Annotated in this window: 48 protein-coding genes, 1 pseudogene and 1 riboswitch (2 of these 50 cut by a window edge); of the genes and pseudogenes, 14 read left to right on the top strand and 35 right to left on the bottom strand. The window is 56.9% G+C overall.

Going from position 1 to position 57,671, the window contains the following annotated elements; translation table 11 throughout:
* On the bottom strand, positions 1-1,479 hold the 5' portion of the coding sequence (locus D7M11_RS10350; RefSeq protein ID WP_120747130.1) for a DEAD/DEAH box helicase. 33 nt of this gene lie to the left of the window's left edge; only the first 1,479 of its 1,512 coding nucleotides appear in the window; the start codon lies at positions 1,477-1,479; its stop codon lies beyond the left edge, outside the window.
* 199 nt (positions 1,480-1,678) lie between these two features.
* Between D7M11_RS10350 and D7M11_RS10345 the strand changes: the two genes are divergently transcribed.
* The gene (locus D7M11_RS10345; RefSeq protein WP_120747129.1) at positions 1,679-2,125 is read left to right on the top strand and encodes a MarR family winged helix-turn-helix transcriptional regulator; all 447 of its coding nucleotides are present in this window, start codon (positions 1,679-1,681) and stop codon (positions 2,123-2,125) included.
* A gap of 64 nt (positions 2,126-2,189) precedes the next feature.
* On the top strand, positions 2,190-2,903 hold the full coding sequence (locus D7M11_RS10340) for a YwaF family protein (protein ID WP_120747128.1): 714 nt from the start codon (positions 2,190-2,192) through the stop codon (positions 2,901-2,903).
* Positions 2,904-2,918: 15 nt separating this feature from the next.
* On the opposite strand, the gene D7M11_RS10335 is transcribed toward D7M11_RS10340, so the two are convergent.
* The 6 genes and pseudogenes from D7M11_RS10335 to D7M11_RS38030 all read right to left on the bottom strand — a co-directional run.
* Positions 2,919-3,554: a TetR/AcrR family transcriptional regulator gene (locus D7M11_RS10335; RefSeq protein WP_158606550.1), complete on the bottom strand. Its 636-nt coding sequence runs from the start codon at positions 3,552-3,554 to the stop codon at positions 2,919-2,921.
* 341 nt (positions 3,555-3,895) lie between these two features.
* Complete coding sequence (locus tag D7M11_RS10330; RefSeq protein WP_120747126.1) at positions 3,896-5,497, bottom strand: ABC transporter permease; 1,602 nt, start codon at positions 5,495-5,497, stop codon at positions 3,896-3,898.
* Positions 5,494-6,414, bottom strand: a complete 921-nt coding sequence (locus D7M11_RS10325) for an ABC transporter ATP-binding protein (protein WP_120747125.1) — start codon at positions 6,412-6,414, stop codon at positions 5,494-5,496. The genes D7M11_RS10330 and D7M11_RS10325 overlap by 4 nt, the downstream gene beginning before the upstream one ends.
* Before the next feature lie 283 nt (positions 6,415-6,697).
* Positions 6,698-8,011 (bottom strand): ABC transporter substrate-binding protein, encoded by a 1,314-nt coding sequence (locus D7M11_RS10320; RefSeq protein WP_120747124.1) that lies wholly within the window; start codon positions 8,009-8,011, stop codon positions 6,698-6,700.
* A gap of 455 nt (positions 8,012-8,466) precedes the next feature.
* Positions 8,467-9,324 (bottom strand): substrate-binding domain-containing protein, encoded by an 858-nt coding sequence (locus tag D7M11_RS10315; RefSeq protein ID WP_240041041.1) that lies wholly within the window; start codon positions 9,322-9,324, stop codon positions 8,467-8,469.
* 12 nt (positions 9,325-9,336) lie between these two features.
* Positions 9,337-9,468 (bottom strand): annotated as a pseudogene (locus D7M11_RS38030) (LacI family DNA-binding transcriptional regulator); the annotation flags it as partial.
* A gap of 360 nt (positions 9,469-9,828) precedes the next feature.
* Here D7M11_RS38030 and D7M11_RS10310 point away from each other — a divergent pair.
* From D7M11_RS10310 to D7M11_RS10300, 3 genes are all read left to right on the top strand, one after another.
* Positions 9,829-10,953: a helix-turn-helix domain-containing protein gene (locus D7M11_RS10310; RefSeq protein ID WP_120747122.1), complete on the top strand. Its 1,125-nt coding sequence runs from the start codon at positions 9,829-9,831 to the stop codon at positions 10,951-10,953.
* A gap of 240 nt (positions 10,954-11,193) precedes the next feature.
* Positions 11,194-12,381 carry an MFS transporter gene (locus D7M11_RS10305; RefSeq protein WP_120747121.1) on the top strand — a complete coding sequence of 396 codons (1,188 nt, stop codon included), beginning with the start codon at positions 11,194-11,196 and terminating at the stop codon, positions 12,379-12,381.
* A gap of 32 nt (positions 12,382-12,413) precedes the next feature.
* Positions 12,414-12,908, top strand: coding sequence for an NUDIX hydrolase (locus D7M11_RS10300; RefSeq protein ID WP_120747120.1), 495 nt, complete (start codon positions 12,414-12,416; stop codon positions 12,906-12,908).
* A gap of 158 nt (positions 12,909-13,066) precedes the next feature.
* Here D7M11_RS10300 and D7M11_RS10295 read toward each other — a convergent pair whose 3' ends face one another.
* The 6 genes from D7M11_RS10295 to D7M11_RS10265 all read right to left on the bottom strand — a co-directional run bounded on the left by D7M11_RS10295 (position 13,067) and on the right by D7M11_RS10265 (position 19,781).
* Complete coding sequence (locus D7M11_RS10295) at positions 13,067-14,083, bottom strand: GDSL-type esterase/lipase family protein (protein WP_120747119.1); 1,017 nt, start codon at positions 14,081-14,083, stop codon at positions 13,067-13,069.
* A gap of 254 nt (positions 14,084-14,337) precedes the next feature.
* Positions 14,338-14,934: a YqaA family protein gene (locus D7M11_RS10285; RefSeq protein ID WP_120747118.1), complete on the bottom strand. Its 597-nt coding sequence runs from the start codon at positions 14,932-14,934 to the stop codon at positions 14,338-14,340.
* 261 nt (positions 14,935-15,195) lie between these two features.
* Complete coding sequence (locus D7M11_RS10280; protein ID WP_120747117.1) at positions 15,196-15,774, bottom strand: TMEM175 family protein; 579 nt, start codon at positions 15,772-15,774, stop codon at positions 15,196-15,198.
* A gap of 173 nt (positions 15,775-15,947) precedes the next feature.
* On the bottom strand, positions 15,948-16,238 hold the full coding sequence (locus tag D7M11_RS10275) for a hypothetical protein (RefSeq protein ID WP_120747116.1): 291 nt from the start codon (positions 16,236-16,238) through the stop codon (positions 15,948-15,950).
* A 179-nt stretch (positions 16,239-16,417) separates the two neighbouring features.
* On the bottom strand, positions 16,418-18,727 hold the full coding sequence (locus D7M11_RS10270) for a thiamine pyrophosphate-dependent enzyme (protein ID WP_120747115.1): 2,310 nt from the start codon (positions 18,725-18,727) through the stop codon (positions 16,418-16,420).
* A gap of 46 nt (positions 18,728-18,773) precedes the next feature.
* Positions 18,774-19,781, bottom strand: coding sequence for a 2-oxoacid:acceptor oxidoreductase family protein (locus D7M11_RS10265; RefSeq protein ID WP_120747114.1), 1,008 nt, complete (start codon positions 19,779-19,781; stop codon positions 18,774-18,776).
* A 240-nt stretch (positions 19,782-20,021) separates the two neighbouring features.
* Between D7M11_RS10265 and D7M11_RS10260 the strand changes: the two genes are divergently transcribed.
* A complete protein-coding gene (locus D7M11_RS10260; RefSeq protein WP_158606548.1) occupies positions 20,022-20,900 on the top strand; it encodes an AraC family transcriptional regulator in 879 nt (292 codons plus the stop codon).
* 57 nt (positions 20,901-20,957) lie between these two features.
* On the opposite strand, the gene D7M11_RS10255 is transcribed toward D7M11_RS10260, so the two are convergent.
* From D7M11_RS10255 to D7M11_RS10240, 4 genes are all read right to left on the bottom strand, one after another.
* Positions 20,958-21,797, bottom strand: coding sequence for a sugar phosphate isomerase/epimerase family protein (locus tag D7M11_RS10255; protein ID WP_120747290.1), 840 nt, complete (start codon positions 21,795-21,797; stop codon positions 20,958-20,960).
* Positions 21,798-21,834: 37 nt separating this feature from the next.
* Positions 21,835-22,911 (bottom strand): Gfo/Idh/MocA family protein, encoded by a 1,077-nt coding sequence (locus D7M11_RS10250; protein WP_120747112.1) that lies wholly within the window; start codon positions 22,909-22,911, stop codon positions 21,835-21,837.
* A 218-nt stretch (positions 22,912-23,129) separates the two neighbouring features.
* Positions 23,130-24,491, bottom strand: a complete 1,362-nt coding sequence (locus D7M11_RS10245) for an ABC transporter substrate-binding protein (RefSeq protein ID WP_120747111.1) — start codon at positions 24,489-24,491, stop codon at positions 23,130-23,132.
* 43 nt (positions 24,492-24,534) lie between these two features.
* Positions 24,535-26,391, bottom strand: coding sequence for a metallophosphoesterase family protein (locus D7M11_RS10240; protein ID WP_120747110.1), 1,857 nt, complete (start codon positions 26,389-26,391; stop codon positions 24,535-24,537).
* Between the two features lie 261 nt (positions 26,392-26,652).
* On the opposite strand from D7M11_RS10240, the gene D7M11_RS10235 reads away from it, so the two are divergent.
* Positions 26,653-27,414 (top strand): DeoR/GlpR family DNA-binding transcription regulator, encoded by a 762-nt coding sequence (locus D7M11_RS10235; RefSeq protein WP_120747109.1) that lies wholly within the window; start codon positions 26,653-26,655, stop codon positions 27,412-27,414.
* Positions 27,415-27,980: 566 nt separating this feature from the next.
* Here the strand turns inward: D7M11_RS10235 and D7M11_RS10230 are convergent.
* The 6 genes from D7M11_RS10230 to D7M11_RS10205 form a co-directional block, all read right to left on the bottom strand.
* On the bottom strand, positions 27,981-29,021 hold the full coding sequence (locus D7M11_RS10230) for an aldo/keto reductase (protein ID WP_120747108.1): 1,041 nt from the start codon (positions 29,019-29,021) through the stop codon (positions 27,981-27,983).
* Positions 29,022-29,168: 147 nt separating this feature from the next.
* A complete protein-coding gene (locus D7M11_RS10225; RefSeq protein ID WP_120747107.1) occupies positions 29,169-30,071 on the bottom strand; it encodes an AraC family transcriptional regulator in 903 nt (300 codons plus the stop codon).
* A gap of 3 nt (positions 30,072-30,074) precedes the next feature.
* Positions 30,075-30,920, bottom strand: coding sequence for a Gfo/Idh/MocA family protein (locus D7M11_RS10220; RefSeq protein ID WP_120747106.1), 846 nt, complete (start codon positions 30,918-30,920; stop codon positions 30,075-30,077).
* Between the two features lie 20 nt (positions 30,921-30,940).
* Positions 30,941-32,005 (bottom strand): Gfo/Idh/MocA family protein, encoded by a 1,065-nt coding sequence (locus tag D7M11_RS10215; RefSeq protein ID WP_120747105.1) that lies wholly within the window; start codon positions 32,003-32,005, stop codon positions 30,941-30,943.
* A 203-nt stretch (positions 32,006-32,208) separates the two neighbouring features.
* Entirely contained in the window at positions 32,209-33,345 is a 1,137-nt protein-coding gene (locus D7M11_RS10210) for a hypothetical protein (RefSeq protein WP_147433419.1), read from the bottom strand.
* A gap of 262 nt (positions 33,346-33,607) precedes the next feature.
* A complete protein-coding gene (locus D7M11_RS10205; protein ID WP_120747103.1) occupies positions 33,608-34,588 on the bottom strand; it encodes a helix-turn-helix transcriptional regulator in 981 nt (326 codons plus the stop codon).
* 259 nt (positions 34,589-34,847) lie between these two features.
* On the opposite strand from D7M11_RS10205, the gene D7M11_RS10200 reads away from it, so the two are divergent.
* Genes D7M11_RS10200 through D7M11_RS10190 form a run of 3 tightly spaced genes read left to right on the top strand, consistent with a single transcriptional unit; the run spans position 34,848 to position 37,440 of the window.
* A complete protein-coding gene (locus D7M11_RS10200) occupies positions 34,848-35,624 on the top strand; it encodes an ABC transporter permease (protein WP_120747102.1) in 777 nt (258 codons plus the stop codon).
* A complete protein-coding gene (locus D7M11_RS10195) occupies positions 35,621-36,412 on the top strand; it encodes an ABC transporter permease (protein ID WP_120747101.1) in 792 nt (263 codons plus the stop codon). Before D7M11_RS10200 ends, D7M11_RS10195 begins: the two co-directional genes overlap by 4 nt.
* A gap of 59 nt (positions 36,413-36,471) precedes the next feature.
* Complete coding sequence (locus D7M11_RS10190; RefSeq protein ID WP_120747100.1) at positions 36,472-37,440, top strand: ABC transporter ATP-binding protein; 969 nt, start codon at positions 36,472-36,474, stop codon at positions 37,438-37,440.
* A gap of 353 nt (positions 37,441-37,793) precedes the next feature.
* On the opposite strand, the gene D7M11_RS10185 is transcribed toward D7M11_RS10190, so the two are convergent.
* Positions 37,794-39,470, bottom strand: coding sequence for a ribulokinase (locus D7M11_RS10185; protein ID WP_120747099.1), 1,677 nt, complete (start codon positions 39,468-39,470; stop codon positions 37,794-37,796).
* A gap of 19 nt (positions 39,471-39,489) precedes the next feature.
* Positions 39,490-41,283 carry an L-fucose isomerase gene (locus D7M11_RS10180; RefSeq protein WP_120747098.1) on the bottom strand — a complete coding sequence of 598 codons (1,794 nt, stop codon included), beginning with the start codon at positions 41,281-41,283 and terminating at the stop codon, positions 39,490-39,492.
* Between the two features lie 251 nt (positions 41,284-41,534).
* On the opposite strand from D7M11_RS10180, the gene D7M11_RS10175 reads away from it, so the two are divergent.
* Positions 41,535-42,020 carry a hypothetical protein gene (locus D7M11_RS10175; RefSeq protein ID WP_120747097.1) on the top strand — a complete coding sequence of 162 codons (486 nt, stop codon included), beginning with the start codon at positions 41,535-41,537 and terminating at the stop codon, positions 42,018-42,020.
* Positions 42,021-42,116: 96 nt separating this feature from the next.
* Here the strand turns inward: D7M11_RS10175 and D7M11_RS10170 are convergent, their stop codons facing one another.
* Positions 42,117-42,683, bottom strand: coding sequence for an AAA family ATPase (locus D7M11_RS10170; protein ID WP_120747096.1), 567 nt, complete (start codon positions 42,681-42,683; stop codon positions 42,117-42,119).
* A gap of 224 nt (positions 42,684-42,907) precedes the next feature.
* Between D7M11_RS10170 and D7M11_RS10165 the strand changes: the two genes are divergently transcribed.
* Positions 42,908-44,032, top strand: a complete 1,125-nt coding sequence (locus D7M11_RS10165) for a class I mannose-6-phosphate isomerase (protein ID WP_120747095.1) — start codon at positions 42,908-42,910, stop codon at positions 44,030-44,032.
* Between the two features lie 46 nt (positions 44,033-44,078).
* Here the strand turns inward: D7M11_RS10165 and D7M11_RS10160 are convergent, their stop codons facing one another.
* The 7 genes from D7M11_RS10160 to D7M11_RS10130 form a co-directional block, all read right to left on the bottom strand.
* Entirely contained in the window at positions 44,079-45,326 is a 1,248-nt protein-coding gene (locus D7M11_RS10160) for an MFS transporter (protein WP_120747094.1), read from the bottom strand.
* Between the two features lie 233 nt (positions 45,327-45,559).
* Complete coding sequence (locus D7M11_RS10155) at positions 45,560-46,444, bottom strand: phytanoyl-CoA dioxygenase family protein (protein ID WP_120747093.1); 885 nt, start codon at positions 46,442-46,444, stop codon at positions 45,560-45,562.
* Positions 46,445-46,551: 107 nt separating this feature from the next.
* Positions 46,552-47,379 carry an AraC family transcriptional regulator gene (locus tag D7M11_RS10150; RefSeq protein ID WP_158606546.1) on the bottom strand — a complete coding sequence of 276 codons (828 nt, stop codon included), beginning with the start codon at positions 47,377-47,379 and terminating at the stop codon, positions 46,552-46,554.
* Positions 47,380-47,422: 43 nt separating this feature from the next.
* Entirely contained in the window at positions 47,423-48,019 is a 597-nt protein-coding gene (gene purN, locus D7M11_RS10145; protein ID WP_120747289.1) for a phosphoribosylglycinamide formyltransferase, read from the bottom strand.
* A 16-nt stretch (positions 48,020-48,035) separates the two neighbouring features.
* Entirely contained in the window at positions 48,036-48,680 is a 645-nt protein-coding gene (locus tag D7M11_RS10140) for a cyclodeaminase/cyclohydrolase family protein (protein ID WP_120747091.1), read from the bottom strand.
* Positions 48,677-49,549, bottom strand: a complete 873-nt coding sequence (locus D7M11_RS10135; RefSeq protein ID WP_120747090.1) for a bifunctional 5,10-methylenetetrahydrofolate dehydrogenase/5,10-methenyltetrahydrofolate cyclohydrolase — start codon at positions 49,547-49,549, stop codon at positions 48,677-48,679. The genes D7M11_RS10140 and D7M11_RS10135 overlap by 4 nt, the downstream gene beginning before the upstream one ends.
* Positions 49,550-49,942: 393 nt before the next feature.
* Positions 49,943-50,026, bottom strand: a riboswitch (ZMP/ZTP riboswitch).
* A 116-nt stretch (positions 50,027-50,142) separates the two neighbouring features.
* Positions 50,143-51,468, bottom strand: a complete 1,326-nt coding sequence (locus tag D7M11_RS10130; RefSeq protein WP_120747089.1) for an ABC transporter substrate-binding protein — start codon at positions 51,466-51,468, stop codon at positions 50,143-50,145.
* Positions 51,469-51,696: 228 nt separating this feature from the next.
* Between D7M11_RS10130 and D7M11_RS10125 the strand changes: the two genes are divergently transcribed.
* A complete protein-coding gene (locus D7M11_RS10125) occupies positions 51,697-52,596 on the top strand; it encodes an AraC family transcriptional regulator (protein ID WP_158606545.1) in 900 nt (299 codons plus the stop codon).
* 238 nt (positions 52,597-52,834) lie between these two features.
* On the opposite strand, the gene D7M11_RS10120 is transcribed toward D7M11_RS10125, so the two are convergent.
* Together D7M11_RS10120 and D7M11_RS10115 are read right to left on the bottom strand one after the other, a co-directional pair.
* A complete protein-coding gene (locus tag D7M11_RS10120; RefSeq protein ID WP_120747288.1) occupies positions 52,835-54,538 on the bottom strand; it encodes an ABC transporter ATP-binding protein in 1,704 nt (567 codons plus the stop codon).
* Positions 54,539-54,637: 99 nt separating this feature from the next.
* Positions 54,638-56,452, bottom strand: a complete 1,815-nt coding sequence (locus tag D7M11_RS10115; protein WP_158606544.1) for a PAS domain S-box protein — start codon at positions 56,450-56,452, stop codon at positions 54,638-54,640.
* A 219-nt stretch (positions 56,453-56,671) separates the two neighbouring features.
* On the opposite strand from D7M11_RS10115, the gene D7M11_RS10110 reads away from it, so the two are divergent.
* A protein-coding gene (locus tag D7M11_RS10110; RefSeq protein ID WP_120747086.1) for an MFS transporter crosses the window boundary here: on the top strand, positions 56,672-57,671 show its 5' portion. Its footprint extends 212 nt past the window's final position; only the first 1,000 of its 1,212 coding nucleotides appear in the window; its start codon is at positions 56,672-56,674; the stop codon falls past the right edge of the window.

Raw genomic sequence — 57,671 nt, 5'->3', positions numbered from 1 at the left:
TCGGCCCGCGGGCTTGGGCGCATCGCTTCGGCTCCGGCCAAGGCCCGGGCTTGCGCCCCGGCCGCCGTCCCCTTTGCGGCCCGCCGCCGGCTTGGCCGGCCCTCGGCCCGCTCCGCCGCCGCGGTAAACGCCGCCTCCATCGCGTCCGGCCGGGCCGCTCCGCTTGCCGGATGCCGCCTCCCGCTCCCCGCTCCGCCGCGACGGACCGCTTTCCTGCCGGTAAGCGGTCCCTTTGCGCGCCAGCGTCTCCACGGGGGAGCGTTCGGCGGCGCTCCGGCCCTGCCAGCGCTGGCCCGGCCGTTCGCTCCGGCCGCTTCCCGCCGCCGGCTCCCGCTTCACGGGCGGCTCGCCGCCGTCCTCCCGCTCCTTCGGCATCGCGATCCGCTTCAGCGACGCTCCGATCGCCCGCTCGATTTCACGCACGTCCGCTTCATCCTTGGCGGCTGCAAACGTGACGGCCGTCCCGCGCTGGCCCGCCCGGCCCGTTCGTCCGATCCGGTGAATGTAACTTTCCGGATCTTGCGGGACGTCGTAATTGTACACATGCGTCACGCCTTCGACGTCGAGCCCTCGTGCGGCGACGTCGGTCGCCACGAGCAGCCGGATTTGGGCGGCGCGGAACCGGACCATGACCGCTTCCCGCTGTGCCTGCGTCAAATCGCCGTGCAACTCGTCGACGTTTAAGCCTTCGGCGGCGAGCGAAGCAGCCAGCTTTTTGGCGCGTATTTTCGTCCGGCAAAAAATGACGGCAAGATACGGCCGGTCGCGGGAGATCCGCTTCAGCAGGGCGTCCTTTCTCTGCCGATCCGTCGTTTCGACAACGAGCTGGAGAATATCGTCGAGCGTAATCCGCCTGCCCTGGACGCGGATATCCTCCGTCCTTCGCATATAACTTTCCGACAAAACGCGGACCGACTCCGGAAAGGTGGCGGAAAACAGCATCGTTTGCCGCTCGTCCGGCGTATGCCGGATCACTTCCTCGACTTCGGGGAGAAAGCCCATATGCAGCATTTGGTCGGCTTCATCCAGCACAAGCGCCGACAGCTGCGACAAATCGATCGTCCCCCGCCTCATATGATCGAGCAGCCGGCCCGGCGTGGCGATGACGAGATCGGGCGCCGTTCCCAGCTTGTGCGCTTGGGCGATCACATCTTGTCCGCCATACACGGACATCACCGTCGCCCCTGTCACCTCCGCCAGCTTATGGGCTTCGGAAGCGATCTGAATCGCCAGCTCGCGAGTAGGCGTCAGCACAAGAGCACGGACAGATCCGGTTCGCGGATACCTTCCGCCCAGCAGCGGCAGTAAAAACGCCAGCGTTTTGCCCGTGCCCGTCTGGGCCTGGACGATTACATCCCGTCCTTCCAGAGCAAGCGGAATCGTGCGCTCTTGAACCGGAGTCGGCACGGCTATGCCGGACAGGCGCAAATGTTCGCTCAACCGGTCCGGGACGCCGAGCGCAGTAAAAGTTGAACTCATCGTTTGATCCTCGTTTCAGATAAGCTTCGAATCGAAGCTTGCGGCCGCATTAACCGCATCGTTTTGGGAATGATGGTACTAGTATAGAGGAAAGGGCAGACGCCGTCCAATCGGAGCAGGACGCTTCAACAAAAGGCTTGACATCGTCACCGATATGATTTATCTTAATTTTAAGATATGTAAAATGGAGTGAGCCTGAATGCAAGAAACGAAAAACGAATCGCTGCATCTGTTCATCGTGCTGACCAGAGCGAGTCAATGGGTGAACGCCCACGCCGACCGTCATATTCGCAAGCTCGGATTAAACCGGACCGAGTTCGGCGTACTCGAGCTATTATATCATAAAGGACGTCAGCCGCTGCAGCAAATCGGCGATAAAATATTAATGACGAGCGGCAACATCACGTATGTCGTCGATAAGCTGGAGAAAAAAGAGCTCGTCGTGCGCGTAGGCGACCCGAACGACCGGCGAGTCTGGTATGCGGAAATAACGCCGAAGGGCGTCAAATTTATCGAAGACGTGTTTGCGGAGCATACCGCCGTAATCGAGGAAGCGCTTCGAGGACTCGATCAGGAGGAGAAAGAAACGGCGGTCCGGCTGCTCAAAAAACTGGGCAGAAGCGCGCAAAGCAGCTTCAAGGAGTAACGATAGGCCGCGCGGGCTGCCCGTTTAAGCGCGAATAAAGCGTGGTAAGAGAAGGGGAATAACGATGGAACGTTTTTTCGACCCGACCGCTCCGGGCACCTTTATCGCCTTTTCACCTCAGCACCTCATCGTATTATCGATCTTCGCCCTGTTAACCGTTCTTTTGTATGTATTTCGCGGCTATTTGCGCGATACGTCCGGAAGGCGCTACGTCCGTTACGTTCTGATCGCCGCGCTCGCCGCATCGGAGCTATCGCTCAATGTTTGGTACGTAGCCGAGGGGGTTTACGATCCGGCCGACTCGTTGCCGCTCGAGCTGTGCAGCATTTCTCTTTATTTGTGCATCTTCATGCTGCTGCTGCGCAGCGAACGATTGTTTCGGATCGCCTATTTCACCGGGATCGGCGGGGCGGTCCAGGCGCTGCTTACACCTGTGCTGTATTACGGCTTCCCCCACTTCGTGTTTTTCGAATTTTTCGCGGCGCATATCGCGATCATTTTGGCCGTGCTTTACATGGTGTGGGTGGAACGATTCCGGCCGACGCTGCGATCGGTTTTCGTTACGCTCGGCTTCCTGAACGCAATGCTCGTCTTAGTATTCATCGTCAACTCCATAACCGGCGGCAACTATATGTTCGTGGCCCGCAAGCCGGAAACGGCTTCGCCGCTCGATCTTCTCGGCCCTTATCCGTGGTATTTGCTTTCGATGGAAGCGGTGGCGCTTGTCGTGTTCCTGCTGCTGTACTTGCCGTTTTATAAGCGAAGAGCAGTCGGCTAACCCGGCTGCTCTCGTTCACTCCGTTTCCCGCCCCGTCTCTCCGTCCGAACGGCAGCGCTTCTCCATGACCCCGTTCAAGTACAGGTCAAAAAACTTTTCCGAAAACTCCTTCAGCCCCATCTGGCCCGGCAAATGCGGATGCTCCCGAATCGCCCGTTTCATGTACACGGTGTAAACGATCAAGATGTCCGGATCGATATCGAGACGGATGATGCCGTCAATTTTCGCCATTCGGATCAATTCGTGAAAGACGGGAATGATTCGTCCCGACCAGCGCTCATCGAGACTACGCGTAACTTCCGGATAGTCCTGGAGCAGTTCGAGGCCGAAGCCGGACTGGAGAATGTGATCGTATCTGTTCATGTCGAACAAGCTTAACACATCCTCCTGCGTCAGACGGCCGCGCTTCCCTTTCTCCACAATTTGCTCCATCGATTGCAGGACCGAATCGGCGATATGGTCGATCACCTGCTCCACAATATGCTGCTTATCGGAAAAATGGTGGTAAAAGGTCGCCTTGCTCACACGCGCCCCGCGCACGATCTGTTCCACCGTAACCGTACGGAGCCCGCGCTCTTTGAACAGCTGTTCGGCTGCTTGCACGATTTGCTCCCGTTTTTTCGATTTTTTCGTCACGCCGTCAATCGGCATCGGGTTCCCCTCCGTTTCTATGCCGCTCTGCATCTACCGCTATCGTTCATTATAGCAGGAAAATGAGGCGGAAGCTTGAAGGAAGGGCCACGCCCAGGCAATCGCTATTTAGGTTTTTGAGGGCGGGCATACGGCCGCTGCGGAAACAATTGATCTTTCACTCACTCTTACAATCCGATTCCTTGATAGAATAGGCTAAGGTTGGAATCCGATTGTAAAGGCGACCGCTGCTTTGCTGTTCCAGTTTGCATTTGTTTCACTCCGCTCCTTCACTCCCCTGAATAGCGATTGCCCTACGGGCTGCACACGGTCACTGCATACGAGCGTGCGGGATAGTTGAGTCAGCCGATATCGCGGCGGCGCAAACCAGCGAGTCCGCAGACGACCAGCAAAGCGCAAACGGCCGCGAGCAGCAGCACCGGAGATAAAGCGAATGCCCCGCCGGTGAGCAGCTTCGGCACATGATGAAACGGCACGAGCTTATCGGCTGTGGATTGATCTAGACCGAAAATCGGACCGAGCACTTCGCCGAACAAATTAAAAAACAGGAAAGCCGCCCAGCATACCGCCGCCGCCATACGCGGTACGATCCCGACGACAAGCACGGCAATACCGCCCATGATCCATATGGCGGGAAGCTCCACCCACGATGCGGCGAGCAGCCGGGGAAGCAGCTCGGACAAACCGCCCGCATTCAGCCCGTACGCAAGTCCGATCGCAGCGCCTGCGGCCGTCATAATAACAGCTGTCCCGGCAAAAGCGAAAACAAGATGGCTCATCGCCCATTGCAGCCGGCCGAAGGGAGCCGCAAGCAGCGCTTCCGCCCGCCCCTCCGCTTCCTCGTCGCGCAGACGCAGCACGGCAAACATCGGGTACAGCATCGCCGAGTAGGACAAGCTCTGGACGATCACCGACAAAAAGATATCCTCGAACGTCGCTCCGGCGCCGCCCATATACTGCTCCAGCAGCTTCGTGCCCCAATCCCGCATATTGCCGGAGTCGGACAAGCCGCCGATGATGCCTCCGAGCAATACACCCGTCAGCGAGAAGCCGATCGTCCAGCCGGCGAGAAGCCCCCGCTGCATCCGCCATGCCAAAGCGAGCTTGCCAAGGCGGGGAGCCGCTGACGGTCCGGGCTTCGGCTGGATCAGCCCGGAGCCGAGGTCGCGGCTCGCGGCAAGCCGGCAGGCGACCGTCGCAAGGACGATAGCGGCGGCGAGCGGCAGCAGCGGGACGAGCCACCGTTCGCTGCCGAACGGGGCGACCAGATGGCTGAGGCCCTGTACCGACACCCACTTCATCCATAGATAGCCGGAAGCGTCTCCGGCAAACCGCAGCACATAACCGGCGACGAGCCCCGTCAAAGCGAGCATATTCGCCCTGCGGGCGCTAATCGTAAGCTGCGCCGTCAAGGCGGCCAGCGCCGCGTAGAAGCAGCCCGGCACGGCGAGTGCGATGCCGAAGGCGATCGACCCGGCCGGCTCGAAGCCGTAGACGATCCATCCGAGCGCGGCCAAGGCGCCGGCCAGCACGCTCGCTCCGCAAGCGACGACAAGACTCGCTGTCAGCGAAGCAAGCCGGCCGATAGCGCAGGCGCCGAGCAGCTCCCGCCGGCCGGACTCTTCCTCGGCCCTCGTATGGCGGGTGACGGTCAAGATGCTCATAAGGCCGATTAGCGTGTAGCAGGTGTCTCCGATTTTCCAAACGGATAGTCCGGCCAGGCTCACTTCGTTCAATCGGCCCGCGAACGCGGAGAGCATCTCGTTTTTGCCGATTTCCTCCGCAATGCCGCGGATCATCTCGTCCGTCGACAACAGATGCGCGTAATTAAAAGGAGTGCCCAGCACCATAACGACGAGCAGCAGTATCCAGAGCGGCAGCGCTACCTTTTCCCGCCGCAAAATGAATCGGATCAGCGCGCCGCCTCCCGTCAGCTCTCTCATCGGCCATCCCTCCCGTTACGGGAATCTGTTCCAGGCTCCCGCGTATCGTAATGGCGCATAAACAGTTCCTCAAGCGTAGGCGGCCTGCTCGTCAGACTACGCACGCCTGCTGCCGCGAGTGCGCGAAGCGTCCGGTCCAGCGCATTCGGATCGACGGAGAAACGGATCGTGCTGCCCGCTACTTCCATATCGTGCAAACCTTCGATGTCCGGCAGTCCCGCCGCCGGGGCGGCAAGCTCCGCCGTGAAGAACGTACGGCTCAGGTGGCGCAGCTCGGCGAACGTGCCCGATTCGACGATGCGGCCGGCTTTAATAATGCCGACCCGGTCGCACAGCTCTTCCACCTCCGCCAAAATATGGCTGGACAAGAGTACCGCGCTCCCTCTATTTTTCGCCTCCGCCACGCATTCGCGGAACACCGCCTCCATCAAAGGGTCGAGCCCCGAAGTCGGTTCATCGAGAATATACAGCTCGCTATTGGAAGCGAAAGCCGCAATGAGCGCCACCTTCTGGCGGTTACCCTTGGAGTACGTCCGGTTTTTCTTGCTTGGGTCGAGCTTAAACCTCTCGATCAGACTGCTGCGCCGCTTCGGATCGGCCCCTCCTCTAAGACGCAGCATGAGGTCGATCGTTTCTCCCCCGGTGAGGCCCGGCCATAGGCTTACATCACCTGGCACGTAGGCCAGACGACGGTGCAGCTCTACGGCATCCCGCCACGGATCTTTGCCGAACAGCCGCACGTCTCCGCCGTCTTTGCGAAGCAGGCCAAGCGTGATCCGGATCGCGGTCGATTTCCCCGCGCCGTTTGGTCCGATGAAGCCGAACGTCTCTCCTTCGTTCACAGTCATGTCGACGCCGTCCAGCGCCCGCTGCTTGCCAAATGTCTTCGTAAGCCGGTTCATTTTGATAACCGCCATGTCCAGCACCTCCACCGCCAAAGATTGATTTTAAACGATCTTATTATAATTCGTTCAGTTTCACAACGGAATTTTAAGGTCAAATTATACGGTTTTAGCTTAATTTCGTTTTATTTCTCGATACAATCGGGACGTTACGCCGAATATGAACAGTGATGCCCGGCGAGCGGCTGCTGGAACGGCGGCCTAGCCCAAACCAAACGGAAAAAGACGCCATCCACACGGCGTCTTCCTCTCGGTTATGATTCAGTTACATTCTATTTCATTGTATTTGCCAGCATACTTACTTCTTCAATTCCGCCTCGATATTCCGGTTGGCGGTATCCTCTGCTTGCCGGATCAGCGTGTTGACATCGGCGGCACCCGCCACCAGCTTTTTGACCGCCTCGTTTAACTGCGTGTTGACAAAGGAATCGTACGGCGTGGGCTTAAACGGCTGAGCAAACTGGCTCTTGAATACAACGCTGATGTTTTTGCCCTGCATCGATTTCATATTAACGCCATACCGGTTGCGGATCGCTTCGTTTTTCAGGGAAGTGAAGCGCCCGGACTCGGTAATCAGATTTTGCACCTCGTCGCTCGTCAGCAGCTTCATGACCTCAAACACTTCCTCCTTGTGCTTGGTCAGTTCGGACATCATCAGAAAGTGCCCCGACGAGGCCAGGCTGCGGTTCGGATAGCCGGAAAAGCTGGGAAATTGCGTAATGTCCCATTTGAAATCGTTAGGCGTTCCGTATAGTTGTTCCAGCGCAGCAAATCTCGCATCGTAGCTCGGCAGCATTGCCAGCTTCTGTTCGACCAGGAAGTCATTCAATACCGGATTTTGATTGCCCGGGATGTCATTCGCGGCTTTAATCAGATCGAACACTTTGCGCCAGCCGTCAGAGCCGATCGTCGCTTTTTTGGTCGCCGGATCGACCCGCGGCAGCACCAGCTGCGTACTTAGGTCGGTAATACCGGGCAGCATGACGCCTTTGTAGGATACGCCGCCTATTGTCCGCGTAAAGGAACGCGCCAGCGTAATCGTCTCATCCCAGGTGATCCCCTCTTTCGGATAGGAGACGCCGAACTGGTCGAACAGCTCTTTATTGTAGAAAAAGGCCAGAAAGTTTAATGAAAACGGAATCGCATATAGTTTCCCGTCGCCATATACGCGCGAGGTTTCCAAGGCGGCGGCGTCAAAGCGGTTCAGGTCCAGCTTTTGCGTCTGAATCATAGTAGTCAAATCATGTATGGTCCCCAGCTCACGATGTTCGGTTATGCGCGGATAGGTGGCAAATACAAAATCGGGAAAATCACCACTGGCCACCAAATTAGACAGATTGGCATTAGCTCCCGTTCTCCGCAGCATTTCCACCGTAATATGCGGAAACTTTGCCTTCACCGGGGCGGCGATCAAATTGGCAAATTCCTCGTCGCTGATCGTCGCTCCATCCTGCAGCATCCGCAGCGTAATCGGTTCCTTCGGCTTTTCCGGAGCAGCCGCCCCTTTGTCTCCGCCGCTCTGGCCCGTGCCTGTGCCGCCGCCTCCGCAAGCGCTTACTATCAAAGCGAGCGCACTTGCCGCAATCATTGCACTTTTATATCCTTTCATCATCGTTTCTAATCCCCCTTGTTTTAGTCATTGACGTATGCAAGCCGAATACCGAATACACTGCCATTGAATTGGAAACGTTTTCATTATGGTGAAAAATAGACCTTCTTGTGTTCGTATTTTAAATATGCTGCAGTCGAAAGATAATAACAGTACCATACCGGTATTTTCCTATTAAACGGGACCGGGTAGAACCAGTCCTCTCCTGCATCGGTTCTGAATCGACTGATCAACGCTTGGCTCGCAGCAACAGCAGCCTTCCTCTATCATTTCTGCATATACGGCGGAGAAGACGGCCTCACCGTCCTGACGCGCCCCGTCGAGCGTTCGGCCGCATAGGGCTGCCGCAAGCAGTTTCCTGCGGCTGACCCCGATCTTTCTCCGCCTCCGTACGCGGCTCACCATTTTTCATCCCGCTGCCTGAACCAACCGCCGCTGACATCCCCTCCTGCGAGCATTTATGTAACCGGCAGTTCCATCTCCGGTCTGAACGGAATAGCCGATTCCCGAGACACCAGCGTCGCTCCGACCACCTCCTCTACAGGCTCACGCTCTTCTCCCGTCCCGGCCTCGGCGGTTACGATGTCCCACGCCTTGACGGCCAAATCCTGAATGGACGGCCCCACTGTCGTAAAAGCGATTTCCAATTCGCTCATTTCCGGTGTATCGTCGTATACGACAACCGAGACATCTTCGGGAATGCGCACGCGAATTTGCCGAAACGCCCGCAGCAAACGAAACAAACACTGCTGAGAATCCACGATGATGGCGGTTGGCCGATCCTGTTTCTGAAAGATATGCCGCACATCGTCCTCGAACGTACTTCCGAAATAGTCAATAAAATGTTCCGGCGTGTAATCTGCCTTGCATTCGGCGATCCCTTGCAAAAAACCGTAAATTTTCAGCTTGTTGTTTTTGTTCCCCGCATACGCCAAACGACGGTGGCCCAGTTCCGTTAAATGACGGACCGCCATCAGCAGCGCTCCGCTGCGGTCGACCGCCAGCCAGTCCATCCCTTCGATTCTGTTTATTCCGCCCATCGCCAGTACCCGTCCCGGAAACCGCTGCCGCTCTACCGCAAATGAAGCAGGCATCATCGTAAACACATCCCAGAACATCACATGATCGACGCCAAACTGCCGGAACGCTTGCAGCGACACTGTCGGATCGTCCATAATCTGCATCACCCGGTAGCCCCTCTTCACACCTTCCCGCTGTATTTGCAGGTTCATGTTGTAAAAGAACAACCCTTCTTTGGAAGGCCAGATCAATCCGACAAAGTTCGTTTTTTGCCTGACCAGCTTTTTTGCCGCCAAATTCGGAACATAATCCATTTGCTTTGCAATCGTGTGTATTTTTTCTCGCATGGCGGCACTAACGCGCGAGTCGTCCCTGAGGGCCCGAGAAACAGTGGAGTGATTAACACCTGCTGCTTTGGCAATATCTTTGATTGTAACCATACTGAAGTTTACCCTCCGCATCTGAATTCAGAATAACAAACGTGTGCACAAATATCAATCCATTTTTTGTATACCTTTAAAAATATTTTTAATCCTTTCCGCTACCTTCATTTTGCACAATCTTTCCCTTTCCCTCAAGTTCGGAGTCACTCCGCGCAAAAAAACATAGCGTCCGTATGCCAAACATGAGAGAAACTCTGCACGAACGAAGCGACTCAACCGACGGTTGAATACCGCGCTGCGACGCGCCCGGATGGACTCAACTAACCGGCGATTGGTTTTTGCTTGCTCCCTATGTTACGTTTAGGTCAGCAAACGGCGCGCTTTTGCAAATCGATTCGTTAGGGAGGAATTTGTGACATGGATGTACAACAAATCGGAGCATTCATTTCGGAGCTGCGCAAAAACAAGGACTATACGCAAGCCGAGCTGGCAGGCCTGCTGAACGTAAGTCATCAAGCCGTATCCAAATGGGAGCGTGGCGAATCGCTGCCGGATATCGCGCTGCTACCTTCGCTCGGCACGCTGCTCGGCATTACGGTCGACGAGCTGCTGAAGGGAGAGCGCAACGTACCCCTGGCACCGCTACCCGCTAACGATAGCGCTAGGGATCGCGAGACTCTGTCGCAGCACAATGACAGGAGCGCGGATTCGGTCGCCGGCTCCCCGCAGCAGACGGATTTTACCGGACGTACGGAGGCATCTCAGTCCGCGGACTTCGTTAATGAAGCCGGAGCCGGTCAGCCGGAGCCGGGGCAGCGGCTGTTTCATGCGGACTGGCATCAGCTCAAGCATCAATTGAAGCAGCAGATCAGAAGTCAATTCGATCCATACGACCCTTCGGCTCACGAGCGTTCTGATACTCCTCGGAACGATTCCGCAGAAAGGAATGCCGCATTCGCTTCCGTGGCCGCGCAAGAGGAAACGGTCACTGTGGAGACGGCCGGTCAGCCGCAGCGGCAGCCGATGACGCTTGACCATCTTCGCAAGCTGGCTCCATTTATGTCCAAGGACGCGCTCGAAGCGATGGTCGACAACATGTCCGTCGCCGGAGATTGGACGGCGCTGCGCTCACTCGCCCCGTTTCTCGGCAGAGCCACCCTGGAACGTCTCGTAGCGGGCGCCCTGGACGGGTCTGTCGATGCGAAACATATACTCGCCCTCGCCCCGTTTCTGGGCAAGCAATTGCTCGATCGGTTGGTAGAAGCGGCGGAGCAGGGGACGATCGATTGGTCCATCGTTCGCGGACTGGCTCCTTTTCTCGAGAAGGCGACGTTGTCCCGGCTCGTCAGAAAGACGCTGGTCGGAGAACTCGACCCGTCAGGTCTGGTCGGTTTGGCACCTTTTCTCGATCGCGATGACCTCGCAGCGCTGGTCGAATCGCTTGAAACGGGACGGATGCAGCTCGACCATTTGGCTTCGCTTGCACCGTTTTTGCCGCAGGAGCTGCTCGGACGACTTCTTCTGCCGTTTAAGGCGGTATAGCCGCCGCCGCGCGTGCCTCATCCGCTCGACAAATCAAGGTTGCCCGGAAGGGCAGCCTTTTTCATTGAACGACGCTGTTCGCTCGGCAGACAGGCCAAGCTATCCGGGAATTTCTTGAGCCGCCTTCCAAAAAAACGCTTGCCACGCGAGAGTCGAAAGACGTAGATTGGAGAGGAAGCTGGATACGGGGAATAGTTCACCGTATCGCACCTGCTTCCATCGTTTGGAGGTATGCCAAAAGTGAAATGGCTGCGTGACATGGTATCGTTTTTCCGCATTCCGGGCGCTCCGCCGCTCATTGCAGGGATGTTCTGCTACGGTATCGGGCTCGGCATTCTCGCTCCGATGAACGCGGTCTACATGCGTGATGGGATCGGGCTCAGTAAGGTCGAGATCGCCTCCGTCTTCTCGATCGCGCTGTTGATCAACATGATCGTCACGTTGTCGGTCGGTGTCATCAGCGATCGGATCAAACGCAAGAAGACGCTTCCGCTTGCAGCCTGCCTGTCCGGCATGATTGGCCTCGCCGTTTACATGGGTTCGGACGGCTACGGGCTGACGTTGACCGGTATGATCCTGATTGTTGGACCATCGGGACTCATTATGGGCCAATTGTTCGCAATGGCGCGCAACCATTTTATGAAAAAGGCCGCCGACTTTTTCGAGATGGCACAAATATGGCTGCGCTCGACGCTCAGCATCGGATTTTTCGCCGGGCTGCTCATCGGGGCCAACGTCTACTTGATCGCCGACTTCCGCGGCATTCTGATCGGCAATTTTGTTGGGATAGCCTGTTTGTTCGTCCTGCTCTTTCTGTACAAGGAGCATGGAGGAACGGCGGCGGGCGGCGTTAGCCAGGGCGAACCGTTCTCGCTTCTCATGCTTGTCGCCCTCCTGCTGCTGTCATGCGGCGATGCCCTGCGCGGCCTGTACCTGCCGCTGGTCGTCGTGCAGCTGTTCGGCAAGCCGGAGCTGATGTCGTATCTGTGGAGCGTCCAGGCGGTATTCGAGCTGCTGTTCATGACGCTGGCCGGCTATTGGGCCGCCCAATACGGCAGCATGCGGATCATTCGAATCGCGGCTTTGTTCGCGGTTGTCGTATATGTCGTGTACACATTTAGCCCGTCTATCGCTTTTTTCTTTGCCGTTCAGCCGCTCTACTCGTTCTACGTGTCCGTCCTGTTCGGCGTCGCGATGGGGTATGTGCAGCGAATGTTCCATACCCGCATCGGCTTCGGTTCTTCGCTGTACGTCGTGCTCACGCAAACCGCTTCGCTGGTCGGGTACTTGCTGCCTTTTCTCGTGCAGGGCTATAGCCCTTCCATCTTCTACATTCCGGCGGCGCTTGTCGCAGCGGCGCTTACGCTCATGTGGATTGCGGCCAGACGGGAACGAGCTCGTCCGGAACGGAAAACGTTATCCGCCTGAGAAACCGCTCGAATACATAAGGAGTGATCGGTTTGTACAAATATACGCTATGCTTTATTAGGCGGAATAACGAGCTGCTGCTGCTTAATCGCCTGAAACGCCCGAATATGGGCAGATGGAACGGAATCGGGGGAAAATTCGAACCGGGAGAGACGCCTTTCGAATGTGTCGTGCGGGAAACGCGGGAAGAGACCGGCATCGTGCTTGACCAGGCCAAGCTTGCCGGGACGGTGACGTGGATTACAAACAAGACGACATCGGGGATGTATGTATTTATCGCCGACGTTCCGGCCTCATTTGTCTTCGAAACCCCGGTAAAGGTCGACGAAGGCATCCTCGACTGGAAGCGGCTTGACTGGATTTTGCACCCGGACAACGGCGGCATGGCCGACAATGTTGCACAGTTTTTGCCTACTATGCTGAGCGGCGATCTATACGATCATCGGTATACTTTCGATGAAAACGAGCGAATTATCGGATACACGGCCGTGCCGCTTCAAACCGGCGCTCCTCTCCAAATATTGTAATCAACTTGTAATATTCGTTTCATCTTCCGTTAATGTTAAGCTTGTATGATAGAAGTCGACCCCCTTTTTGAATATATAGATGTTAGACCCGCGGCCCGTAGCTTAGCGGGTCTCTTTTTTTGCTCCCCAACCGGGTCTTACCCTTCCAAATATAATAGTTAAATAAGCTTCCTCATAAACTTCGCCAAATGCTCGCCGATTTCGATCACTCCATAATCGCTAGGGTGCAGCAAATCGTGCGATAAGCCATTGAAGCTAGTCAGGAGCTCCCGCCCATCGATATAATGCGTGTTCTGTAGCAGCGGATCGGCGGCGATGTCTCTCAGGATGCTGCGGTATTCATCCGCAGTGGATGTGTGAATACGATTGGGCCAACTGTAGCCTAGATCATGAAAGGAAGGAAACAGTCCGATGCATACAAGCGGCTTGTCGGGGTTCCGTTCGGCGATGGTTCGAACCATATACCGCGCCTTAGCCTGAAACTCCTCGGCCGATACGCCTTGATTCAGCATATTCACGGAAATGCACAATGAAGCGATATTCCAATCGTCCCTTTTCGCCATATAATCCGCCAACTCCGGCTCGCAATAGGCCGTTCCCGCCGCTCCCAGATTCAAGGCGTCCGCGAGGAGCCTCCATGCGGTTTGGTTGACATAGCTGAGCCCCGTGGCGCCTCCTTGCGTGATGGAGGTCCCATAAGCCATATAACGCAGTTTCGGCAACTCTGACGGCAGCGGAGGCCTCAGCCCTTCTCCCTGCGCTTTCAAAAGGTGAACCTCGCCTCCTTTGAACAGCAGTCTGACGACCCTCGGAGAGAACGGATAGTCCGAGCCATGAAAGTCATCCCGGAACAAAAAATGCGGCGACGGCAAAGCGCACTCGATCACAGTCGGCTCCTCGGTAACCGTAAAGCTGCCGGCGGCAAAATTGCCGAAATATAAATAGGCCTGTACGCTGCCGCGGTAGCTTGCGAGTGTGATTTGTGCCGGTTCCCCTTCGTTCACAAAACGAATCTCGACACCGGAAGCCTGCCGATATTGCCGCTGTGAGGCATCGCGCAACCCGTTCAGTACCGAATCCGGTATGCGCTGCAGCAGCACGCCGGCACGGCCCGGGACGGCAACCGCCTCTTCTACATTAAATAACTCCACATTTTCATAAATCAGATGAATCACCTGCCCCTTACGGATTTCATTTCGCTAATAGAATAAGATGTGTCGGGTACATTATAGCCTAATCGCATCCCCGTTTGACATTCCCTGTATTTCAGCGGTTATGTCCGTTATTTCAGCATCCGATCGGGTCAACATCGACTAGCCCCTGAAGCTATCAATCAATGCCGGGCGCTTTTGGATAAATAACGATCCTTCAGCCACAAAATCCCGCCCTCTGGTCGAAAATCGGTATCTACCAAATCCAGCATCCTGATCTATTTTTCTGTCGTTGCACCATCGGCCGCAGTCTGCTTCTTTTTCGCATACTTCCTTTTCATGTACAAAAGCAGCAGAAGTACCGGAACCGCGATGGCGAAAACGTACAGCGAAACGTGCTTGACCATCCCTTCGGCGGCTCTGCCATACAGGAAAAATAACGCGCCGACGACGTAAAACTTGGCAGCCCTGCCGACGGCGGCATACGCCATAAGCCGCCACAGCGGAAAATTCATACAGCCGGACAATATCGTAAATACTTTAAACGGAACCGGTGTAAACGAGCCGATCAGTACGGCCGCTTCCCCGTTTTTGCGAAACATCCGTTCGGCGGCGTCCACCCACGATGGCTTCAGCAGCCGATTGAGTACGGAACGGCCCAGCAGTTTGCCGAGCAGGTAGCCGAGCGGCGTGCCGAGCAGACAGGCGATGTAGCCCACGGTTGCCAGCCATAACGCATCGGACGGATTTAACAAACTTAAAGACACTTGCAGAAAAAAAGCGGGGATCGGAAAAAACACGCTATCCGCGAACGAGTGAATAAACAAACCCCAAGCGCCAAAATCTTTCAAAAAATCGATCAAACCCTGCATCATGCGCGCCTACTCCTATCCGCTTCCTCTATGATCGCCAGAACATCGACCGGCTGGGACGACCGGCCTCACGGCATCATATGCAGCTATTTTATTGTAAGCTCGTAGGCCTTAAGTCGCCATGAGACAAAGTCCGGTTTTTTCATCAACCCGAGTCCAGTTTTTTATTGCGGCTGAGGTCCGGGGTTCCTTTCTCGGCTGAATGGTCCGAACAACAAAAAAACGACTCGGCATCCTTCCGGATTCGAATCGTCTTATAGAGTTTTAACGGCCTCGCAAGGCATGTTCGATTCGCTTATCCGGTAAGAACCAGATCATGGCAACCAGTACGAAAAAAAAGCCGGATATCCAAGGACTCACATAAGCGCTCAAAACCGCTAACAAATAGAGCAAGGGGGATAGTTTCCCCTTCAAGTCTCTGCTCATGGCCCTAACAAAAGAGGAATCGCGGGAATGCTGGTTAACAATAGCGTTTTGAAGGATCCAGTAGGAGAGTGCCGCGAGAAATAAAACAATTCCGTACAGCGCCGTTGGCGTTGCCGCAAAATGGCTTTCCCCCATCCATGCTGTCGTGAACGGCACAAGGGATAACCAAAAAAGAAGCAGCAGGTTGAGCCACATTAACCGCCCGTTCATCGTTCGAACCATGTGCAGAAGATGATGATGGTTGTTCCAGTAGATGCCAACATATACAAAACTGAAGATGTAGCTTAAAATCTTGGGGCCGAGTTCAATCAGTGCAGACCAGTCATGACCTTCCGGCACTTTAAATTCCAACACCATAATCGTTATGATGATCGCCAGCACGCCATCGCTGAACGCTTCCATCCGATTCGCTTTCAACCGGTTCACCCTTCCTCTCTTCGCGTTATTAACCTATTCGGCACCAGTAAACTGCATTGCCTTTCCAAGCTACCATAAGTAAGGAAGTATTGTCCACGCGTAAAAAAACCAATAAGCGATGGAGTAGATCCATCGCTGCAACTTAATACCCGTCATAAAGTTCTGAATACTCGCTACTCTCGTCTCTCGACCCGATACGTACCGTCATCGTTCAGAAACAGCCGAAACGAGGGATCGTTTCTCAGCTTTACGTTCGCCATTTTCAGCTTCATTTCGTCCAGCTCGACCACATTCCATTCCTCGGCGTTCTCTTCGCCGCGTGCGGCAAGAAATGGCGTTTTGTCGCTTTGTGCGGTCGTCTCGTCATCCCAGTCCTTGACGCCGTAATACGTCAGGTCGTACCGGTTGATGAGCTTGCAGGCGAACAGTTCCGAGCTGGACACATGCTTCAGCACATAGGGCATACAATCACCTTTGATTTCATTTAGTGACGGGATGCCTTTGCAGACGGCCCGCTGCTCGCGGAGTATCACCTCTGGCCCTGTTCCGCATCCCGTTATAAACAGCGGCGATAACGGAATCCCGTTCCGTTATCGCCTGATTTCCCGACTATATCCCGTCTAAGCGGAACGCAGTTCCGGCCTTACAAATAAGGATTTTCGTGCTTCGCCTTCAGCCGGTTCCAGCGGCGGGCCACCTCTTGCTCGAAATCGGCGAGCGCCTCCGCGTTTTCCGGCTTCGTCATATGTTTCGTCTTGCCCATCGTGCCGAGCCATTCGGCGACGGCGACGGACTTGTTCTTCTCTTCCGGGTTGTACGTAATGTTCGTAATGCCGCGCTCCACTTCATACAGCGGGAAGAAGTTCGAGTTAACGGCCGCGTCGACGATATCGGTGCCTTCCTTGTCGTCCGACAGCCAGTTGAGCGGGCATGTAATCAAAATCTTACCGTACACGAGCCCCTCGTTCTGCGCGTACCACTGCGCCTTCGCCGCCTTTTTCACGAGGTCCTGCGGATACGACTCGGAGCCTGTGAACACGTACGGGATGTTCGTCGCGGCCATAATTTGCGCCGTATCCTTATGGTGAAACAGCTTGCCTGCCTGTTTTTTGCCGACGTTGGACGTCGAAGTGCGGTGGCCGATCGGCGTCGAGTACGACAGCTGCGCGCCCGTATTCATATAGCCCTCATTATCGTATTCGAGAATGATCATTTTATGATTGCGCAGCGCGGCTCCGATCGCCGGCCCCATGCCGATGTCCATCCCGCCGTCGCCGGTAACCATGACGAACGTGAAGTCGTCCGGCAAGTTCAGATGGTCAAGCTCGCCTCTGCGCTTGCGCTCCCAGAACATTTCGACCGTACCGGAAAGCGTAGCCGCCCCATTCTGAAACAAGTTGTGGATATAAGTCGCCTTGTGCGCGGAATACGGGTACCCCGTCGTCACGACCATCGCGCAGCCCGTATGGAACAGCGTCACGATATCGCCCTCGATGCCCTTGAAGAACAGCTCCAGCCCGGAGAAAATGCCGCAACCCGGACATGCTCCATGCCCCGGAGCGATCCGTTTCGGCTTTTTCGTAAGCGAGCGAAGCGGCGGAATGCGCACGTTCAGCTTGCCCGACGCGGTATCCGGCGTGACGGTGATCAGTCCCGTTTTCAAATCCTCGTACTTCATCGGGTTCAGCACCCGTTTCGGCGCTTTCGCCGGATCGCCCGGCGTATGGCCGTAGTAGTCGAACGGCTTCTCGACGTAACCCTTCTCGGCAGCCTCAATGGCGAACTTGAACAGGTTATGACCGTCCTCGGCATAAAAGTCTTTGCCGCCAAGACCGTACACACGGCTGATGACGAGCGTGTCGCGATTGCCTTGCGTGAACAGCGCCGCCTTGATCTCGTTGACCATATTGCCGCCGTGCCCGCCGTACGAATCGGCCCGGTCGCCGACCGTAACGGCCTTCACCTTCTTCAGCGCTTCGGCGATCTGCTTCTGCGGGAACGGGCGGATCATGTTCGGCGCGATCGAGCCCGCCTTGATGCCCTGGGCGCGAAGCTGGTCAACGACGTCCTTGATAATCTCCGATGCCGAGTTCATCAGGAACACAGCGACCTCGGCGTCTTCCATCCGGTACAGATCGAGTATCGGATAGTCGCGCCCGGTCAGTTCGGCGTATTCCTTGCGAATGCGCTCGTACACATCCTCCGCCCGGTACATCGCCATCGATTGCTGGTAGCAGTTGTTAATATAGTCCGGCTCGTTCATGTACGGTCCGACCGTGATCGGATTGTTCCGGTCAAGCACGTCCGGGTAGCCGCCCGGCGGCTTCGCCCCGACGAAATTCAACACGTCCTGGCGATGCGCAAACGTCATGACGCGGCGCTTCTGGTGGGATGTAAAGTAGCCGTCCGAGGCAACCAGCACCGGCAGACGCACCTCCGGGTCCTCCGCCAGCTTAAGCGCTATAATGTTCATATCGTAAACCGCTTGCGGATCGCGGCACATGACGATCGGCCAGCCGGTATTGAGCGCATAGTACAAATCCGAATGATCGCCGTGAATATCGAGCGGCCCCGATACGGAGCGGCAGACCAGGTTCATGACCATCGGAAAACGCGTCCCCGACTGGACGGGCATCTGCTCGATCATGTACAAATATCCATTCGCGCTCGTCGCGTTGAATACGCGTCCGCCTGCGGCCGATGCTCCGTAGCAAACGCCCGCCGAACCGTGCTCGCCGTCGGCCGGGATCAGCACGACGTCATGCTGGCCGTTCGCTTTCATCAGATCGAGAAATTGCGCCACTTCCGTCGACGGCGATATCGGAAAATAGCCCATAATGTGATAATTGATTTGATGCGCCGCGTAGGCGGCCATTTCGTTGCCCGATTCGTATACGACACGCTGTTCGACTTTACCCGTATTCTGTTCTTCGCGCTTGATGTCAATTGCCATGTAATCTCGTCACCCACCCTTTTCTTCTTGCGAAAAATGGTTACAATTACACGACCGCCCGGTCGAACCGGTGCGGCACCCGATGCTGCCCGGCATACTGGTCGTCGTCCCTCTCTTCGGACAACGCCTCCGTCGGACAAGCTTTGACGCATTTCAAACAGCCCTTGCAATACTGGTAGTCGATACCCTGCAGAAACATTTGCGGCCGGCCCTTCTTGTCCGGCAGTTCGTCCCAGACGAAGCAAAAGTCCGGACACACATTGTCGCACGCCGCGCAGTGTATACATTTCTCGTCGTCGAACTGCGGCATCATCCCCGCCCGGGAAATGCTCAAATCTTTCAAAATGCTGTTGCCGGGATTCGTAATGACGCCCCCGAGCGGCTGTGTCTCAAAACCGAGCACAGGCGTGTCCTGACGGACAAAAGCCGGCATCGTCTCGCCTTCCGGAAGCGCGAACGTCTCGAACACGACCTCGTTGTAACCCCTTTCAAACGTCCGGAGCGCCGGCTGGACCGCTTGCGGATACTTTTTCTCCAGTGACTTGCGGATGACGCCCTTCATAAATTCCGCATCCAGGAAAGGGCATAGCCGGAACAACGCCCCGAGCATCGCCATATTGACCCTGTTTTGTTCCTCGAGCGCAATCCCGATCGCATCAACGACGGCGATCGTACCGCCCTTCAGCTTCATTTTCTCCTTCAGCTCCGCCGTCGATTTCACGGAATTGACCAGCACCAGGCTGTCCTCGTAAATACCGCTGATCACGTTGACCGTCTTGGACAGCGACTCGTGAAAAATACCGACCACGTGGGGCCGCTCAACGGGCGACGTGTCGCGGATATTCGTATCCGGTTCACAAAAGCGGATATGCGCTTTTACGGCAGAGCCTTTTTTCTCCGAACCGTACGAAGAAAAGCTGACTCCGTTCAGAGCGGCCCCCATGACGCCTGCTTCGGCCAGCATTTTGCCGGCCAGGTTGGCGCCAAGGCCGCCGATCGACTCAAGACGGATCTCGAAAAAACCGAGCTCATTCACTTTTGGCAAGGAAACCATTGAAGTTTTGCTCCTTTCGGGATGAATGCGGCGACTCTCGGATGTAATCTGTGTCAATTTTCTGTCTAATTTCATTGTAACAGCAATTACGCCGTCAGCAATCTTTTTTTCCGAATTTTCGCGCAAACTCGTCATAACGTTTATAATGAATGTGACGACGAACGGATGACTCAAAAGCTTGCCGCTTCGGCGCCGTTATGCCGAATAGGCCGCAAACGACCGCAAGAAAGAGGAGTTCACGTGTCCTACCTTCCGCAATATATCGACCATTATCCGAATATGAACACCGCTTTTCCGCTGCATCTTTCGATCAACCGGCTGGGAAGCGGATACCCTGCGCACCGCCACGATTATTTGGAGCTGTCGTACGTCACTCAGGGCGAAGGCACGGAGACGATCAACGGCGTGACGCACCGGATGACGCCCGGCACGCTGTCGTTTATACAGCCGTACCAGATTCACGAGCTGTACACGGAACCGGGCAACACGCTCACTTTGTATAATATTCGGTTCAGTCACGGACTGTTCGCCGAAATGGAAGGCAAAACGGAGCTGCAGCGGCTGCTCGTCGGCTCCGATCCGTCGCTTCCTTCCTACCATACGTTCGAGAAGGAGCAGGCGGATGCCTTGAAGCGTTCGTTCGACGAGCTGTATAACGAATATAACGGAAGCGAAAGCTGGAGACGGCTGAAAATGAAAGTGATCCTGATCGACATTTTGATCGGCTTCGACCGGAGACGGGAGCGGACGGCGAAGGTGAGGGAGAAAGAAGGAGCGGAAGCAGGCGTCCCGGGCAAAAGCTTGTATTTGGACATAATCTGGTACATCCAGCATCATTTCAAGGAGGAGCTGACACTGAAGGCGGTTGCGGACCATTTCCGCATCGCCCCCGCTTACCTCAGCTCGCTGTTCAAGAAAAAGGCGGGACGAACGTTTCTGGACCATCTTCACGACGTAAGGCTCCGCCATGCATGCGGCCTGTTAACCTCCACGGACATGAAAGTGTCCGATATTGCGATGGAAGCCGGCTACGGCTCCTACAACACGTTCTCGCGCATATTTCGCGAACAAAAAGGCACGACTCCGAACGATTACCGCAAGCGGCCCGGAGGAGGATGATTCCTCTCCTCCCGGGCCGCTTGCCGGCATCCGTAAGCCGTGCAGCTTTGTGTGTGATTATTCGATTCCCGCCGCGGCGAACAGGCGGTCATACTGCTCCTTCGTCCGCGCAAGCAGCTCTTCCGCAGGCTCCTGCGGCGGCTGCTGGGTGAGCACCTCCTGCGAGGCGGAGCCGGTATAGCCGGTTTGCTTCAGCGCCTTCAGGAAGCCGACCAGATCGATAACGCCTTCGCCGGTCAGCAGTCGGCCATTGTCAAGCGCTTCGTGAACCGGGACGTTCGGGGCATCGTTCAGATGCACGTGAACGATCTGCTCGGCGCGAAGCCGCGTAATATGTTCCGTTCCGAGTCCGTTCGTGTACCAGTGGTAGCAATCGAGCAGCAAGCCGACGTTCGGCTCGCCGATCGCCTCGATCATGTCCAGCGTATCCGCCATCGTCCAGATGAACGGATTTTTCCAGCGCGTCCGCAGATGGTGCGGCCCTACGAATTCAAGGCCCAGACGGATGCCGTAGGCTCCGTAGATTTGCGCGCACAGGCGCAGCCTGCGGATTGCCGCCGCCATGAACGGCGCAGCCGGCTCGTCGGTCGAAGGCAAAATATATGTCGTGCTCGACGTGCAGCCGAGCTGCTGCGCGAGCGCCGCATTTTTCATCAGAGTCGGCAATCCGCTGCGGAACTCCTCTTCCGTTGTCCTCCATTGAACCGGCAATCCGATCGAGCCGATGACAAGGCCGTGGGAACGAAGCAGCTCTGCCGCACCGTCCACCCCGCGACCGTCGACCAGGCCCGCCACATCGATATCCACCGATTGAAATCCGTACTTCGACGCCAGCGCAATAAACTGCTCGGCGCTGCCGACATTCCCAAGCCCTGCCCGGGTCAGACCACGCAAAATTGCCATTCGTTTACGCTCCCCTTTCGTGATAACCTGCTTATCTCAGGCCTTCCCAGTCGAGCTTCACTTCGCTGCCCGTGCGGGACGACTCGTAGATCGCGTCGATGATCAGATTGTTCGTCAGACCGGTAATCGCCGAAGGAAGCGGCTGTGTCCCGTTTAGCACGCAATCGAGGAAATGGCGGCTGAGACGGATGCGCGGCCCTTCGTCGTTCGCAGGCGTCTTCAGCGCAACTTCCATGTCGCGGTCGAACGCTTCCGTCAAAAACTTGCCTTCGGCGCCGCGAATCGAAGCGCCGCCTTCGGAGCCCATCAGATGGATAAACGGCTTGCTGTCCGTGTCCATATGCACCGCCCAGCTCACTTCCAGCGTTAACGTGCTGCCGTCCTCCATCCGGATCAGCGCCGTGCTGAGATCCTCGACGTCCCACACGCCGTTCCAGTTCGGCGTACCCCACGTGCCGATGCCTTTTTTCTTCGGCCCGAACTCCGCGTATACGGCGCCCGATACGGCAACCGGCTTCGGATCGCCCATCAGATACAGCGCGAGGTCAAGCATATGCACGCCGATATCGATAAGCGGGCCGCCTCCCGACATGTCCTTGCGCGTAAACCAAGTGCCCCAGCCCGGGATGCCCTTGCGGCGGTACCAGCCCGTTTTGGCCGAATAAATGCGGCCGAGCGCGCCGGCTTCCGCTTGCTTCTTCACTTGCAGCGGCACCCAGTCCCAGCGCATCTGGTGCGACACCATGAGCACGTTGCCGGTAGCGCGCTGAGCGCGAACGATCCGCTTCGCATGCTCCGAATCGAGCCCCATCGGCTTCTCCAGCAGCACGTGCTTGCCCGCTTCCAGAGCGGCAATCGCCAGGTCCGCATGGAATTTATTCGGTACTCCTATAATAACCGCGTCGATATCGCGATTTTCGATCAGCTTCTCCGGGCTTTCTTCAACGACCGGGATGCCGAACTGTTTCGCCCGCGACTCCGCAAGCGGTTTGGCAACGTCCGTAATGGCCGCGATTTCGCATAGATCCGCCAGCTTGCTGAATTCCCCCGCATGGACAGCCCCGATGTTGCCGGCGCCGATAATGCCCAGTCTGGTTTTCCGACTCATTTTGTATACCCCTCTCCTCATGCGTTAGGCATGTTTTAGCGTAGCTTTTCACGATAAGTATAAGGCAAGCCCGGCCTGAATACGTTTCATTTTTTTAACTCGTTGTCCCAACTTTTAAGACATTCGCCGAAAAAAAAGCCCCTCCCTGCTGCGGGAAGCAGCGAAAGAAGGGTAGTTCGGAGCGAAATCGCGGCTTCGTGCCGGTTTTCCCGCTTGACTTACTTCGAGTTTTTGAGCAGTACCTTTTCCTCTTCGATCTGCTTGTTCGCAATCTCTTCCTGCTCGCGCATGACGGTGTTGATGTCGTCGTTTGTGATCACGAGCCGTTTCGTGATCGCCCCGAGACTGGAAATGACGATTGCGTCGAATTCGGTCGGCGGATTCAATTTGGCCGATTTCGTTTTGAAAATGCCGGCGATGTTTTTTCCTTTGAAGCTGCCCAGATCGGAAGCGTATTTCTTCTGCATTTCCGGCGTGTTGATAGCGGAAATTTTGCCTTTGGCGGTAACGATCGACTGCACGTACTCGGAAGTCAGGAACTGGATGACGTCGAACGCCTGATCCTTATGCTTGCTCGTATCGGATAGCATCAGCGCCTGAATGTCGTACTCGCGGCCGGTTCCGAGCGAATCCTTGAAATTCGGCAGCGATACGATATCCCAATTGAACACCGTGCCTTTCTTGAACGCATCCTCCAGCTTGATCGAGGTGCCGCTGGCCCAGCCGGGCAGCATCGCTACGCTCTGGAACTTGATGAAGCTGTCGTCTCCCTTGCCGTACTCCTCGGCCGGAACGTTGTTGTTCGGAATGTTGTTCGTATCGCGGATGAGTTGGAAGACTCGCTTCCAGCCGTCCGTATTGATGGAGGCCGTCATATTCGCCGGATTGACCCACGGCAGAGACAGCGCGGAGCCGAGATGGCGGGCATCGGTCACTTCCAAGCCGCGGAATTGCTTGCCGCCGTCAACCCTCGCGATTTTGCGCGCAAGCTCCAGCGTTTGCTCCCAATCCATGCCGTCCTTCGGATACGGCAGGCCGAATTTGTCGAGGATGTCCTTGTTGTAGAACAAGGCGCCGATATTTTGCGAGAACGGAATCGCCACCAGCTGTTTCCCCGCGTCGTAGCTTCGGATCGTGTCGATCGCCTGCGGATCGAAGATGGACAGGTCGACGTTTTTGCTTTTGACGAAGCTGTCGAGATTTTGAATCAATTTCAAATTTTGCAGCTCGCGGAATTTCGGATTGGCCGTGTAAATGATGTCCGGAAACGTTCCTGCGGCAATGAGGTCCTGCGGCTTCGTCCCCGTACCGTCCCTGACCATCTTCAAAGTGACGTAAGGCATCTTTTCCGCCAGCGCTTTGACGAAAATATCGAACTGCTCGTCAGATAAGCTCGATCCGGTCTGGTACATCGTCAAAGAGACGGGTGCGGTGTTTTTCTCTGTCCCGGCCGGTTTCGCCCCGTTGTCCTCCGGCTTCGTACCTGTTCCGCCATCTTTGCCGCATGCCGTCAGCGCCAGCGACAAACTCAGGACGACCGCCGCGCTTGCGCGGTAAAACCCTTTTTTCTTCATATCCATAGTTACGATCCCCTTATCGAATGGTATTTGCTAGTTTTCCGCTTTAAGCTTTCGGGGCAAGCCGGTCGTACCGCCATACCTGCAATTGCGGCCGGATAAAGCCGCCGTCGCCGGCAACGACAAGAGCGAATCGGCTGTTTCCGTCACCCGCTTCCGCTGCTCGCGCCGCACACATGGCGATTACGTTCGTTTTCGTCGGAATGGCGCAGCGGTCATTGCCCGTCACGTTCCACAAATAAGCCGTGCCGGCATCGCCCAGCAGTACATGGCCCCCGCCCAGGCAAACAATCTGTGTCTGTTCCGATCCCTCTAGCTCCCCTTGCAAGGTCGCCCGATGCCGTCCGGGGGCTGTCTCCGTCTTGCACGCCAATTCGTAACGATCGCCATCCTTGATAATTGCCGCATAGTCCTTACCGTACGCATCCCAGCAAACGGCATGGCGTTCGAGCACGATCCATTGTCCGTCCTTCATGCCGTACAGCGTGCCGCTGCCCGAAGAGGCGATCATGCCGCTATCGTGCGCCTTCAACCTCACAATCGGCTCCGGGAACGTATGGATTAGCTTTTGACCGGAAACAGGGGCGTAAGCGCCATCCTCCCGCTTTGCCTCCATCGCGTACAAGCCGCAGCCTACCGCCGCCCACAGAACGCCGGCCGCATCGTAAGCAACACATGCCGCGCCGTCCTCCAGCTCCGTGTACCGCCTGCTCTTCATATCGACCGGCTCTCTCGCAAACCGCCACAAATCGCGGGTATCCGCCCGGAACAGCTTGGCATCCGCCGTATAAGCCGTTTCCCCCCGGCCGATCGCTACGCTGTTTACCGGCGAGCCTAGATGCAGGGTGCCCAGAATCGCCTCAGCGTCAGCGGAAACCTCCCACAAATACCCGTCGCTCGCGGCAACGAGCCAGCGGTCCCTACCCATGTGCGCCATACCGGATGCGGAAGGGATTCCGTCACCCAGCGGGCATATCGCCTCGCAAACCGGCAGTTCGCTGTCGTCGGCGGCCTCCGCTTGCACCTGTGTCTGGGATAGCGCTTTCCGTTTCGCATCGACCAGTTCCAAGGCGGAACCCGGAAACGCCCAATCCGCCTCAGGCAAAATCCGGCGCTGCCGGTGATCAAGCGTTTGGACCCGAACGCCGTCCCCCGCTATGTCGATCACCCGCGACAGCCGATCGCCGTCTCTGGTAGCCGAGCCATGCACCCCCGTGATGAAAAACGTCGTTCCGAAACGGTTCGTCTTCGAGTCCGGATAGCCGTGCCCCAAATGGTAATGGGCGGAAAACCAGAGGACGATTTCCGGCGTTTCGCGCAAAAGGCGGTGCCAGCGCAGCGCATCGTGATTTTGGTCCAGATAGGCGTTCGTAGCGCGCACATGCACGCCGGGCACCGTCCGAAGTCCGCAGCCGATCGGCGGGGCGTGCGTGAACATGATCACGGGCACGCCACTACGCTCCTGCAATTTCGCGGTCAGCCACGAGAACTGCTCCTCCGACACGTAGCATTCCTGAACGTGATAGCAGGAATCGTCCGGCTGCGGATCGGTGCTGACGAAGAAGAGTCGGAAGTCGGCTTCCTCGATGACGCCGTAACCGGCAGACTGGCCAAACAATTGGATCAGCTCGCGCTCCATCGTACCGTGCTCCTGCCCTTTGCCTCCCGATTCCCGCTGTAAATCGTGATTGCCCAAAATCGCCCGCAGCGGCTTACCGATCCGGGACAGCAGCTCGTGGGACTGCCTCAGCCCTTCCGGTCCGCCGATCAGCCGATTGCTGCCGAAATCGCCCAACGGCACGACGAGGTCCGGCTCGCATTCGCGGATATCGTCCATACACTGCGCCGACCAGTCCAGTTCGGCCTCATTCAGATGAAAATCGCCCAGCACTACAATTCTCAATTCCGATCACTCCCACTCGCCGTCTTTTCGTACATTTGTCTCTCTCTGTTTGGTTTGACAAAGCTTTCCGCTTCGCCTTGCACTTTTCGACCTTCGCCCTGCCTTTCGGCCGGTACTCGGCCCCGATCGCCCCCTGGCTTAAATACATCCCCTCTTCGATAAAATGATCGATATCGATCACATTTTCTTGTATATATTCAGTTTATATGGTAAAATGATCGTTGTAAATGATTGTTTTCGATCATTATTTGGAGGATTACGATGAACGAGAAGCGCAAACAAGCAGTTCTTCATTTACTGCGTACTAACGGCTTGATGAGCGTTACCGATCTGTCCGAGCAGCTAGGCGTTTCCATCGTCACGATTCGCCGAGACTTGACCGAGATGGAGAATCTGGAGCTGATCCGCCGAATTAACGGAGGCGCGATGCTGCCAATTGCGCAGACGGCTCCCGCAGAGACGTCGAAAGACCCGTACCGGCAGCACAAAAAAGCGATTGCCGAAGCGGCAGTCGCTCTAATCCGACCAGGGGACACCATCTTTATCGATTCGGGCTCGACGAACTACCAGATTGCTCAATTGATGTCGTCTTTATCCGATATTACGGTTATTACGAACGGACTCGAAATCGCCTATCATCTTTACCGCCACCAAAAAAACATAACGACCTTCGTCTGCGGCGGAACGACCGGCCCGATGCATCCCGAGGCGGGCATCGTCGGCCCGCTGGCGGAAAAGCTGATCGCCCAGTTCCGGGCCAATATCGCCTTTATCGGCACGTCCGGGATCGATAGGAAGATCGGCCTCACCGTCCCTTACCTGCTCGCGGCCAGCATCAAAACGATGATGATGGAAAACGCCAGCCAAGTGGTGCTCGTCTCGGATCACAGCAAATTCGGCAAAGTGCATTCGGCGTTCGTCAGCCCGCTGTCCAGCATCCATCATCTGATAACGGACAAGCTGGCTCCAGCGGACGATATCGCTTCTTTGCGCAGCGCCGGGATGCAGGTAACGCTTGTTTGATCCGGCGCTTGAGGCGGACGCTCCGCTGCTCCGTTCGGCCAAGCCGCCTGCCGGCCATCTGCCAGTGCTGGAGCTATCGGACCGTGTATAACCGTGCGGAAACTGCATCGTTCGGCGGCATCCTCGCCTTCGCGAACACGAACGGCTCGGCGATGCCGGCCGCCGGAGCAATAAGAGTCTTCTGGGCGTGTTATATCAGCCAAATTCAGGGAACCTGCAAGGATAGCAGCCTTTAGGGCTGCTATTTTGTGCCAAAACCAGTATTTGTGGCGATGGTGAATGGAATAACAGTCCCAAAAGCACTCTATTTTTCCAACATGAAATGTCTACGGAAAATAGAGGGTTTAAAGGACCGCTATTGTGTACGCAGCAGCAGAGATACCCTGCAAGATGTGCCGGAGCGGCCGCATGATCCGGGAACATCCCGATTGGCACACAAAAGGACCTCAATCTCACCGCCGCAAAGCGGAAGCTGAGGTCCTTTTCCTCGCTGCAATCGGTTTTAGCCGGGACCGGGACCAGGAGCAGCCTCAGCCGTCTCCCCGCACTTCCCGCACTTCCCGCGCTCAGGCAAGCGCTTCGCGCACGCGCTCAAGCTGCTCAGGCTCCAGCGTTATTTTACCCGCAGCCGCGTTCGATTCCAACTGCGCGGCAGACGTGGAGGACGGGATGATCGGTCCCATGCCGGGCAGCGTCAGCATATAGGCCATGACGAGCTGATTGATCGCAATCCCCCATTCGCGCGACAAAACGGCAAGCCGGCTCAGCTTGTCCGCCGTCGCGGCGTCGATCGACGCATCCCCTTCGTCGTAACGGCGATCTCCCGGACCGACGGCGGCGGCGTCCAAATAACGGTCGGTAAGCAGCCCGCGGGCGAGCGGACTCCATGGCACGAAGGCGATCCCGTTTGCGGCGCAGTACCCGAGCACACCCGGCCTCTCGTCCTGTTCGCCGTCCAGAACGTCGAACTGGTTTTGGACCGCTGCGATACGGCAGCGCACGGACAGAGCGGCGGACTTTTCCTTGTACAGTTCGAGCTGCTCCTGAGTAAAGTTGCTCACGGCAAAATAGCGGACTCTGCCGTCGCGGACCAAATCCTCCACCGCGGCAAGGCTTTCCTCGGGCGGCGTATCCGGATCGAAGCCGTGGAAGTAGAGCACGTCGATCCAATCGGTCTGCAGACGCTCCAGAGAAGCATCCACCGATGCGATGATATTCGAGCGGGACAAGCCGCTATGGTTCGGCGTCGTGCCGTCCATGCCGCCGAACAGCTTCGTCGCCAGTACAATATCGCGCCTGTGGACGCTATTGGCCCGAAACCAGCGGCCGATCACACGCTCCGAATTGCCCGAGGCGAAGTTGTACCGGTTGGCCGTATCCCAGAACGCGACCCCCAGCTCAAGCGCTTTGTCGAAAATGGCGAAGGCTTCCCGTTCCCCCACACGCGAGCCGTCCCCGGTTTCCGGAAAACCGATCTTCCAGGTGCCGAGTCCGATATTCGAGACGCGCAGTCCTGCATCTCCCAGCCTCCTATAAGGCATGCCGCGATATTCGGTCGTCTTGAACGGTACGTTGTACAGCGCCGGATTCGGCGTTAAAGCATCCATTATCGCACCCTCCTTACGGTTCGAGGTTGTATTACACCTGTATACACACTCTATTATCCTATTACTCGGCGCCGGTGGCAACCCTCGTTTCATCGCCCGTCCGGCATAAAATACTCGTCTGACGCCTCCCGAACAAAAAAGACCGAATCACGTAGACTCGGTCTTTTTTCCTGTAGCGAGATAATGGGAGGGAGGTCGGCCCATGATGCGCGTGAAAGCTTTGCTGAACGACTGAACCGTTTCATAGCTTAGGCGCGTCGCGATTTCCTGAATGGACAGGTTGCCGTATTTGAGCATTTCCAGCGCTTTTTCCACCTTTTTTTGGTTGATATAGCGCTGCAGCGTCATGCCGGTTTTGTCCTTGAACGTATGCGACAAATATGTATAGCTGTACCCCAGCTTCTCCGCGATCGTCCCGATCGATTTCAACTCGTAAATATGGCTTTCGACGTAACGGATGACGGAATACACCGTATAACCGACAGAATGCGGCGATTTGTGCGCGACGTAAACAGGAGCTCTGCCGCTTGTTTCCGTAAAGGCGCGGTAAGACAGGACGATAACTTCCTCCAGATAATTGCGAATCATCGTGCGTGAAAACGGCTTTTGCGCGTAAAACTCGTCCATGTTGCGGAGAAACGGACTCATCAGCCCGAACGTGTCCTTCGCATGATGGTACGGCGCGGATTGCAGAAAAGTATGGATGGCCGACATCTCCTCGTCCGCCGTTTCGTTAAACTTGAAGCCCATGTATACGAAACGCAGCAAACTCGCTGAATCCGTGCGAATGGCGTGTTTGTAGCCGACAGCGTTACATATGATATCCCCTTCGCTGACCGGAATACACGTATCGTCGCTGTAAAAAAAACCGCTGCCTGAAACGATGTAGCTGAGCTCCAGACAATATTGCAGATGCGGTTTAATCTCATAGCCGCGTTCGCAGCAAATTTCCCCGATCTGGAACAAAACGATGCTTCCGAACGTCGATCCGCCCTTGGGAAACACATTGTCGAAATGAAACAAACATCCCGCCCGATCTTCTCGCCCCATCTTCTAGTTGCCGCGAGGGAGCTCGATCCACTGATAAGGCACGGCGGCTGCCCGAATGCCGTGTTCGATAATCGTCATGATCGCGATCGTTTCCGCCGGATCGACCGCAGGCTCCCCGCTTTCGAAAAACCGCACCAAATCGGCGATAAACGAGCCGAAAAAGTCCGATTCCGCCCGGACTGCAGCACTCTTGCCCGCCGCCCCGTAATGAACGCTCAGGCTGAATGGTGCGCCTGCGAAATGATGAATGGCCGCTTGCCTGCCGCCGGCAAAACCGATCAGCCAGGCTGGCGTGCGCTCCGTGCCGATAAACATGACCCGCTCCGCTTCGCTGCCCAAAAGCGAAACGATCGGCTCGATCTGGTGAATGGAATAGTTGGCGAAGGAGCCAGGCCCGACGCTGTTAATCATGTCGATGCCGGTTTTGTCGAGTTTGCCGTATTCCGCTGCATACCGCAGAGCGGAGGACGAAAATAGCGGCGTGCCGTGCTTCTCCGCCAGCTCGAACAGTCGCTGCGCGATCGCCTGGCTCGGCGCGAACGTTTTGTCAACGTAGGTCGGCTTGCCGGATCGCAGCGGCAGCTCGGCCAGCTCCTCATGAAACTGCGGGTGATCCGGCGACAGCACAACCAAGTAATCGCTGCGGTCAACGACCTCCTGGATGGAGCCAAGCAGCTCGACACCATGGTCCGCACACCAGGCGGCATTTGTCCGGCCGTTCGGCGAATCCGTTAAGGCATACGCGTAAGCGACGTTCATTTCCCCATTTGACGCCTGCCGAATCCATTCCGGGTATTTATTCGCGTGCCATTCGTCCAGAAAGTAGTCGATGAACCCGATCTTTTTCATGGTATCCCTCCCTCCTTCCTTTAAGATTCGAGCGAAATTTCGGCGCGGCGGTCGGAAGAATCGTAGATCGCCTGAATGATCTGGCTCGATAAAATGACGGTGTCGATATGGGCAGGCGACTTATGCCCCGTACGAATGCCATCGAGGAATGCGTCGATTTCGTTCTGGAATGCGTCGCGCGCACTGTATTTTGGTTTGATTTCCAGCAGCGCGCCGTCCTTCGCCCCGTAAACCACAAATTCTTTGCCGTACTGAAGCCGGATGCCGGCTTTGTCGCCAAGAAAATCGATGTACATTTCCTCAACGCCGATGTTTTGCGCCCACGCGCCATTAAGTGTAATGGTCGGCCCTTCCGTGCGGATCAGCGCCGTGACGGAATCGTCCACGTCGTACGTGCCGGCGAAGTTGGGCGGCCCGGCCCACATGTTCACGTAGGCGTAGTTTTCCATGTCCTTGCCGAGCTTGCTGAATGCCTGACCCGTGACCGTAAGCGGTTTCGGATCTCCCGAGCAGTACATGACGATATCCAGGAAGTGGACCCCCCAGTCGATCAAAGCGCCGCCGCCGGCAATCGCCTTCGTCGTAAAGGCGCCTCCAAGCCCTGGGATGGAGCGGTGCGCACGGAAGCTGACGTACACATGGTACAGCTCGCCAAGCTCGCCGTTTTCAATCATCTGTTTGATCCGGTTAACACCGGTGTTAAACCGGTTGACGACGCCAATATTCAGCACCTTGCCGGTTTCGTGCTGGACCTGCTGCATCTCCAGCGCTTCGGCATACGTTCGCGCCGCCGGTTTTTCGCACAATACGTTTTTGCCGGCGCGCAAGCAAGCGATGGAAATGGGCGCATGCAGGTGATTCGGCGTGCAGATCGAAACCGCTTCCACCTCAGGATCGTTCAGAATGATCGAATAATCCTCGATCGCTTCGCCGCGGCCGTATTCCGCCGCCGCTTTTTCCGCCCGAGCGCGGTTGATGTCGCAAAAATATTTAATGTCCGCAGCCGGGTTAGCCGCGTAAGCCTTAATATGCCGACTGCTGGCGATTGAGCCGCAGCCGATGATCGCAACCTTGATTGTATCCATCTCCATACCCCTCCATTATACACCTGTTAGATAAGTTAATTGTATCGTCGCCACCCAATTTGACAACATCCAGCTTTGGGTTTGCGCTTATCCCAATTTGTGTTTTGCATGAACAGGAGCAGGAGCGGCTTTTGTTCCCCCTCTTTGTAAATGGAGCAGCAATAGCCCAGGTGTAGATCACCCAGGTTATTGAAAAGCAGGCTTCAATTCTGCCGGTGCTGCTTGTCCATCAAAGGCGCAAGATGCTCAATAACAAACGTCTTCAAGCAATCCAGCAGCTCGCCCTTGCTGCCGTATACCTGAGCGCTTGGGAACGGGAGCAGGAAGATGCTCATCTCCTTGGAACCTAGATGTGCGACAGCCCGGTTCATGCTGATTCCATGCGCCAGATCGACCGGCTCGAAGGATAATCCGAACAGGCGGGACAGCACTTCCTTCTTGAAGCCGTTCGCTCCGCCAAGTCCGATCAGTACCTTCGCAGGGGACTTCACGAACGCGTTAAGCAGTATTCGTTTGCGCTTCTCGGCATCTTCGCTGTAGTCGCTGAAGCTATCCTTCTTAGCTGAGGCAAACTGGTTATAAGCGCTCAAATAGCATTTTTCGATCGTTTCGGTTACCCTGTACTCGTCATACCAAGCCCCTTCATTGGGCCGCGGGAGATGCCTCCAGTCCGTCAAAGCCGTCTGAATCCCCTCGCGCGGACAGAACAATCCTTGCAGCGCGAATTCTTTGATTTTCCGCTCGGTCTCTTTCGAATGATCCGTTTCGAACCAGCTTTCGATCGGTGTGTTTGCCTGGTTTTCCAAAGCCAGTACGATGCGGGAAATGCTCGGCAGGAACGAACCGCGAACCGTGTCGGATACTTTGGGCTTTCCGCCTTTTGCCCGCAAATAATCGACTATTTTGTCGCGTCCGCCGAGCGCAGCCGGTTCCCAGAAGAAGCCGTCTGTCTCAAGATCGCCGAACGTATACGTATACGAGGATGAGCCCGGCTCCTTGCCGAAAGTGCTGCAGCGCGCCTCCACATTCGCTTCAATGCTGAAAGTGCCAGTCCCTTCTTCATTACCGAAGAAGAGAATATCGGCCTCCGGAAAATTGCCGCATCCGACGTAATGAATCAAGCGCTGGTATTGCTCCGGACTGATGCGCCAATCCGGCGTTTCGGTTTCCAGATACTCTGTTCCTACCGAATCGTCAATGTGCTCCTGCTGGGCAGGGGAAGTCTTCTTAATCGCCTCATAGGCCAGAAGCTCACCTTCAGATGCCTCAGTTGAAATAACCTTGAGTTCTTCCGGATAGAAGAACGCTGGTTTGCACAGTTCTTGGCTGTTTCGTACCATTCGCAGTTGGACTACTACATACTTTTTCGGTGACGTCCCTATAACGACACCAACACGTTTATTCCTTACCAAATCCGAGTTTTTACCCTCATGTTTTTTGGCTCTATAGACAATTTGAACTTCGTCTCCAACCCGAATCGGTGTTCCGCCTATATCCACGTAATATTCCACTTTGCTGCCCCCATAGTTTCGTTATGTATGATTGCCTCTGTTTCTTTCATAGCTCCATGATGCACGATCGACTTGTCAATAATTTGACAGGTCAATCATACAGCATTCGGGTTCTGTCCAGTTCTTGCCGTATCTTTACAACAAGCTCCCCCGGACCGATCACGCGCACCTGGCTGCCCCAAGCTAGCAGCCAGCGGAGCAGGCCTTCGTTGACGGCTGCGCTTGTACGCAGGGAAAACCAGTTTTCGTCAACCGCATACGGATGAATGCCGGTTCCGAAACGGTCCGTCATGACGTTTAACAAGCTTCTGTGAAAATGAATTTCAATCGACTGCGCTTTGCCGGGATACATATGGAAGGAGGCTTGGAGATGCGTCTGGATATCGAACGGTACAGGTTTGAACGTCTGCTCCTCCATTACGACGTTTCTCATCCGGTCGATGCGGTAATGAATAGGGACCTGATCGTCCAACCGCCGCGCAACCAAGTAATAGTAGTCCCGGTGCCAGACGACGGCCAGCGGAATCCGGTCGTACCGTTTCCCGTCGTGCCTCAGCTGAAACTGCATTTTTTCATTGTAGCCACCATATTGAAACGAGACGGCACGGCCGTGCTCAATCGCTTCGTGAAGCGTGTGCAGGTAATATTTGATATGCCGGCTATCTGTTTTAACCGAATCCCAGACGGCCGTTTTCCGCCGGATCGTCTCGCGAATAGGTTCGCTTGTAAGCGTATGAAGCTTCTCGATGATCGTATTCGTGTCTTCGAGCGGGAGCGAGCGAAATGCCGAAACGGCGTCAATCAGCATTCGAAGTTCATGTGGCTCGAACAAATGATGCTGAAAGGAAAAGGCCGATGTGCCCCGATCCCGGATTTCTTCCTGAATGTCTACCCCGTAGTGCTGCAGCGATCTGATCAGACTCTTGACCGTATTTCGCGAAATCGGATGTCCGAAGCGGTATTCGTACTGCTCCATGATATCGCGAACCGTAAGCCAATGCCGGTCGTCCGTCTTGCGCTTGATCAGCTCCAGCAAAAATAAAATCCGGCTAGCGCCGTCTCCCTCCGACATAAACTCCCCCTCTCGAACTAGAGGCCCGATGAATGGCGGCTAATCTCAAATGTTTCCATTATATCACTTGATTGTGATAACGGATCGATTATTGCTTCTACTATTTTTTCGATCGACGGACCGGGAAAAAACGGTTTTACCGATTCGCTCCCTACCTCGCGGAGCCGGCGTTTGCTACGATGATTTTCCTGCCTTCTTTCGGCCGCGGACGAAGGAGGGAATAAGGTCATTCCTAGGCAAAGAGAAGGAGATCATAGCGATGCTGTTCAGCGTGCTAGCCCGAAAAGCTTACGCCCGGAATTTGCAATACCGTCTATCCCATGCGATCAATACGGTCGCAACCGCCATTTTTGGCTACGTTTTCATCTCCGTATGGGCCAGCATCGGCGCCAGCCGGTCGCTCGGCGAATACGGAACGGACGGCATGATTACGTATGTCGCCTTCAACCAAGCGTTCATCTGCGTCACGATGTTCGTGACGAACGGACTCGGACTCGACCGGCAAGTGCGCACGGGGCAAATTTCGCTCGATCTGATGCGCCCAGTCCATCTGTTTCCGCATCTCCTTTACCGCGAATGCGGCCAGCTTTTGTACCAGCTTCTGTATAAAACGGTCCCGCTCTTCGCTTTGTACTCGCTTACGCTCCCGATTCTGTTTCCGGCCAGCTGGTACGCTTGGCCGCTCGCCTTTACCGCAGTCGCACTCTCCGCCTACATGAACATTTGCATCAACTATATGATCGGCGCCGCTTCGCTATGGTCGACCGAAGCGAGATGGCTGTACTGGGTCAGCATTTCGGCCTCATCCTTCCTTGCCGGCGGCATGATTCCGATCGAATGGCTCCCTCGCTGGCTGCAGCTCGTCAGCTCCTGGACGCCTTATCCGTATATGCAGTACGTCCCGGCCCGCCTGTTCCTGGGCATGGAAAGCGGCTATGCGCTTCTCCCTTCCGCCGTCTGGTGCGCCGCGCTGACGCTGGCGTCGTTCGGCATGACCGCGCTCGTACGACGCAAAGTGGAGGTGCAAGGCGGATGAACGCCCTCAAGCTGTACGCGCTGCTCATCAAGGCGAGCGTGCGTAGCCGGATGCAGTACAAGTTGAATTTCCTGCTCTCGTCGTTTTTCGCCTGCTTGATGTATGCGCTCGAATTTTCCGTCATCGCCCTCATTTTGGCCAAGTTCGGCGCGCTTGAGGGCTGGAGTCTGCCCGAGGTCGCTTATTTGTACGGCGTGATCATACTGGCGCATACGATCTACCGGATTTTCGCTTCGGACGTACACCGGCTGGAAAACTACTTCGTAAACGGCGAGCTCGACCAACTGCTGATCCGTCCGCTCCCGGTGCTGCTTGCGCTCATGTCGCAAAATTTCAGTATGCAGGCGGGCCAATTCGTGCAAAGCTTCGCCGTGCTTGTGTTCGCGATCTCATCGCTGCTCGGCAGCGAAACCGTAGGCTGGATCATCGTCCCCGAAACGGTGTTCGCCGTTCTGTGCGGCGCCGTCATCCTGTTTTCGATCGGCCTAGCCACGGCCACGGTCGGATTTTGGACGATGCGTATCAACGAGCTGCAAAATTTGACCGAGGACGCTTCGCGCAACGCCGCCCTGTATCCGCTCGACGTTTTCCCCGGCTGGCTGAAGACGTTCCTGCTCACCGTAATCCCCGTCGGCTTCGTCAATTACGTGCCGGCGCTGTACACGGTTCGCGGTGTAGGCGGGCCTTGGCTGCTTGCCGCTACCGGCGCCTTCGCGCTGCTGTTCCTGGCGGCAAGCCTGCTGTTCTGGCGCTATGGCGTAACGAAGTACCAGAGCACGGGAAGCTGACAAGTACCTGCCGGGGCTCTTCGCCCCGATTCGCCCCCATTACCGAAAGGAGCAAACCGATGATCGAGGTAAGCCATATACGCAAAACGTTTCGCCTTCCGGTGCCGAAAACGGGCCGGCTTGCAGCCGTCCGCAGCCTGCTCAGCCGCGAGAGCCGGCTGAAGGAGGCGGTGAAGGATATCAGCTTCACGATTGAAACCGGCGACTTCGTCGGCTACATCGGCCCGAACGGAGCCGGCAAATCGACGACGATCAAAATGCTGACCGGCATTTTGCATCCGACAAGCGGAGAAGTGTTCGTGCATGGGCTCAGCCCGCACCGTCACCGCCGCCAGGTCGTGCGGAGGCTCGGCGTCGTGTTCGGACAGCGCAGCCAGCTCTGGTGGGATTTGCCGGTCAGAGACTCCTACGACATCCTCGCCGCGATGTACAGGGTCGATGAAGTGGCCAAGCTTCGGCGGCTTGCCGAGTATCGCGAGCTGCTGGCGCTGGACGAATTTCTGGACACGCCGGTGCGGAAACTATCGCTCGGTCAGCGCATGCGGGCCGACCTGGCGGCGGCTCTGCTTCACGATCCGGACATCCTGTTTCTCGACGAGCCGACAATCGGACTCGACGTCGTGGCGAAAAAAAGCATTCGCCGGTTTCTGAAAACGATCAACCGCGAATACGGCAAAACGATCCTGCTGACCACCCACGATATGGACGATATCGAGCAGTTGTGCCAACGGGTGATCGTCATCAATCACGGCGAGATTGGCTATGACGGAACGATCGCCGACCTGCGCGGACGAATCGGTCTGCCGACGCGGATGAAGGTAACGTTTCGCGGCAGACCGGCTGTCCCCGATTCGTGGCTGTCGCCGTTTACGATCCGCGAGCAGCAGGACGATACGCTCACGCTGGAGTGCAACCGCCGCGACGTCACCGCGATGGACGTGCTGCGCGAGATCAGCTTGTGGGGAGAAGTGGCCGACGTGCATATGGAGGAGCCGGAGTTTGAGGACGTCGTGCACCGGATTTATTAGGGCTGACACACTACAGCAGAAGTAGGATACATGAAAAAAACTCTGTTAATCCGTGCCCTTCTGCGGGATAAGGAGTGGATAACTGGATTTTCTCCTGTTGCCGAACACAGATATCCCGGATGCCCGGATTCAGCAAGAAAATAACTGGATGTTTTCCATCTACACTTAGGTAAACTGGCGTTCAACCGATATTTAGCGGGAGTTTTCCCAGTAGCGACTCCTCGTTTCAGGCACATCACAATAAGAAAGCCACTTCGATTCGCTTTAACGCTTTATCGAACTTAACTGTCTTTAGCAAGGACAAAAGCCAGGTACGGACGCTGCTCGCATCCATACCTGGCTTCTGTTCCCTCTTACGCTTTTCCCGCGCGCTCCTTCAGCTTGCGCAGCTTGTGCATGACACCGTCCGCGCCTCGGCCGAAATAGTCGTGCAGCGCCACATACTGCTCGTACAGCTCCTCATACACCCGGACATGCTCCTCGTTCGGCGTGTACCTCGCCTTCACCGGAGGCCCCATGCGGGCAGCCGCCTCGGCCAGCGTATCGTAGCCGCCGCAGGCGCTGCCCGCAGCGACCGCTCCCATCATCGCCGAGCCGAGCGCGGTCGACTGCTCCGCCGCCGGAATATCGACCGGTTTGCCGGTGACGTCGGCGTAAATTTGCATCAGCAGCGGGTTGCGCTGCGGAATGCCTCCGTTCGCCGACAGCGAGGCGATCTCGATGCCGCTGCGCTCGAACGCTTCGATGACCCTTCTCGTGCCGAAGGCTGTCGCCTCCAGCAAAGCCCGGTACACATCCTCCGGCTTCGTATGCAGCCCGAGCCCGACGATCAGTCCGCGCAAGCTTTCGTCGGCCAGCACCGAGCGGTTGCCGTTCCACCAGTCGAGCGCCATCAGCCCGCTCTCGCCCGGCGCCAGCGCCGCAGCCCCGCGTCCCAAATAATCGAATACGGAGACGCCTTCTTCCGCCGCCTTGTCGCGGACATAACCCGGCACCGCCTGATTCGCGAACCACGCGAACATGTCGCCGACCGCCGGCTGACCCGCCTCGTAGCCGAAATAGCCGGGAACGATGCCGTCCTCGACGACGCCGCGAATGCCCTCGACCTCGCGTTCCACGCTTGAGATCAGCATATGGCACAGCGACGTGCCCATCGCCAGCACCATCGTGCCCGGAGCGACTACGCCAACTCCCGGAACGGCGGCATGCGCGTCGATAATCGCCGCCGCTACCGGAATGCCGGGGCGAAGGCCGGTCAGACGGGCCATCTCCTCGGTCAGCTCGCCCGCCTTCGTGCCGGAGGCGATCACGTCGCCGCGCAGCTTCGTTTCGGCCAACGATTCGAGCCGCGGATCGGCCGCCTTCAAATAGTCTCGGCTCGGGAAACCTTCCGCCTTATGCCAAGTGCCCTTGTAGCCGGCGGCGCAGCTGTTTCTGGCAAGCGTGCCGGTCATCGCCCAGACAACCCAGTCCGCCGCTTCCACGAACCGGTCCGCCGCCTCGAAGACATCCGGGTCTTCGCGCAGCGTTTGCGCTACCTTCGGCAGCAGCCATTCGGACGACAAGCTGCCGCCGTAGCGGCGCAGAAACGTTTCGCCGCGCCCCAGCGCAAGCTCGTTCAGCCGGTCGGCGTCCTCCTGCGCGGCGTGATGCTTCCACAGCTTCACATAGGCGTGCGGCCTCATCTTCCACGCTTCGTCGAAACATAACGGCTTGTTGTCCGGGCTGACCGGCAATATCGTGCAGGCGGTAAAATCGATGCCGATCCCGACTACCTCGTCCGCGGATACGCCTGACAAACGCAGCGTCTCCGGCACGGACCGCCGCAGCACCTCCAAATAGTCGTCCGGATGCTGAAGCGCCCAATCGGTTCCGAGCTTCACCCCGCCGACAGGCAGCTCCTTGTCGATGACGCCGTGCGGGTACGGCGTCACATGCGACGCCAGCACCCTCCCGTCCTTCGTATCGACCAGCAAAGCGCGTCCGGATTCGGTACCGTAGTCGATCCCGATCGCATAAGTTCCCTTCATGTGTCCATTTCCTCCCGGGTCATTTGTATAACGGCCCGTACACGCCGCAAGCGCGGTAGTCCGCTCCTTCCGGATCGCTCGTGCCGAAAGCGTTCCATGCCGACGGACGGAAAATACGCTCCGCCGGAACATTGTGCATGCAAACCGGAATGCGCAGCATCGAGGCCAGCGTGATCAAATCTGCGCCGTTATGGCCGTAGCTGACCGCGCAGTGATTCGAGCCCCAGGCGTTCATGACCGAATACACGTCGCGGAACGGTCCTTCTCCGTTCAAATTCGGCACGAACCAGGTGGTCGGCCAAGTTTGGTCGGTTCTCTTGTCCAAAATATTGTGAATGTCGTCAGGCAGCTCGACCGTATAACCTTCGGCGATTTGCAGCACCGGCCCGATGCCCGCGACCAGATTGACGCGCGCCATCGTTGCCGGCATGCCGCCGCGCGTTGTAAAGTCGGTGGAGAAGCCGCCGCCGCGGAAAAAGTCCACCGCCGGACGCCACAGCGTCGCATCCAGACAAGCTTGCGCCTCTTCCTCCGTCAGCTGCCAGAACGGCTTAACCGTCGGCGATCCGTCCTCGGCCTTTGCCTGTCCGGTCCAATCGAGCGAAGCCGGACCGGAGTTGATGAGGTGAATGACGCCGTTCTCGGCGAGCCCCGAGAGCTCCTGTCCGGTTACGCGCCTCACCGCATCCGGGCTCCAGTACGTACGCACATCGGCGAACAGTTGGGCGGAATTGGTCAGCAAGCTGCCGAACAGCATCGTCACCGCATTGAGCGTATCGTTCTCGGTCGCCACGACGAACGGCTCGCGAATGCCGTTCCAGTCGAACGACGAAGTCAGCATTGCCTCCAGGAAATCGCCGGTCGGGAAATAATCGGTCCAGGCGCGCTGACCCTGGAAGCCGGCGGCGATCGCATTGCGTCCCCGCGCTTCCTCGCCAAAGCCCATCTCCTTCAGCTTCGGATTGCCGATCATCAGGTCGCGGGCGATGAGCGCCATTTTGACGATCGTTTGCCAGTCTCCGTCCTTTTGCTCGCGCGTACGCTTCAAATGCGGCGGGTTGACGTCGTCCCCTTCGCGGCAGTTGTCCTTGGTCCACTGAAGCGCTTTCTCGTACTCGTCTTTGTCGTAAATGCCAAGCTCCATGCGCCGTACAAACTCCGTCATATCGACATACTCGTTTCGCATACCGAGATAGCGCTGGAAGAAAGGCTCATCGGCGATACAGCTGGCGATGCCCATCGACACGTTGCCCATCGACAAATACGATTTCCCGCGCAGCGTAGCGACGGCCAGCGCCGACTTGGCGAATTGCAGCAGCTTCTGCTCGACATCCGGCGTAATCGTCTTGTCGCCCATATCCTGAACGTCGTTGCCGTATATCGCGAAGGCGGGGATTCCTTTCTGGTTATGCGCCGACATCGCCGCAGCGAGGTACACCGCCCCCGGCCGCTCCGTGCCGTTGAAGCCCCAGATCGCCTTCGGGATCGTCGGATCGGTATCGATCGTCTCCGTCGGATAACACCACGACGGCGTTACGCTGATCGAGACGCCGACGCCCTCGCGTCTGAACTTCTCCGCCGCCTGAGCCGCCTCGGCCACGCCGCCGATCGTCGTGTCGGCGATGACGCATTCGACCGGCATCCCGTTCGAATGCCGCAGCTTCTCCGTCAGCAGCTGAGCAACCGACTTCGCCATCTCCATCGTAACATTCTCCAGCGACTCGCGGATTCCTCCTTCGCGGCCGTCGAGCACCGGCCGGATACCGATCTTGGGCAAGCTTCCTTTGTAACGATTAACGAATTGCTGAGTCATGTTCGTTCCCTCCCGAAGGTTAGAGTTATCGATAACATTTTAGTCCTGATAACAGTTTATTCCGAAAAGGAAAAACGCGCAAGCTCTTTTTCCGCAAGGCGAACCGGCGCTGGCAAGCGGTCTTTTTTCCGATACCGGACAAGGAAAGGTTCATTCGAACCGAAAGAGAATCCCCGTTACGAAAGCTATATCGATGCGGGAAAGATCCGTTAGGACGCCTCATTTCTACTATACCGGAAAGGATGGTTCCTATGAACCGGCATACAATCACAGAACAAGACATGGCGGAAGAAGCGGCGCTGATTCAAGCGATTTATCCGATATTTATAGAAGAGATCGACCGAATCGAGGCTGCTCGCGGCAAACTTAGCGATTTTCAATTGATGCGTGCGGCTGCGCGCTCCAAAGACGCGATGGGCAGCTTGAGCTGGGAACGGCGCCAAACGGTGAATGCCATTTTCGAGACGTACTTCGAGAAGTATCGGCAGTATGGACGCAAAGGGGCGGACGACTGGATTGTGCTGACATTCGGCAGCAGCCGCAAGGCGATCGTCCAGCGCGTGTATGGGCATAACAAAGGCTATTTGGGAAGCGGCGAGACGAGCGTAGGATCGAGAATCGAGGAATTGTCGCGCCTGCTGCTGGAGAAAGAGGCCGAGCTGCTCTGGATTCACCGCGAGCTCAACCTTTTGCAGGGCTTGGTAGCTTCCGACCGCCAACAAGAAGACGACGAATAACGCGCAGATGACCCGTGAAGGTTGGACGCGCTGCGATTCGGCGAAAATGGGCTAGGCTAACGTTATTCGTTCGCTCATCGCCCGATGACACTCCATTTAGCGTCTGCATTCCCCTACAATATCCACTATGTTTTGAATGACGGACTGTACGTTATCCGCGCTTTCAATGACGAAAAAGTGATCGGCTTCGCTCTCGTCAGGCGCTGTTGCGTCGCCTCTTGCAGAGTCGGCCTGCTGCCGGAGCAGCACTTCTCCGAACGTCGAAGCAGTTCTGAATATAGCCGTGCTGCGCCGACTTTCGGCAATTCGCGCCTGAAGAACCGAATCCGGCAGATCAAAATAAACAAGGAAACTCGCAAAGCCATCATGACGAAAACGTTCGAGCAGCTCGGTCCGGCCTTTGCGCGCGCGATTGGAATTGCACAGAATGAGATGATCGTTCGTCTGCGAAACCGCATAATCCACGATCGTTCGGGTGATGGCGAATTTGAGCGTATTGGGCCCTTGTACGGGCAATAACGTTTTGTAGTGCGCATTGACGAATTCCGCGTGGTTATCTTGGTCGATAACAGCGGAATGATCCAGCCGCTTCTGCAAAGCTTGGGCAAATGTCGTTTTTCCGCTATGGGTTTTGCCGACTGTCACGATTACGTATCTTTTCATCCGTTATCCCCCGTTCGCTCATACGGTTCATTCTAAACTCCCGCCACCAAATATTCCCACATCTCCCCTGCGGATTACAATGCAGAATGACTGATAAATCGCTGACGCCGGCACCTCGTACTTGTTCGCGGAAACACCGTATTGCTTTTTCCTCACTTGAAACTATAATAAATCGAAAAAGCCGAGACAGAAACGGTAGCGTCGCGGAATACGGAGGTGAGCTCATGAACGATGCAAACAAGTCTTTAAGCCAAATCCCGCTCAGGCTGATCGACGACCGCGTATGGCGTACGTATCGCGGCGGACTCGGTTTGGAAGCGTGGAGGCGTCAACACGATCCGCGCGACAGCGATTATCCTGAGCTGTGGGTTGCTTCCACGGTGCAAGCAGTCAATGCGGGCCGCGAGCACGCTGCTGCGGAAGGACTCAGCCAGGTGGCGCTGCCCGGCTCGCCGGATGGAACGGCTGTAACGCTGAAGGAACTGATCGAGTCGGACCCGGCCCGCTTTCTCGGCGCCGAACACGCCCGGCGATACGAATCAAGCCCCGCCCTGCTCGTCAAAGTACTCGACTCCTGCGAACGGCTGACGATCCAGGTACATCCGGACCCGGATTTCGCGCTTGAAGCATTTGACTCCCGCTTCGGCAAGACGGAGGCGTGGTATGTGCTTGGCGGCCGGACGATCGACGGCGAACCGCCCTACGTGCTGCTCGGCTTTAAACCGCACGTGACGAAGGAACTGTGGAGACGCCTGTTCGAGGAGCAGGATATTCCCGCGATGCTGGACGCCCTTCACAAGGTGGAAGTGCGGGAGGGCGATGTTTTCCTTATTGCAGGCGGACTGCCCCATGCGATCGGAAGCGGCTGCCTGCTGATCGAGATTCAGGAGCCGACCGACCTCACGCTGCGCACCGAGCGGACGACGCCAAGGGGCGTTCGGCTCCCGGACCGGGCTTGCCATCAAGGAATCGGCTTCGACCGCATGCTGGACTGCTTCCATTATGAAGCTGCGTGTCTAACGGACACGCTGTTTCGCACGAAAATCGTTCCGGAAGTCGCGGACCATCAGGATGGCGGCACGGAGACTTTTCTGATCCAGCCGAAGCATACGGAGCGTTTTCGCATGAACCGCCTTCAGGTGACCGGACAATACGAGATGGCTAAGCAAGACGAATTTGCGGTAGCGATCGTCGTAGCGGGCTCGGGCACTCTGCTGTTTGCAAGCGGCGAAGCGGCTCTCGGCACGGGCGATACGTTGTTCCTTCCCGCCGGCTTGCGGCACATGACATGGCGCGCGAACGATCCGCGCGAAGCTCTAGTCGTCGTACTGTGCTACCCGCCCAAGTAAATGGCGGTAGCGCGGTCGATCCCCCGGAATCGTCGCTGTTTCCCCGCTATCCGGCCTTTTGTTCCGTCTCGGGCTGCATACCGCCCTTCAGCTTGAAGAGTGGAGCAAGAACAGCGACGCCGGCCAGGAACAGAACGCCCGCGACTACGTATAGCGGCACGAGCGTGATCGCGTTTTTCAGCACGCCGGACAGCATCATCGTCACAACCATCGAGCCCATGAACAGCGGGTTCAAAATGCCGTTGACACGGCCGATGAACGCCTCTTCCGTATTTTGCAAAATCATCGTGTTAATCCCGATCTGAATGCACGGCAGCACAAACCCGCTTAAAAACTGGAGTCCAAGCGTAATTCCGTAATTCGTCGAAATGCCCATGGCGATCATCGACAAGCTGTCCACGACCATGCCGAACGCGAGCAGCTTTGCCGGCGACACCTTCGCGGAGAAGCTCATCGCCAGCATGCCGCCGATGATCATCGCCACCCCGTTAACGAGCAGAAACCATTGCAAGTCGGTCTCCGCTCTGCCAAGCCGCTCCGTCAGAAGGAAAATGCCCATCGGCTGAATGAGACCGAGGCCGAGACCGGCAGCGACGAACCCTCCGCCGAGCTTGCTCAGCACGATGCTCGACCCTACGTAGCGGAAGCCCGCCTTGATGTCTTCTTTTAAATGCGACTTGGTCTTCCCGGCTTCATCCTTGCGGTCCCGCGGCAAAAAAGCAAGCGAAGCGGCCGACAGCACAAAAGCGACGCCCATGGCGCCGATCGCCGTCTCGATCCCGTAGCTCTGGTACACGAAAGTCCCAACGACCGGACCGAAAATCATAAACACCGCGAACAGCGTTTGATACATCGACATCCCCGTTTGCACCAAATGCTCAGGCACATGCGCTTTGAACAGCTTCATCCCCGCCGGCTGCGAAAATTGCGACAGCACGGACGAAACTAGCGTCGCGAAAAAGACCGCCTTCCACGAACCGTACGTCATGGCGAAGAGCACCCCGAGAATGGAGACGGCGCTGAGCAGATCGCACCACACCATCGTCCGTTTCGGCCGCCATCGATCGGCAAACGTCCCCCCGATAAACGAAAAGATGAAGATTGGAGCAAACTCGGCGACGGAAATAAGCGATACGGCGAACGCATCGTCGTTTGTCATCGCTTTGACGAACAGCAGGATAGCGATATTCCGCACCCATATGCCGATTTGCAAAAATAAGGTCGACACCATAATCGCTTGCACGACCCGGTTGCCGAACAACTGCCTGGCCGAAGCCGGCTGACTTGCCTTCATAATCGATCTTCCTTTCATTTATCAGTCGTACTCTAGCTTACAAAATATACCGGCTGTAAAAAACATTCGCCGGAAGGAAACGTCTATCCTTCCCGAGACCGATCCCCTTCTTTCCTGATCGACAACAAAAGAGCCCCCGCCATCGGTCACCAGGCGGGAGCACTATCCGATTCACTATACTGTGGCCCTTATCTGCAAGCCTTGCAGGCAAAGCTTCCTTTACGCACTCGCCATCAGACGCCCCATTGCTTGCGTGCATCCTCGATCGATACGCGTTCCTCCGACTTTTGCGGCTCGTGCCCTTTCGGCTTGCGCCCGATCCAGCGCTCGTCGACAGGCTCGGAAGCGAGCTGGTAGCGGGTATCGCAGCTGATTCGGTAGTTGTTTGTCCGGTTCTCCGTCGACGAATGCAGCAAATACATGCCGAAGAAGATCGCGTCGCCGGCGCGAAAATCGGTCGTCGCCCATCTGCCGCCGAACTTCTCGAGCAGCTCCTGCGGATCGCGGGACAGCCAGCCTTCCATATGGTCGCGGTCGACGTCCATCTCGCCGTAGGTAGCCTTCAGCTTATCGAGCCGGTGCGAGCCGAGCAGCACGGCAAGCGTTCCCATCTCGACCGGCGTGTCTCCGAACGGCGTCCACAGCGTATACAAATTTTTCGTGCCCCGGCCCATGTAAACGATATCGTAATGGGCGCCTGTAAAGCCCCCGTTTCCTACCGCGCGCAGCCACTTGTAATCGAGCGTTAGCGAAGGCCCTCCGAGAAAGCGGGAGAAAAAATCCATCGTTTCCGGCGCGTTGACGACATCGAGAAAGGCAGGCAAATCCTCGTTCGTGCCGCCGAACATCAACCCTTTGCCGCCGTTTGCGATCACTGCGTTGTCCAGCGTGGCGGAGCTGTCCAGCTTGCCCATCGCGTTCATTTTGTCCCAGATTTGCGCCCGCGCCCGCAGCACCTTCTCCCGGTCGTGAAAGCCCCGGATCAGAATGTATCCGTCCTCCCGCATACGCTCTCGCAGCGCCTCTGTATCGCCGATAATATCGTTCGAACTGCGCAGCTCGGTCAACTGCGGACCGCCCATCTCGAATTCGCTGCCGCAAATGCTTATCTTCGTCATCGTATCTTCTCCTCGCCATCATGGGATTGGACGTTCATGTGCCCATTATAGCGGGAGACGCGGCAGCCCGTATTTATTGCAAACGCCGAAACATTTAATGAAAACCGTCACGTCCCGCTCTCTCCGCCGTCGTCCATGCCGCCGCGCTGCCGCTTCCGCCATTCGGCGGGAGCCATCCCCGCCGTCTTCTGGAACCAGGCGCTGAACGCATGAATGCTCAGAAAGCCGACCGACTCGGCGATGGAGCGGATCGGCTTGTCGGAGACGCGAAGCTGCCACTGCGCCTCCGCCAGCCGGCAGTTTTGCAGGTACATCTTGGGCGACACGCCGTAGGTTTCGTGAAACAGCCTTCTGAATGAAGATTCCGAGACGCCGGCTCTTTTCGCCAGCTCGCCAATCGGCACCGGTTCTCCGAGATGGTCGCGGATATAGTCGGCGCAGCTTGCGATCGACAGCGGCTTCGCGCGGGAATCTGCGCTTTGTGCAAGCGTCAGCAGCAGCAAGCGGAGCCAGGCGTGAACGACCTGCTCGCGCTGCTTGAGCGGCTGCGATACGGCGCGAATCCAGCTGCGGAACAGCCTCTCGTACTCGTCCAGCTCGCCGGGAGACAAATAGAGCAGCCGGTAGTCGGCCCGATCCTTGGCCGCCATCGCCAGAAACAGCTTCATCGTCTCCGGCTCCGCTCTCTCCGCTTGCAGAACGCCGAACCGGATCGAGCTTCCCGTCCAATAGCGGTGGATCACATTCGGGGGAATCAGGACGACGTGTCCGGCTTCGATCGAAACCGCAGGCCCGCCTTCGCTCTGGAAATACCCGCTTCCTTCCAAGACGACGGAGCATTCGAAGCTGCCGTGCCGGTGAAACTGCATCTCCCAGCCTCTCCCATGGCCGATGATCGCCGTGCTTGCCAGGACGCGATCGTCCGTTTTCCACATGAATGCATCCCTCCGCTCCGCTGCGTGTATCCGTAACCTTTTATCAGCCCGGCAGTACAATCTCCCCGCGCGCGATCCGCTGAAGCGTTGCAACGTAAAATTCATGCTCCTTATGCAGCACCCGCTCCGCAAGCGTCTCCGCCGTATCCCCCGCTTCCACGGGCACCGCGCACTGCGCGACGATCGGGCCCTCGTCGTACTCGGCGTCCACGAGATGCACCGTTACGCCGGTTTCCCGCTCGCCGGCGGCAATGACCGCTTCGTGCACATGTTCTCCATACATCCCGTGTCCGCCGAACTTCGGCAGCAGCGACGGGTGCACATTGAGGATACGGCCCGCATAGGCGCGAAGCGTCTCGGGCCCAAGCTTCTTCATATAGCCGGCCAAAGCGATCAGATTGACGCCATGGCGGCGCAGTGTCTCGAGTATGGCCCGATCCAGCGCCTCCTCTTCCGGGTATGCCTTCGAGCTGAGGTGATAAGACGGGATGCCCGCTCTGCGAGCCCGATCCAGCGCCCCCGACTGCGAGTTGTTGCTGATGACGGCCGCGACGGCCGCGGCCAGCCGGTCTTCCGCACAAGCGTCGATGATCGCCTGCGCATTGGAGCCTCCATGCGAGGCAAATATGGCGATATTCATAGAAGCCAAGCTTGATCTACTTCCTTTCCCATATTGTCGCCCGTACGTCGCGGAGCGCCTGCTCTTTCAGCGTTTCGCACGATCGAAGCAGCTCCGTGGCGCGCTCATCTAGCGCCTTAGCCGCTTGTTCGTCTTTCAAGGAAGCAAGGTTTATCTCCACCGTCAGGTAGGAGGACCGGGCCGCCGCTTCGAACAGCAGCGCACCGATGCCGAGATCGGAGATGACGTTCGGATTGGCGGACGCCGCAATGTCCGCCGTCATCGTCAAGGCGTCGCGGCAAAGCTGCATCAGACCAAGCGGCACATCGATCGCTTGCAGCGTCGCTTCATGCAGCGCCTTCGCGCGACCGCGTTTCTCCTCCTCGCTCGCCTTCGGCAGCTTCAGCGCCGTCATGAAGCGGTCGAAGGAGGCGATATCCGCCTCCAGCAAACGTTCGCAATCGTGCGTCCAGCCCTGCAGCCGCTCCGCTGCCTCCTTCATCGCCGCCTCCGCTTCGGCAAACTTCGCGCCTTGCGTAAAACGGGCGGCCATTGACACCATCGACGCCGCGAGCGCCCCGACCAGCGCGGCTACGCTACCGCCGCCGGGCGTGGGCGTCGCCGCTCCGGCTTCCTCCAGAAACGACCGGATCGTCCGGTCGAACATCAATTGCTGCGTCATTTCGCTTCCGCTCCCTTCTTAACCGCCTGACGCTGCAGGCGGATCGCCTTGATCGCATTTTCGAACAGCAGCGCGGTCGTCAGCGTGCCGACTCCGCCGGGCACGGGCGACACCGCCGCCGCCGTCTCGATCGCATCCGGCGCGACATCGCCCGCGATGCCGCCGTCCGCCATCTCGTTAATGCCGGCGTCGATGACGACCGTTTCGCCGCGGAACATCTCCTTCGTCAGCAGCCCGGCTCGTCCGACCGCGGCAATAACGATGTCTGCACCCTGCACATGCCGCTTCAAGTCGGCCGTTCGCGAGTGGCAGACGGTCACCGTAGCCTGCTCCCGCTGAAGCATATGGAACAGCGGCATGCCGACCGTCTGTCCCCTTCCGACGAGCGCTACGTGCTTGCCTTCCGGCGAATAGCCGTAGGCGCGCAGCAGCCGGATGCACGACTGCGGCGTCGCCGGGTAGAGACCGGGCTCGCCTGTCATGACCGCCAGCTTGTTCGCCGGCGTCACGCCGTCCACATCCTTGAGCGGATCGATGGCCGTCGCAACGGCCGCCGCCGAAATATGCCTGGGAAGCGGCAGCTCCAGCATAATCCCGTGCACACGCTCATCCCGGCTCCATGCCGTTACGACATCGATCAATTGCCGCTCCGAAGACTCCGGCGGCAGCGCAAGCAGCTCGAACTCGATGCCGAGCTTGGCGGCGATTTTCCGTTTCGACTCGGCGTAATACGCCGAAGCGGGATCGCCCTCCACGAGCAGCACCGCCACTTTCGGGACGATGCCTTCCGCGCGATATTCCGCCGCCGCCTTCGCCACCTCTGTCCGCACTTCTTCGGCGGCTTCTTTCGCTTTCATCCAAATGCCCATACGCTCACCCTCTCCATATTCCCCCGTAAAGTGACGCTAACCTTCGAAGATGGCTAGGTTAGAGCAATAGAAGTCCTTTGAGCCTTCTAAATCGGCTTGATTTAGCAACTGCTCAGGCATAGCAGTCTTTTGGGACTCTTATTTGGTGCCGATTTCGATCGATACCGGCCATTATGGCCAGAATAAGAGTCCTAAAAACACTCTATTTTCCCCGAAAAGACTGAATTCAAGGAAATAAGAGGCCCGAAAGACCGCTAGGTGCAATAACCTCCCATGCAGCAGCCAAGCCCAGTCCAGCCTCGCCACTACACCGCGAACACCCTACGGGGACCCGATTGTGCGGACAAAGAAAAAGCATCCGAAGCGTCCGCGATGGCGCGCGGCAGCTCCGGACACTTTTACCCAGGCGAGCGGTTATGTCCGTTTCCGCGCGCTCCCTCGTGGTACCCCACCGATTCGCCAGTTACGCGCGGACTTGATTCTATCCCTATATTACCAATCCGTCCCCGCTTTTTCAATGATCACCTGTGCCATCCGCCAAACGGAACAAGGATGCGCCCGCTTCCGGATCGCATCCTTGTCCTGACCGAGAGCTACTTACTCTTGCTCAGCTCCTCCTGAACTTTCTTATTCGACGCTTCCTCCGCCTCGCGAAGCGCCGTATTCGTATCCTTTTTGCCCAAAATGATATTGTTGAACGCCGTCAGCAGATTGCCCTCGGAAACGCTGTTGTATTTGCCGATCGGGGTACCTGGCGCAAACTTCTCCGGCAGCATCGCCTTGATGTTTTTGCCTTTGTACATCGCGGCGTCCTGGCCAAACGCCTTGCGCAGCGTGTCGCTCTTCAGCGCGGACAAGAACTCGCCCCGTTTCACGCCCGGCGTTTGGAATTCCTCGGAGGCGAGATACGCCATAACCTGGAACGCCTGGTCCTTATGCTTGCTCGTTTTCGCCAGCCAGAGCGCGTTCGGGTACGGCTGCGGTCCCACTCCCGGTTGTCCGGCGAACGACGGGAACGAAGCGATATCCCAATTCATGCCGGCCAGCTCCTCGGCTGTATGCTGAGTGCTGACAGGAAGCCACATGGCGACGTTCCGGTCCTTGATGAAGGCGTTCCGCTGGTTCGTTACATTCGTCAGATTCGCATTCATATCGTAGCCCGGTATCGTGAAGAAGCGGGTGGCATTGTCAAAAAACGTTTTCCACTTCTCATCGGAGAAGGACGCTTTGTTCGTTGTCGTGTCGAGCGTTTTTAGTGAAAACTGGTTCAAGCGGATCAAATGCTGCGCCGATACGAACAAGCCTCTGTATGTCACGCCGCCGTCGCTGCGGGTCAGCTTCTTGGACATGTCGTACAGGTCATCCCACGTGTTCACGTCTTTCGGGTAAGCGACGCCGAACTTGTCGAACAAGTCCTTGTTGTAATAATTCGTCGCCGGAGAAAGGAAGATCGGCATGCCGTACATGCCGCTGCCGCCCGCGAGCTGCTTCATCTGCTCGACGACGACCGGCTCCAGCTTCGTCAGATCGTATTTGTACTTCTGGACGAGCGGCGTAATGTCCTCTTGCAGCTCGAACTGAAGGAAGCGGGCAGAGACGAGTCCGGTTGAGGCGAATACGATGTCCGGCGTCTCTCCGGCGGTGATCATATCCTGCATTTTGCTGCCGTTCGTATAAGGGACGAATTTCGGCGTAACGTACGGAAACTTCGCTTTGATCGGACCACCGAACTCGCGTTCGAAGCGTTCCGCCGGCCAGTCACCGCCTGCGTCGTAAAAGACGAGATCGATCGGATCCTGCTTCGGAGCCGCAGTCTGCCCCGCTTCCGAAGGCTTATCCGATGCCGTTTTCCCTCCGCAGGCGGCAAGCATGGTGGAAGCGACTGCCACTGCAAGTACAAGACTGAATGTTTTTTTCATAAGATGTACCCCTCTGTTCTATTGTAGGATCGAAAGCGATTTCACCAAAATGGTACCACAGCCCCGGAGCAATTTGGTTAACCGGAAATGGGCGGGTGCCCCTATCATTTAACTGTAAGTGGTTTTTTGGCCGGTCGTCCGATTCGTAAGACCGTTTCCCATCCCATTCGGTATGGTATAATCGGATCAGATCGCATACGAACCAACAGGATGAAGGGGGAATTGTGCATGAGCTCCTATTCGTTTCGTCTCTTTTCCGACTATTATTACAAGTGGAACAAAGTATCCGGAAAAGCCGCCTTTCATTCGCACCCGCAATACGAAATTTATTATTTTCACGAAGGCCGCTGCGATTATTTGCTCGGCGACCGGGTCATCCCGCTGCAACCCGGCGATCTGATCATTATGAACGGGATGACGCGGCATTGTCCGAAGATCGGCAAGGAAAAGGAATATGTGCGTACGATGTTTTCGTTCGAGCCTCATCTCGTGCAGCTGTTCGGCCCCGACCTGCTGGCCTGCAAACCGCTGAAGCCGTTCGAGCAATTGCGCAATCATCATATCCGGCTGAGCCCGGCGGCAAAGGTGGAATGCGAGGAAGTGCTCGCGCGGATCAACCGGTTTTATTATTCGCGGGACATGGTCCATCGCGGCCGGCTGCTGTCGGCGTTTTACGATCTGCTCATGCTCATCTACGAGCAGTGCCGCCCGGAGATGGAAGTGCGGCGGAAGCCGACCGATCGCCAGCTTTACGTGCAGAACATGATCGATTATATCGAGGAAAGCTATACGGAAGATATCGAGCTGGAGCGTATGGCCTACGATTTGCATATGAACCGGTTTCACCTCATGAAGGTGTTCCGTGAAGTGACCGGCATGACCGTGTTCGATTATTTGTACCGGAGAAGGGTCAATCAGGCTAAAATCCTGTTTTACCAAAGCGATCAAAATACGGTCACCGACGTCGGCTACCAGGTCGGCTTTAAGCATCTGTCCCATTTCAGCCGCGTGTTCAAAAAGCAGGTAGGGGTTACGCCCGCGGAATACCGGAAAATGCTGCAAAACTCCGAGCGTGACCCTGAGCGCCTCGAAAGCGAAAGCAGCAGCCCGCCGGCCATGGCTCCGTGAAGCCGCTCTCGAGCCGGATGTTCGTGTACGGGCGGAAGTGCATATTTTAGAAAGCGTTTCCAAAAAATGCAAGCGAATCTACCCTCCGCGCTGCAGCCGACCCTTCAACAGACGACCTGCCTCCGTACCGCTGCAGTCGCTCCGAACGCACCGCAAATAACGCCGCCTGCCTTCGAACGAAGCAAAGGCGGCGGCGCCAAACGAATCCAACGATAAACAGCCAAGGCAGTCTGGGCGGCTACGCGCGATGCAAGCCGGCGAACATGCCACCGAGCGCCACCAGTTCTTCGTACCGGCCTTGCTCGGCGATGCCGTCCTCGGTGACGACCACGATCCGGTCGGCATGGCGGATCGTCGCCAGCCGGTGAGCGATGACGAGCGTCGTCCGATTTTCGGCGAGCTCCTCGAGCGACTGCTGGATGAGCGCTTCCGTCTCCGTGTCGAGCGCGGAGGTCGCTTCGTCGAGAATGAGAATCGGCGGATTTTTCAAAAACATGCGGGCGATTGCGAGACGCTGCTTCTGTCCGCCGGACAGCTTGATGCCTCTCTCGCCGATTTGCGTCTCGTATCCGTCCGGCTGCGTCTCGATAAACGACTCAAGATGCGCGCGCCGGGCGGCTTCGCGTATTTCCGCATCTGTAGCGTCCAGTTTGCCGTAGGCGATGTTCTCGCGGATCGTGCCGGTGAACAGGAACACATCCTGCTGCACAATGCCGATATTGCCCCGCAGCGAATGGAGCGTCATGGCGCGAATATCGGTGCCGTCGATCTCGATCGCTCCCCCGTCCACCTCGTAAAACCGCGGGATGAGGCTGCACAGCGTCGTCTTGCCTGCCCCGGACGGCCCGACGAAGGCGACCGTCTCCCCGGCGCGCACGCGAAGATCGATATGCTGCAGCACCTTCGCATGGCCTTCGTAGCCGAACGTCACGTCGCGGAATACGATGTCACCCTTCAGCACGCCCGCGTCGATCGCGCCCGGCGCGTCGGTCACATCGCTTGTCGTATCGAGCAGCTCGGTGAACCGCTTGAACCCGGCCATTCCTTTCGGATACATTTCGAGCAGGGCGTTGATTTTCTCGATCGGCTTGAAGAACAGGTTGACGTACAGCAGGAAACCGATCAGCTCGCCGTACGTAAGCTGGCCGCGGAAGCTGAACCACGCGCCGAACATAAGCACGAGCAGTGCAAATACGCGCGTCAAAAAGTAGATGCCCGACGAGCTGAACGAAATAATCCAGTACGAGCGCAGCTTCGCCTTGCGGAAGTTTTCGTTGTCGCGGGCGAATTTGTTCATCTCGTACGTTTCGTTCGTGAACGACTGGACGACGCGAATGCCGGACATGCTGTCCTCCACGCGCGCATTGACCTCGCCGATCTCCGCATACATGCGCCCGGCCGCCTGATGGAGCAGCTTGTTGCAGGCGCTGACGAGCCAGATGAGCACCGGAACGGCGACGAACGTAATTAGCGCCAGCGGCGTATTGATCGACAGCATGATCGCGAACGAGGCGACGAACGTCATACAGGCGATAAACAAGTCTTCGGGCCCGTGATGCGCCATCTCGCCGATATCGAACAAGTCGTTCGTCATCCTCGACATCAGATAGCCGGTTTTCGTATTGTCGAAAAAGCGGAACGGCAGCCTCTGCACGTGCTGGAACAGCTGCCGGCGCATGTCCGTTTCGATATTGATCCCGAGCTTATGCCCCCAGTAGTTGACGATAAACTGCAAGCCGGTGCTGACCACATACAAGGCGAACAGCCCGCTTCCGGCCAGCACGATCGTTCTCCATTCGCCTTCGGGCAGCAGCGAGTCGACAAACCATTGCACCGCGAGCGGAAAAGCGAGCTCCAGCACGGCCACGACGCAGGCGCTGCCGAAATCGAGCATGAACAACCGTTTATGCGGTCTGTAATACGTGAAAAAACGGCGAATCATCTTCATGGGTGTGTACTCCTATCGGCCTTATCTGCGCTGCTAATTATAGAGGTTTGCAGCATGATGGACAAGGGGAAAGACGATTGTATCCGATTGTTCCTAGATATCGTCCTGAAACCGGCCGGGAAAAACGATCGTAAACGTAGTGCCCGCTCCGACCGCGCTCTCGATGCTCATCGTCCCGCCGTGGTTCTCGATAATTTTATTCGTAATCATGAGGCCGAGTCCGGTACCGTCCTGCTTCGTCGTATAAAACGGCTGGCCGACGCGGCGCAGCAGCTGTTCGTCGATGCCCTGCCCTTCGTCGGATACCCGGATGATTAGCTTGTCCGCCTCCGCCTTGAGGCGAATCGTCACGTCCCCGCCGTCCGGCATCGCTTCGATCGCATTTTTGATCAGATTGATGAACACCTGCTTGATCTGATTTTCATCACAGCGGAAAAAGAGCGACGGCTGTTCGCTGTCGATGCACAGACGGCAGCCTGTCATGATCGCCTGCGATTCCAGCAGCGCCGTTACTTGCACGAGCAGCGAGACGATGTCGGCCTGCTTGATCTTCACTTCCTGCGGCTTGGCGAGCACAAGCAGCTCGGTCAAAATCATCTCGATGCGGTCCATTTCCGCCGCCATAATGTCGAAATATTCCTTCTTCAGCCCGTTCGTCTGCATAAGCTGGTGAAAGCCGCGAATGGCCGTCAGCGGATTGCGAATTTCGTGGGCGATGCCGGCGGCAAGCTGTCCGGCCGCGGACAGCTTCTCGGAATGATGCAGCAGCTCCATCGTTTTTTTGCGTTCCGTCATATCGCGGATAATCGTATAAACGGCCGGTTCGTTCTGAAACAGCGTAGGCACCGAACGCGCTTCGGCCTCGATCGTTTGACCGTCCAGCCGAACAAGCTTCAATTCGTAAAACTTCTCCTCGTCCCCGTCCGCTTCGCGCCTCAGCAGAGCGCCGTCCTGCTTCTGGTCGGGAATCGGCGCGAACCGGTACGGGTCGCCAAGAATCGTCCGTCTGTCCTCCTCGGTGTCTCCCCCGAGCAGCCTGATCCCCATTTTGTTAATATACAGCCCTTTCTGCTTCGCCAGAATAAGCACCGCATCCGGCGAATTTTCAACCAGCTGCCGGTACTGCTCCATCTGCAGCTCGAGCAGTTCCTCCGCCTGCTTCCGTTCCGTAATATCGCGGCCGTATGCGAGGACAAACCCGGGCGTTCTGGGCGATTCCCGGACGAACCGGTACGTGCTCTCGAACCAGACGTACTTGTGATCCTTATGCAAATACCGGTTCGTGCACGTCATCGAACCCTCCTGTATCCCCTGCAGCTGCGAGGCGTCTTCGGGATGAAGCAGATCGTCAAGCTTCCAGCCGATCACTTCCTCGGCCCCATAGCCGAGCACCGTCATAATTTCCGAGGAAACGCTGCGGATCGACAAATCCGACGAGCAGCTTATGATCAGGTTTTGCGATTGTTCCGTAACCAGTCTTTGCAGCTCCTTGCGCCTGCTTGGCTTCCGCTCTCCCGGATCGATACAGGCGGCGAGCCGCTGGACGTAGGCGACAAAATACAGCGGATTGCGCTGCGAGTCGCGTACGATCGAACAGCTCAGCAATACCCGGACATAATAACCCCGCTTGTGAATGTACCGCTTCTTCATGCGGTACGAATCCTGCTTGCCCGCGAGCGCCAGGTCCGCATGGATAATGTCTTTATATAAATCGTCCGGATGTGTAATGTCGATAAAGTTCATGCCGAGCAGCTCTTTCTCGTCATAACCGACAAGACCGGCAAATTTTTCGTTGACTTGACGAAAACGGCCGCTTACTTCTACGAGCGCCATTCCGATAGGAGCATGTCTGAATGCGCTAACAACAAACGCATCCGCTGCCTCCCGATCATGTTTTTTTCTGGCCATAAGCGACTCCTCTCCCCCAAAATAACCCGCCAGACCGTTGGCACTATTTGTCACCTCCATATCATAGGACTTTGTGACTATTTTAGCAACATTTGCGGCGGAACTAGCAGACAGCATCCGAGACTGTGTCGCGCAGCGGGACATGCTATAATGAACATGGCGCAGGAACCCCGCAAGAAATGTGTACCAGCATCGGATAACGGCAAGGAGTGAATCGCCCTGAATAATTGGAAGCTTAATTTGATCGTGCTCTGGTTCGGCAATTTTCTGGTCATGGCGGGCATGACGATGATTATTCCGTTCCTCCCTCTTTATATTCAGCAGCTCGGCATTACCGACCCGGGAAAAGTCGCCTTTTGGTCCGGCATCGTGTTTGCCGGAAACTTCGTAACCTCTTTTATTTTTCAGCCCATATGGGGAAAGCTGGCCGACCGGCACGGCCGGAAAGTCATGCTGCTCCGCTCCGGCTTCGGTATGGCGCTCGTCATGGTGCTGATGGGCTTTGCCGGCAACGTCTGGCATCTGTTCCTGCTGCGCATGCTGAACGGCACCATATCCGGCTTCGTGCCCGCCGCCGTGGCGCTCATGTCGACGACCACGCCGCGCGAAAAAATAGGCTTCTCGATGGGCACGCTGCAATCTGGCGGAACGGCCGGCAGCATTCTCGGTCCTTTTATCGGCGGGCTGCTTGCGGAATGGGTCGGCTTTCGGCCGATCTTTTACATAACCGGCACGCTGCTGTTTTTCGCCTCGATGCTGGCAATGATTGTCGTCAAGGAGAAGTTCGACGCGAGTAAGGCAGCGAAGCTTCCGAACGTATCGGTCGTGGCCGGTCTGAAGGAGCTCGGCAAAATTCCGCAGCTGACGTCGCTGTTTACCGTTACGTTTCTGATCCAGTTCTCGATGCTCAGCTCGATGCCGCTTATTCCGCTGTTCGTTCAGCATCTGCACGGAGAAGGTCAAATGCTGGCGTTTTTCGCCGGTCTCGTCGGCTCGATTACCGGCTTCTCGAACATGATCGCTTCGCCGCTGCTCGGCCGCCTGGGGGATCGGATCGGTCAGGAAAAGGTGCTCGGCCTGTCGCTGATCGGAGCGGCCGTCATGTTCATTCCGCAGGCGCTCGTGCAGAACGTGTGGCAGTTGTTTGCGGCGCGTTTCATGCTTGGCATGTTTATGGGCGGTTTGCTTCCGTCTGTTAACGCGCTGATCCGCAAATATA

The organism is Paenibacillus ginsengarvi (assembly GCF_003626695.1).
GTDB classification, from domain to species: Bacteria; Bacillota; Bacilli; order Paenibacillales; family NBRC-103111; genus Paenibacillus_AB; species Paenibacillus_AB ginsengarvi.
Note: the sequence above shows the minus strand (reverse complement) of the source record. Positions and strands in the feature narration are given on the sequence as shown.

What these genes read in the sequence shown, in the direction of transcription:
- D7M11_RS10345 (WP_120747129.1), top strand. Translation starts at nt 1,679, where the DNA reads ATGCAAGAAACGAAAAACGAATCGCTGCATCTGTTCATCGTGCTGACC.
- D7M11_RS10340 (WP_120747128.1), top strand. Translation starts at nt 2,190, where the DNA reads ATGGAACGTTTTTTCGACCCGACCGCTCCGGGCACCTTTATCGCCTTT.
- D7M11_RS10335 (WP_158606550.1), bottom strand. Translation starts at nt 3,554, where the DNA reads ATGCCGATTGACGGCGTGACGAAAAAATCGAAAAAACGGGAGCAAATC.
- D7M11_RS10330 (WP_120747126.1), bottom strand. Translation starts at nt 5,497, where the DNA reads ATGAGAGAGCTGACGGGAGGCGGCGCGCTGATCCGATTCATTTTGCGG.
- D7M11_RS10325 (WP_120747125.1), bottom strand. Translation starts at nt 6,414, where the DNA reads ATGGCGGTTATCAAAATGAACCGGCTTACGAAGACATTTGGCAAGCAG.
- D7M11_RS10320 (WP_120747124.1), bottom strand. Translation starts at nt 8,011, where the DNA reads ATGATGAAAGGATATAAAAGTGCAATGATTGCGGCAAGTGCGCTCGCT.
- D7M11_RS10310 (WP_120747122.1), top strand. Translation starts at nt 9,829, where the DNA reads ATGGATGTACAACAAATCGGAGCATTCATTTCGGAGCTGCGCAAAAAC.
- D7M11_RS10285 (WP_120747118.1), bottom strand. Translation starts at nt 14,934, where the DNA reads ATGATGCAGGGTTTGATCGATTTTTTGAAAGATTTTGGCGCTTGGGGT.
- D7M11_RS10275 (WP_120747116.1), bottom strand. Translation starts at nt 16,238, where the DNA reads ATGCCCTATGTGCTGAAGCATGTGTCCAGCTCGGAACTGTTCGCCTGC.
- D7M11_RS10270 (WP_120747115.1), bottom strand. Translation starts at nt 18,727, where the DNA reads ATGGCAATTGACATCAAGCGCGAAGAACAGAATACGGGTAAAGTCGAA.
- D7M11_RS10265 (WP_120747114.1), bottom strand. Translation starts at nt 19,781, where the DNA reads ATGGTTTCCTTGCCAAAAGTGAATGAGCTCGGTTTTTTCGAGATCCGT.
- D7M11_RS10250 (WP_120747112.1), bottom strand. Translation starts at nt 22,911, where the DNA reads ATGAGTCGGAAAACCAGACTGGGCATTATCGGCGCCGGCAACATCGGG.
- D7M11_RS10245 (WP_120747111.1), bottom strand. Translation starts at nt 24,491, where the DNA reads ATGGATATGAAGAAAAAAGGGTTTTACCGCGCAAGCGCGGCGGTCGTC.
- D7M11_RS10235 (WP_120747109.1), top strand. Translation starts at nt 26,653, where the DNA reads ATGAACGAGAAGCGCAAACAAGCAGTTCTTCATTTACTGCGTACTAAC.
- D7M11_RS10230 (WP_120747108.1), bottom strand. Translation starts at nt 29,021, where the DNA reads ATGGATGCTTTAACGCCGAATCCGGCGCTGTACAACGTACCGTTCAAG.
- D7M11_RS10225 (WP_120747107.1), bottom strand. Translation starts at nt 30,071, where the DNA reads ATGGGGCGAGAAGATCGGGCGGGATGTTTGTTTCATTTCGACAATGTG.
- D7M11_RS10220 (WP_120747106.1), bottom strand. Translation starts at nt 30,920, where the DNA reads ATGAAAAAGATCGGGTTCATCGACTACTTTCTGGACGAATGGCACGCG.
- D7M11_RS10215 (WP_120747105.1), bottom strand. Translation starts at nt 32,005, where the DNA reads ATGGATACAATCAAGGTTGCGATCATCGGCTGCGGCTCAATCGCCAGC.
- D7M11_RS10210 (WP_147433419.1), bottom strand. Translation starts at nt 33,345, where the DNA reads ATGGTACGAAACAGCCAAGAACTGTGCAAACCAGCGTTCTTCTATCCG.
- D7M11_RS10205 (WP_120747103.1), bottom strand. Translation starts at nt 34,588, where the DNA reads ATGTCGGAGGGAGACGGCGCTAGCCGGATTTTATTTTTGCTGGAGCTG.
- D7M11_RS10200 (WP_120747102.1), top strand. Translation starts at nt 34,848, where the DNA reads ATGCTGTTCAGCGTGCTAGCCCGAAAAGCTTACGCCCGGAATTTGCAA.
- D7M11_RS10195 (WP_120747101.1), top strand. Translation starts at nt 35,621, where the DNA reads ATGAACGCCCTCAAGCTGTACGCGCTGCTCATCAAGGCGAGCGTGCGT.
- D7M11_RS10190 (WP_120747100.1), top strand. Translation starts at nt 36,472, where the DNA reads ATGATCGAGGTAAGCCATATACGCAAAACGTTTCGCCTTCCGGTGCCG.
- D7M11_RS10185 (WP_120747099.1), bottom strand. Translation starts at nt 39,470, where the DNA reads ATGAAGGGAACTTATGCGATCGGGATCGACTACGGTACCGAATCCGGA.
- D7M11_RS10180 (WP_120747098.1), bottom strand. Translation starts at nt 41,283, where the DNA reads ATGACTCAGCAATTCGTTAATCGTTACAAAGGAAGCTTGCCCAAGATC.
- D7M11_RS10175 (WP_120747097.1), top strand. Translation starts at nt 41,535, where the DNA reads ATGAACCGGCATACAATCACAGAACAAGACATGGCGGAAGAAGCGGCG.
- D7M11_RS10170 (WP_120747096.1), bottom strand. Translation starts at nt 42,683, where the DNA reads ATGAAAAGATACGTAATCGTGACAGTCGGCAAAACCCATAGCGGAAAA.
- D7M11_RS10165 (WP_120747095.1), top strand. Translation starts at nt 42,908, where the DNA reads ATGAACGATGCAAACAAGTCTTTAAGCCAAATCCCGCTCAGGCTGATC.
- D7M11_RS10160 (WP_120747094.1), bottom strand. Translation starts at nt 45,326, where the DNA reads ATGAAGGCAAGTCAGCCGGCTTCGGCCAGGCAGTTGTTCGGCAACCGG.
- D7M11_RS10155 (WP_120747093.1), bottom strand. Translation starts at nt 46,444, where the DNA reads ATGACGAAGATAAGCATTTGCGGCAGCGAATTCGAGATGGGCGGTCCG.
- D7M11_RS10150 (WP_158606546.1), bottom strand. Translation starts at nt 47,379, where the DNA reads ATGTGGAAAACGGACGATCGCGTCCTGGCAAGCACGGCGATCATCGGC.
- purN (WP_120747289.1), bottom strand. Translation starts at nt 48,019, where the DNA reads ATGAATATCGCCATATTTGCCTCGCATGGAGGCTCCAATGCGCAGGCG.
- D7M11_RS10140 (WP_120747091.1), bottom strand. Translation starts at nt 48,680, where the DNA reads ATGACGCAGCAATTGATGTTCGACCGGACGATCCGGTCGTTTCTGGAG.
- D7M11_RS10135 (WP_120747090.1), bottom strand. Translation starts at nt 49,549, where the DNA reads ATGGGCATTTGGATGAAAGCGAAAGAAGCCGCCGAAGAAGTGCGGACA.
- D7M11_RS10130 (WP_120747089.1), bottom strand. Translation starts at nt 51,468, where the DNA reads ATGAAAAAAACATTCAGTCTTGTACTTGCAGTGGCAGTCGCTTCCACC.
- D7M11_RS10125 (WP_158606545.1), top strand. Translation starts at nt 51,697, where the DNA reads ATGAGCTCCTATTCGTTTCGTCTCTTTTCCGACTATTATTACAAGTGG.
- D7M11_RS10120 (WP_120747288.1), bottom strand. Translation starts at nt 54,538, where the DNA reads ATGATTCGCCGTTTTTTCACGTATTACAGACCGCATAAACGGTTGTTC.
- D7M11_RS10115 (WP_158606544.1), bottom strand. Translation starts at nt 56,452, where the DNA reads ATGGCCAGAAAAAAACATGATCGGGAGGCAGCGGATGCGTTTGTTGTT.